Below are 57,671 nucleotides of genomic sequence, written 5' to 3' on the forward strand. Positions count from 1 at the left end.
TAAATATTCATCATTCATTTTTACCAGCATTTGTTGGTGCAAATCCATATAAACAAGCATATGAAAGAGGCGTGAAAATAATTGGTGCGACTAGTCACTTTGTCACAGATGATTTAGATGAAGGACCAATTATAGCTCAAGATATAATTAGGGTAGATCATAGCTATTCATGGCAAGCTATGCGAGATGCTGGTCATGATGTCGAGAAAAACGTTTTATCAACAGCTCTAAAGTTAGTACTTAAAGATAAAGTTTTTGTTTATAACAATAAGACGGTAATTTTGTAAGTTAATTATTCGTAGGAAAAGACAAAGTTTTGGTCGTAAAAATAGATTTGTGTAAGATATATTTTATATATTTCTTACACTGTTATTAATGTCACCATTAATAAAATTAAATAAAGGAATTTAAATGCCACATATAATTTTAGAAGTACCTCACCAATTTGACATAGAATTAGCAAAGAAGATAATAGATTTAGCGCAGCAATTCTTAGTAGAGAAGTTACCAACTAAATTAGGAACTTTTAAAAGTAGGGTTTATCGCTATGATTTTAGTAGTGTGGGTGGTGATGAGCTAGGTCTGATCCATATGCAAATTAAGGTTTTAGCAGGACGAGAGCAACAGCATTTAAATAACCTTGCGCTTGAGCTGAAAAATCAGCTTATAGACTTACTAAATGCCTATATTGATATACTCAAATACAGATTGACATTAGAAATTATCGAGCTTTCACCTGCTTATGTTAATTAGTATTTGATTATCTTAATGATTTTAATAATATATATAAAAATATTTAAATTTTAATAATTGATGAAAAATTATAATAGGCTGTTGTTTTCAACTTTAGGTGCAGCTTTTGAATACTATGATCTGGCAATATATTCTGTATTTGCTGTAACTATTGGAAGTAAGTTTTTTGATAAAAGTAGTTCTATTAGTAATACCTTATTAGTCTTTTTGGTCTATATTGTAGGCTATCTTGTACGCCCACTTGGTGCTTGGGGATTTGGCTATCTTGCTGATAAGAAAGGTAGAGCGTTTATATTAAGATTAAATATGATCTTACTATTTTTCTCAACTCTAGCTTTAGCTATATTACCTACTATTGAAAGTATCGGAGTCTTAGCAACTATTTTATTTGTTGGTTTGCGCTGTGTACAGTCATTAGCAGTTGGAGCTGAAATACCTGTTTCTGTAGTATATATAGTTGAGAATTATCCAAAAAGACAAGGCTTAGTGACAAGCATGGTATTTTGCTGTTTAAGTATAGGTATTATGATGACATCACTAGTGTTGTTTATTTTGAATCATTTTACTAGTCAGATATTTATACAAGATTATGGTTGGCGTATAGGATTTTTCATAGGCGCTTGTTTTACATTTATACTATTTTTCTTAAGAAAAAATATTATTGATATTCCACAAGTTGTTGATAGGTTAGATAAGCCACGCTCTGAGAATTATATTTTCATTATAAAGGTAATTATTGGTATAGCCTTAGTTGCTTGTATTGCTATGCTAACTACACAGTTATATATGTTTTTACCAGCATATCATCAGATGTATATACAAAGTAGCTATGATGTTTCTGATTTACTGTTGATAGGTTCTATAATTATGGCCATTAGTTGCTTGATAGGCGGATTTATTAGTGATTATGTATCTAAATCTAAGATGATGGCTTTATTAATATTAATAAGCATAGCAGTAGCACCAATTTTTTATAAGAATATGATTGCAGGGACAGATGTTTTTGCATGCTTTATTATTTTATCTATAGTGATGGGCTTTTTTGCACCAACTTATAATGTAATTATTACAAATTTCTTTAGGTTAGAATACAGGTGTCGTGGCTATGGTATAGCTTATAACCTAGGTTATTTAGTATTTTCTGCAGGAGTTCCAGCATTGACAATATCTCTTATTACGGCAAATAGTAGTCTATTGGTACCGGTATATTTAATCGTATTTGCTGGAGCAGTATCTTTTATTGGAATAGTCGCAGCAAATTGGTTTATGAAAAAGGCTTAAAAATCATTGCTGAAGGATCAGATTTAAACTGATTATAAAGTTCGATTATATAGCGGTCAGTCATAGAAGATATATAGTCGCTAATTATTCTAGCTTTACCTTGAAGACTAATTGTATTATAAAATATTGCACCAATATCATCTGGCAATAGACTTTCATCAGGTGTTGAGCTGATTAGAATATCAAAAATTTCTGAGATTATCTCTCTACCTCGATATCTAAGCACATTTAACTTTGGTGATTTTATTATTTTAAATAATATATATTTTTTAAGTACTTCTACTTGCTTTCTTATCATGTCATTTAGATGAACTTTTGAAAGGATAGGGATATCTTGGTTAAGCTCTAATTCAATGTTTTGGATACAATTATTAACTAGCTTAGATGTTAATTTTGTCCTTAGTAAGCTGTTGTTAGCGATGTTTTTAGAAAGTTTATAAATATCTCTGCTATCAGCACTAAAATCTATATAATCTGAAAAAATATCTTTTAGGATATTTCTAATTTCGCCTTTGGTAATTTCTAAGTCACTTGGCATTGCTTTGAAAACTTTTTCAAGCAGCTTATCATCAATACTAGCCATAGAGAGTGGATCTATAAATCCACCTTTAAGAGCATCTTCGACATCATAAGTTGAGTAGGCAATATCATCTGCTACATCCATAATATAGCATTCAATCGTTTTGAATTCACTATCTATATTAGCTACACCATACGGTTCAAGAAGTTTGTGTTTGATATCAGCTACTAGATGAGCTTCTTCACTGTAGTAGCCTTTGGTAAGCTTGCCTAAATCACTAATAGCTGGGATAAGGCGATCATATTTTATTGTTGCTGCAAGAGTTCTGTAAGTCAAATTTAATCCAAAACTTTGCTTTTGATCGATATCTTTTTTTGCAGTATGGGATATTAATCTCAGAGTTTGCGCATTGCTTTCAAAGCCACCGAATTCTCGCATTTTTTTGTTCAAAGCTACTTCACCGTTATGACCAAAAGGAGGGTGACCAATATCATGACAAAGTGCAGCCGTTTCAATTAAGTCATAATCTAAATTTAGATTATATTCAGCATTAAGTTTAACAGCTATAGATTTAGCTATCTGAGCCACCTCTAAAGAGTGAGTAAGCCTATTTCTAAAAAAGTCATTTTCAAAACTTGGGAAAATTTGTGTTTTTGCTTGTAATCTACGAAAAGATGAAGAATGTACAACACGAGCATAGTCTCTTCTAAAAGGAGAAAAGTTATCTTTTTTTGATATATTATTATTTTGTCTTAGATAATCATTTTCATGATAAAGGTTTATTGCCATATATAATTTAATACTAATTTGTAATTATATGTTAAATATTAGAGTAAATGATTATATATGCAATATTTTAGTAGTAAGAAAGATAAAGAGATTAGTAATAATTATTCTTGAACATCAAATCTACCAAGCATCATAACTTTATGCCAAGCTTTTGCAAAGTCATTGACAAACTTCTGTTGATTACCATTTTCAGCATAAACTTGAGCTACTGCTTTAAGTTCTGAATTTGAGCCAAAGATTAGATCTACAGAAGAAGCAGTCCACTTTTGCTCACCAGTTTTTCTATCTATACCAATGTATTCGCCATCTTTTTTATCAGATTTTTTCCACTCTGTAGACATATCAAGTAAGTTTACAAAGAAACTATTATTAAGCTGACCTGGAGTAGTAGTTAATACACCTTCTTGTGAGTTATCATAATTGACATTAAGAGCACGCATACCACCAACTAATACAGTCATTTCAGGGATATTTAAATTAAGCATGCTAGCTTTTTCTACTAAAGCTTGAGGTAGCTTGTTAGATGCTAGACTACCATCACTATAGTTTACAAAACCATCAGCTTTTGTTTTTAGATAGTTAAAAGACTCTATATCAGTTTGAGCTTGAGTAGCATCTGTTCTACCAGGTACAAATGGTATCTCTATATTATAGCCAGCTTGTTTAGCAGCTTGCTCAATACCAACATTACCACCTAGTACGATTAGATCAGCTAATGATACTTTTGTACCATCAGTTTTGCTATTGTTAAAGTCAGTTTGAATCTCTTTAAGCTTAGCAAGAACAACTTCAAGTTTAGCAGGTTCATTCATTTGCCAATCTTTTTCAGGAGCTAAAGCAATTCTTGCACCATTTGATCCACCTCTATAGTCGGTTTTACGATAAGTAGAAGCTGAATCCCAAGCGGTTTTTATAAGTTGCTGATTAGTTAATCCAGAGTTTATAATATCTTGCTTAAGTTGAGCAATATCTTGTGTAGATACTTGCTTATAGTTAGCTACAGGAACAGGGTCTTGCCATATAAAGTTTTGCTCAGGAATCCAAGGACCTATATATCTAGATTTTGGACCCATATCTCTATGTGTTAACTTAAACCATGCTTTAGCAAACTCTTCTTTAAACTCTTCAGGATTATTATAGAATTCTTGAGTGTATTTATTAAAACCATCGTCTTCTTTTAATGCTAAGTCTGTTGTAAACATAATTGGTTTATGTTTTACACCTGGTTTGTGTGCATCAGGAACCATATTTTCTGGCTTAGCATTTGTAGGGGTCCATTGATGAGCTCCAGCAGGACTAAGAGTTTTTTCCCAATTTAAGTTATATAGGTTATGTAAGAAATCATGGTTCCAAAATGTTGGTGTAGAAGTCCAAGAGCCTTCAAGGCCACTACCCATAGTATCATCACCATTTCCAGTACCATAGCTATTATGCCATCCTAGTCCTTGTTGCTCGATAGGCGCTTTATCTGGAGCAGGGCCAATATCTTTTTTGATATCTTTCTCTGGAACTGCACCATGAGTTTTACCAAATGTGTGACCACCAGCAATAAGAGCTACTGTTTCTTTATTAGTCATGCCCATAGCTCTAAAAGCTTGGCGAATTTCACTAGCAGCACCTTTTATATCAGGTTTGCCATCTGGACCTTCAGGATTGACATATATTAGACCCATTTGAGTTGCCGCATAAGCTGGAGCAAGTTTACCATCTTTGACATTACTAGACATTAGTTGTTCAGGAGATATACCCCAGTTTGTATCATCGCCTTGCCAATCATCTTCTCTACCAAAGGCAAAACCAATCGGCTTCATTCCCATTGACTCAAGAGAAACAGTACCTGCTAAAACAATTAAATCTGACCATGATACAGCATCACCATATTTTTGTTTGATTGGCCATAAAAGCTGTCTTGCTTTATCAAGGTTAACATTGTCAGGCCAGCTATTTAGCGGAGAGAATCTTTGCTGACCACGATTAGCGCCACCACGACCATCTGCTAATCTGTAAGTACCAGCATCATGCCAAGATAATCTAATAAAGAAAGGACCGTAATTACCAAAATCAGCAGGCCACCAGTCTTGTGATTGGGTTAAAAGATCTTGCATATCTTTTTTAAGCTGTTCAGTATCTAATTTTTTGAAAGCTTGATGATAGTTATAATCCTTATCCATTGGACTATCAAGCTTGTTTAGATTACGTAATGGCGATAAATCTATACTTTGAGGCGTAGCTGTTTCAGTATTTTTGTCATCAGCTATAGCACTGTTAGATGCTAATAGCATTCCAGACATTCCTAGTGCTGTTACAATTTTCTTTAGCATGGTGGTTTCCTCGCTATAAAGTTAACTTATAATACAAGATTCTTCTTATATTTTCTAAATTAAACCAAACTCTATCTTTAAAATAAAATTAAGGCTTATAAGTGATTGTATTTAAACAGAAATTTTTAGTCAAATAGTAAATAGTTATTTAGTAGATAAGTATTTCTTATATAAAAATTATTAAGTTTCAAAGATAATATTTTTATGTTGTAATATATAGTATAGATTATTAAATATTAAACTTATTAAATATGATTTATAAAAATCTTTTAGCAATGCCTAAAGCAGAGCTTCATCTCCATATAGAGGGAACATTAGAACCTGAGATGATGTTTCAATTAGCACAAAGAAATAAAGTAAATCTTAAATATGGCTCAATAGATGCGATAAAAAGAGCATATAACTTCAATAATCTTCAAGATTTTTTAGATTTATATTACCAAGGAATGTCTGTGCTAATAACAGATCAAGATTTCTATGATTTGACTTATGCATATTTAGACAAAGCAAATCAAGATAATGTAACTCATACTGAGGTATTTATAGATCCTCAAGCTCATCTAGAGAGAGGAATAGCTTTATCAACTATATTTAGTGGTGTGACTGAAGCTATTAAACAAGCCGAAAAAGATTTTGGCATTAAAGCTAGTATAATAGTTTGTTTTTTACGTCATTTATCAGAAGATCATGCACTACGTTCTTTTGAAAAAATAATGAATTTTCGTGAGCATTTTATAGGTATAGGTCTAGACAGTAGTGAATTAGGAAATCCCCCATCTAAATTTAGAAGAGTTTTTGAACAAGCTAAAAAAGAGGGGTTGTACTTAGTTGCTCATGCTGGTGAAGAGGGTTCTGTTGAGTATATTTGGGAAGCAATAGATATATTAGGAGTTGATAGAATAGATCATGGTAATGCTATTTTAAGTGATGAAACATTAATTCAAAGAATCATAAAAGATGATATCGCTTTGACCATGTGTCCATTATCAAATAAGTGCTTAAAAGTTACTACTGATCTATCTAAACATCCTGCAGCTAAACTTCTAGAAAAAGGTGTTAAAGTAACGATTAATTCAGATGACCCAGCATATTTTGGTGGTTATCTTAATGAAAACTATAGGCAGATAGCAGAAGCTTTGAAGTTATCTGAGGCTCAAATTATTAGGCTTATAAATAATAGTTTAGAGGCGAAGTTTATCTAGTCTGAATATTGCAAAATTAAAAATATCTGAAGCATTTTAGAAAGAAGATTATTTTATTAAACTAGAAAGGGAATCTTATTTGTATAAATTTTATAAGCCACCAGTGATATCAATAATAGTCCCTGTGCAGTAGTTTGCACCATCTGATAATAGCCATATAACTCCGCTAGCAATTTCTTCAGGATAACCACCTCTTTTAAGTGGGATTTTATATTTGATCTTATTAACTCTATCAGCATCGCCTGATAGTTTATGGATATCCGTATATGTAGATCCAGGTCTTATACAATTTACAAGAATCCCTTCATCAGCAAGTTCTTTTGATAAGCCTTTTGTAAGAGTATCTATAGCACCTTTGGTACAAGCGTAATCTATATACTCATTAGGCGAACCTGAGCGAGATGCGCCAGATGATATATTAATAATCTTACCACCATTGTATCCATATTTTTGCGACATATTTTTTATCGCATGCTTTGCACATAGAATATTACCGATAGCATTTACTTGGAATACTTTTTGCAGACGATCAACACTCATATCTTCTAAGCGACAGGTATGAAAAATTGTACTAGCATTATTTATAAGAGCATATATAGAACCATGATGAGAAATAAATTCATCAAACATTTTTTTGATATCTTCTTCATTTGCTATATCAGCGCAATGAGTAGAAATATTGATATTATAGCTAGATAGCTGAGTTTTTAGCTTATCGATATTTTGATGATTTTTATTATAGTGTAAGCCAACATTATAACCGGCTTTTGCCGCTGCTAAAGCTATAGCAGAACCAATTCCGCCATTAGCACCAGCAATTAGAATATTTTTAGTCATTTTAGAGTTTATTAAATTATTATGTTGTAATATTAACAGATACTCTCAAGCAAATCTTTCTCTAAAACCAAAGCATTTGATTTTTGTGAGTTTTTGAGATTATTAATCAGTATTGAAAAAATATATTGTTTACTATTAGCATAGAGATAACCTGAAAGAGTAACGGCAGTTGTTTCAGTTCCAGTTTTTGCAAATACTTTACCTTTTAATAGTTTGCTTGAGCGATTTTTAAGTGTGCCAGTTTCTCCATATATTGGCAGTAAACTTTTAAAAAGCTCAAAGCTCTTATTTTGTGACATTTTTTGTAACAGTTCAGTAATAAAATCAGCAGATAATAAATTATTCTCAGACATTCCAGCACCATCTTCGATTTGAATGCTATCAGTGTCAAGTTTAAGCTTAGTTTTTAGTATTTCAATAATGGCATTTTTACCAGATACAATACTGCCAACTTGATTATAATAGTAACCGATAGTTCTTGTAATTGTTTGAGCATAGAGATTATCGGATGTTAAAAGCATGTACTTTAATAGTTTAACTAAATCTGCTGATTTATGTTTTGCTAAGAGTATTAGATTATTGGGTAGCTTATTAGTAGTTATTATCTGATTACTTAATGAGATTTTAAGTTGTGCTAGTTCAGCTAAAACAGTTTGTTGCATGAGTTGCTGTGGATCTTCGGTAGCAAAACTAAAATTATACCTATTTGAAGGTAAACAGCCACTAAGTATCAGAGTATTATCTTTATAATAGGAGTTAAATTGACAGGTCTTTAGCTGCTCTACACTAGCTATAAAAAGGTTGTTGATAAAGTTAATTCTCTCACCAGAAGTTTGGGTTACTTTAAAAGTATTTAAGCTGGGTGTGAGTTGTAAAGTTATCTTATTTTCATTTAAATTATATATTGAGCTTGGAGCACCATAGCCAAATATGGAGCTAGTATTACTTTGATTAATTGGGGTATCACGACCTTCAAAGTAGCGGTTCACAAAATAGATATTGTTTATATTCTTTATATTGTTTTTGTTTAAGCTTATCAAAAGTTTATGTAAGTCTTCACGAGTAAAACTTGGATCCCCCGAAAACTCAATATAAAGATTATCAATATTATGATTAGTAATTTTGTCGTAATATAGCTTAGTTTCGAATCTAAAATCTTTACCAAGAAACAATAACCCTGCAATTCCAGTAAGTAATTTAGTATTGCTAGCAGGTATGAAGTTTTTGTCGGCATTTCTTGACAAAATCACAGTATTTTTTTGAGAGTCAATAATCTTAACTGCAATCTGAGCTGACTGAAGGTTATTCTGCTTTATAGAGTTATCTAATACTTGGTTTAATTCTATTGAATTTACTGCTAGTGGGTATGCTATAAAGGGTGCGAATATAAAAAATAATAATAATGATCTAGGTAATTTTGTAAACATTGCTACTCTAGCATTTAATCACCGGAAGCTTGATTATAGCTAAGATTCCAGCAAACAGCTAGAAGTGCTACAGCAATTATACAGGAGCCTAATAAGAATATAAATACAGCATCCCAACCTAGCATAGTAGCGATGAGACCAATTACTGCTTGAGCTCCAACTGTACCTAAGAAATAGCCAAATAATCCTGTAAATCCAGCTGCAGTACCACCAGCTTTTTTAGGCACCAAGTCCAAAGCTAATATTCCTATCAAAGCGACAGGTCCATAGATAAGTACACCCATAGCAGATAATGAAAGTAGTAATATCCAAGCAGTGTCGCTGTACCAGTATACGAATAAAGCACAGATGAATAAAAGCATACATATCACACCCATAGGAGCTCTACGACTACCAAAATATTTATCTGTTATCCAACCAATTATTATAGTTCCTGGGATTGCAGGTAACTCAAACAATGCAAATCCCAAAAGTCCTGTTGTTGTTGACATGTGTTTTACATGGACAAGATAGTATGTTGACCAGCTTAAAAGACCATATCTAGCACAATAAACAAAAGCGTTTGCTATCGCGATTAGCCAAACCCATTTATTGTTTAAAACATATTTAAAGAAGATTTCTTTAGCTGAAAACTCTTGCTCATGATGAGCTTCTGAAGTTGTATAGCCTTTGTATACTTCTATAGCTGGTAAGCCGACTGATTGAGGGGTATCAGCACCAAATATCAAAACTAAAATAGATACAAATATACACATTGCACCAGCGACATAAAAAAGACCGTGCCAATCATCATGAAATAGTAATAGCCCAATAGGCACAACTGCAATGGCTAAAAAGCCTGCACCAACATTATGAGCAGTATTCCAGATTCCCATTTTTGTACCGCGCTCATTAGCACAAAACCAATGTGTCATGATACGTGCACATGCTGGCCAACCCATACCTTGAACCCAACCATTTACAAGCATAGCAATAAACATTACTAGTACGCCTAATGACAATAAGCTAGGCAGCAGCAGGTTTATAAGTCCTGTGATAAATAATCCGATAGCTAAAAATACTTTGGCATTACTTCTATCAGAAATATTCCCCATCAAAAATTTACTTATACCGTAAGCTATACCTAAACCAGCTCCAATTAGACCAAGTTCATCTGGAGTTAAGGTTGTAATATACTGTTTTGATACATCGAAACTACTACGACCGAAGTAATATGTAAAATAACCAATATAGGCTACCAAAAACATTCTTAGGCGCCAATGGGGATATGTTTTTTTAATTTGCTCTTTAGCTAATAAAGGCAAAGCTTTCGCAGGTTTAAGAAAATTCATTTTTACTTAGTAAATATTAAACACTAGTAATTTGCTAGTTTAGTTTAATTTTTGGTATTCAGCAATATAAATTAAGTGTTTAATTTGGATGTTTTATGTAATGATTAGAATTTTTTTGGAAAAGGGATATTAGGATAAGCAGGCGGTAAATCTAAACCTTTTGCTGCTTCGACACCTCTTAGTATATCTGGTCTATCAGTGATGATACCATCAACTTTCCAATCGATTAAGTTATTGATAACTTGATAGTTGAAATCGCTACCTTCATCTTCTGTCCAGCCCCAAGTCACGACTTTGACACCTAGTTTATGAGCCTCTTCAACATCTTTTTTAGTTAGATCTTTCTCGTAAGGTTCCCAGAATGTACCACCTAATTTTTTGACCATTAATGGATAATTATAGTTATAATCTTTAGGATCAAGAGGAGCTGTCCATTTTTGGTAATCTGTCATCTGCTTTGCTTGTTCAGCATTCATTGGCTCTGTTGTATGATCTGTTAGGTAGGCTGTTTTAACTTTTGGATTTAATTTCTGTAAATCTACTAGAGCTTGCCATTCAAAAGATTGTACTTCAACATTATCAGTCATACCTGTTTTAAGTAAAACTTTATTTAAAGCTTCAGCCATTTCTTGTGCTGTCCAACTTGCATTTGGATCATAAGGATTCGTTTTTATTTCAATCTGTAGACGAACTCTACTACCAACATTAGCTTTGACATAATTAATTACTTCTTCTAGTGTTGGCATGTGAACATTATCCATACCAATGTGATTTGGGTACATCTTAGCAGTAGCAGAGTCAGGTTTTATATATCCAACTGTGTATTTTTTGACTTGATCTAAAGTAAGATCTTTTATTGGAGTTTTTTCTGTTATCCAATTACCATTTTCATCTTTTGTCAGGTCAGGATTTAGTGTCAGATCATGTGTTACAACTAAAACTTTATCTTTAGTCATATTTATATCCATATCAATAACATCTACACCAATACGCATAGCGTCAGTGTAAGCAGGTAGAGTATTTTCTGGAGCAATAGGTCTATATCCTCTATGTGCATATATATTAATAACATCAGCAGTAGCTATACTAATACTACACACAGTAAGAGCAGTTGCGGTAATTTTTTTGAACATTTTGATTTACATGATTTGGTTGAAAGCACAAGTATAATTATCTTTTTATTATCAAATTGCAATATTTTTATATCAGAAAAACAGTTTTTTATGATAGTTGTTTACTTTATAATCACTGTAGTGATTTTTATCTTTGATTAGCGATGTCGATTAGAAAAAAAATTATAATTGTATCGATTATATTTGTTATTTTTGTCTTAGGATTTATTTATTATATTAGTAGATCGAATATTAAAGTAATTCCTGGTTATATTAGTACAGATGTCAGATATATATCTTCACAAGAGAGTGGTCGGCTTCTTAGATTAGATGTAAGTCAGGGGGAGTCTGTTAAAGAGGGTCAGGAATTATTTCTAATTGATTCATCAAAAAATCAGACTTTATTAGATTCAAATAAATTTCTGTATAGTGCATCTCAAGCTGTCTCGGAAAATATGTCTAAAGGTAAAAGACAACCATATATAGAAAAGACAGCCATAGATATATCTAGTGCTAAAGCAAATTTAGCTGTTGCATCTAAAGAGTATCAGCGTCAACAAATGTTATTAAAAGATGATAGTACTTCTCAAAAAGAATTTGAACAGGCGCAAAGTAAATATATCCAAGCAAATAATCAAGTTGAAGCATTAGAGGTAATGCAAATTATTAATAATTTACCTGCTCGAGAGGATTTGCGAAATGCAGTTGACTTTATGTCAAAATTTATCAATAGTAATTCTAAATATTTACAACAAAAAATCAGTTCTGCAGATGTTAAATCATTAGAAAATGGTTATGTTTATCAGATTTTTTATCACAAAGGTGAAGAAGTGCGGGCGTATAGTCCAGTAATGACTATTATTAATCCCGAAGATGTATATATTGTATTTTTTTTATCAAAAGAAGATCTTGCTAGACTATATATTGGCCAAACTATTGATTTTATTACACCTAATAATAAGCTTTTAGAAGCTAAAGTTAGTTATATTTCACAAAGGGCTGAATATACACCACCACTATTGTATGGCATAAACTCTGACTCGGAAATTTCTTTTGAAGTGCATGCTAAGGTTGATTACTCCGCAAATAGCTCTGAAATTCATATCGGAGAGCCTATAAAGGTAGAGCTGAGATGATAAGTGACAAAGAGGATCAACTGATAATAGATGTTAAAAACCTTACCAAAGTCTATGGTGATAAAACTGTAGTTGATAATATCTCACTTCAAGTTAAGCAAGGAGATATTTATGGATTTTTAGGACCTAATGGTTCAGGTAAGACAACTTCTATAAGAATGGTATGTGGCTTACTGCCAATAACAAAAGGTGAGGGTACTTGTCTTGGTTATGATATAGGTACTCACGCGAGTATTATAAAACAGCAAGTTGGCTATATGACTCAGAAATTTACACTCTATCCTGATCTGACAGTTAGAGAGAATCTCAAGATTTTTGCGAGACTTCATAGTCTAAAAAATATTAAAGAAGCTGTTGATAAGACCATAGATAACTTACAAATAGGTAAAGCTAGAGCAAATCAAAAAGCTTATGAGTTATCAGGTGGTTGGAAACAAAGATTAGCTTTGGGTGTGGCTACGATTCATGATCCTAAATTATTACTATTAGATGAACCTACAGCCGGAGTAGATCCAAAAGCACGTAGAGAATTTTGGGACTATATCTCAACACTATCAAGTAAAGGTATCACAACATTGGTATCAACTCACTATATGGATGAAGCTGAAAGATGCAATAAGTTGTCATATATCGCTTATGGAAAGCTGTTATCGAGTGGTACCCAAAAAGATATTATTGATAGCTGTGGTATCAAAACATACAATATTTCAGGTAAAAATGTTTATAGCCTTGTGTTAGAGCTTCAAGATAATACTGAAATTGAGCAAGTGTCAATGTTTGGCAGTAGTGTACATCTTAGTGTTAAAAATAATGTTGATATTATACACATTCAAACAAAGTATAATCAATTTGAATGGCAATCAATAGAAACATCACTTGAAGATGCTTTTATATATTTGATGAGTAGCCAAAAGGATAACTTTGCATGAAGTATTTTGATATTAATAGATACTATGCGATTTTTCTCAAAGAGGTTATTCATATGCTTAGAGATAAAGTCACAATTGGATTAGTGATTGGTATACCACTTATTCAGCTAATACTATTTGGCTTTGCTATAAATATGAATCCAAAGCATCTAAGTACAGCAATAGTTAATGCTGATAAGACACTACAAACAAACTATCTAATTGAGAAAATTAATAATACTGGTTATTTTGATATCAAATATCAAGAGATCTCAAGAGATGATGCGACAACACTAATGCGTAAAGGTAAGGTACAGTTTATTATAGATATACCGCCTAATTTTACTAAACAAGTTTATCGTGGTGAATCTCCAAATATTCTAATAATAGCAGATGGAGCAAATGCAACTTCGAACTCAGGTGCTTTACAAGCTGTTGATAAGATTAAAGAAATATACAGTCAATACTTTTCTAACAAACAAATACCTCAGCCACAGCCTTTTAATGTTGTAATCCATAATAAATATAATCCAGAGAGTAAAACACAAAATAATATCGTACCAGCATTGGCAGGAGTGGTTTTGACTATGACCATGGTTATGGTTACATCTTTGACAATCACACGCGAGAAAGAGTATGGAACTATGGAATCTCTACTCGCGACACCTGTCACATCTCTTGAGATTATTTTCGGTAAGATTACTCCATATATTGTCGTTGGTTATATTCAATTATTATTGATTATTATATTTGCTAAGGTAATATTTGGAATTACCATAGTTGGTAGTATTTTATTATTACTTATTGCAACTTTTCCTTTTATTATTGCAAATCTCTTGGTGGGTATTACATTTTCAACTATTGCGGATACTCAGTTACAAGCAATGCAAATGACATTTTTCTTTTTCTTACCATCGATATTGCTGTCAGGTTTTATGTTTCCATTTGATGGTATGCCAGAGTGGGCACAAGTCATAGGTAATATTTTACCCTTAACCCATTATCTAAATATTGTTCGAGAAGTTCTTCTTAAGGGAGGAGGTTTTTTTGATATTCTAAATAGTATTTACCCATTATTGATTTTTATGATTGTGGTTTCGATAATATGTATTAAAAAATACAAAAATACTATTTAGATTATTTAGACGAACTTTAATTCTACTTAAATACAAATTTCTTTTATGGTATCTTTAAGGCTTAAAAATTAGAATCTAAAAATTAGGAAATAAGTTTGTTAAATTATAAAGAGAATTTTATTGGCAGAAATATTAAGTCTGATGTGTTATCAGGCTTTGTGGTTGCTGTTGCTCTTATCCCTGAAGCTATAGGCTTTTCATTTATCGCTGGAGTATCTCCTACAGTTGGATTATATACAGCATTTATATTAGGTCTGATAACAGCTCTTATAGGTGGTAAACCTGGGATGATCTCTGGAGCAACTGGAGCGGTAGCAGTTGTATTAGTAAGCTTAGGTATTCAAGTTAAAGCATCACTTTCTCCTGAGATGTTAAATTCACTTACCCAGTCTGGTGAACTAAGTAGCTATATTTTACAATACATATTGTTATGTGCGATTATGGCTGGTGTTATACAAGTTATAATTGGGATACTTCGCTTAGGTAAATTAATTCGTCTAGTACCACAACCGGCAATGTATGGTTTTGTTAATGGTTTAGCGATAGTTATCGCGTTAGCACAAATACCATTATTCCGAGGTGAAGGAATTACAATGTATGTACTTGTTGGCGTAACTATGTTGATTGTTTACTTCTTACCTAAATTTACTGATAAAGTGCCTTCAGGTTTAGTTGCAATTATTGTTATAACTGCTGTAGTAGTATTCTTCAAACTACAAACAAAAAATGTCGGAGATTTAGCAGATATCTCTGGAGCATTTCCAAGTTTTGCATTGCCTAATATTCATTTGACTATGCAGTCATTTCTTATAGTATTACCTTATGCTGTGATTGTTGCACTTGTAGGGTTAATTGAATCACTTCTGACATTATCAGTGCTTGATGAGATGGATAATAAGCGCGGTAATGGTAATCAAGAATGTATTGCTCAAGGTACTGGTAATATTGTTTGTGGTTTCTTTGGTGGTATGGCTGGTTGTACCATGATAGGCCAGTCAATAATTAACTTCACAAATGGTGGACGCGGGCGTTTATCATCGTTAACAGCAGCATTGCTACTTATATCTTTTGTAGTTGCTCTATCTGGGTATATATCTTATATTCCTGTCGCGGTGTTGGCTGGTATTATGTTTATGGTGTGCATTAATACTTTTGAGTGGGAGAGTGTTAATCGTATCCGTTATATGCCAAATTCAGATAAGGTTGTTTTAGTAGCAGTTACAGTTATTACTGTATTTTCAGATTTAGCGATTGCCGTTATCTCTGGTGTGATTATCTCAGCTTTAGTTTTTGCTTGGAAGAGTTCACAAGTACACAGTCGTACTCATAGAGAAGATCAAAATATAAAAGTGTATGAATTTTTTGGGCCGTTATTTTTTGGCTCAACATCTTCGTTTAAAAGTTTATTTGATGTAAATTATGATCCAGAAAATGTTATATTAGATTTTGCTAACTCTAGAGTTATGGATATCTCCGGAGCTGAAGCAATAGATGATATTACTAAAAAATACTTAGATTTAGGTAAGAAAGTTACGCTTAAACATCTAAGTGAAGATTGTCGTAAAATACTTAAAAATGCAGGTCCATACTGTGTTTTTGAAGAAATAGATCCAACTTATAAACTCGCGAGGGATGTCTAATGAAAAAGATTAAAATAAATACTACTAATGCACCACAAGCTATAGGTTCTTATGAGCAAGCTATAAAAGTGGGAAACTTTGTTTATACTTCTGGGCAAATAGGTCTTAGAGCTGATGGAACAATGTCTGGAGAGTGCATCAAAGAGCAAACGACTCAAGTTATGCAAAACCTAAAGGCAGTTTTAGAAGCAGCGGGCTCAAGTCTAGATAAAGTAGTAAAAGCGACTATCTTTATCAAAGATATGACGGAGTTTAAGATAATTGATGAAGTCTATAGTTCATTTTTTGATGGTAATTTTCCAGCTCGTTCATGTGTTGAAGTCGCAAGATTGCCAAAGGATGTAAGAGTCGAAATAGAAGCAATTGCAATTACTAACTAGAAAATTACTTAGTTTTATTTTTAAAATTTCAAATTAATTTAGTTAAAGATATTTTCTCTAATTCATATCCAAAAAGTTTACTTAGGATACTAATATAAGCTATATTTTTATTATGACTTATAATTTTAGGGGTTAGTATGAAAATTTTTCGTCACCTATATGCTCAAGTTTTGTTAGGGATATTTATAGGAATATTACTCGGAATTTTTACGCCTAACTTTGCGATAGCACTCAAACCTTTTGCAGATGTTTTTGTTAAGCTTATTAAACTTATGATAGCTCCGATTATTTTCCTTACTTTGGTTTCTGGTATCGCGGCAATGAATGATCTGAAAACTGTAGGTAAAATAGGTGGAGTAGCATTATTATATTTTTTTATTATGACTATTGTAGCTTTAGCAATAGGGATGCTCACAGCAAATATACTTCATCCGGGTTTGGGGTTGAATATTAATCCTAACTCTTTAGATGCCAGTGCTGCAAAAGCTTACATGGGAGATGTAGAGCAAACTAGTGGAATTCAAGATTTCTTTATGAGTATTATCCCTGAATCGTTTGCGGGAGCTTTTACTGGTGGAGATATTTTACAGGTACTTTTTGTCTCAATACTATTTGCTGTTGGATTAGTGATGTATGGGGAGTCAGGAAAACCAATACTTGATGGTATTCAAAGTCTATCAAAAGTGTTTTTTAAAATAATACATGTCATTATGTACTATTCACCAATAGCAGCATGTACAGCTATTGGTTACACTATTGCAATGTATGGAACTGGTACTTTGATAGGGCTTATAGGCTTATTATTATGTTTTTATATTACCTGTTTAATATTCATAGTAGTTTTTTTAGGGATTATATTAAAGTTATATTGCGGTATAAATATTTTTAGGTTATTAGGATATATCAAAACAGAAATATTAATTGTTTTAGGTACTTCATCCTCAGAATCAGTTTTGCCAAATTTGATGGAAAAATTAGAAAACTTGGGCTGTGATGAATCAGTTGTAGGTCTTGTGATACCAACTGGATATTCTTTTAATTTAGATGGTACAGCTATTTATTTATCATTAGCGGCAATATTTATAGCACAAGCATTAGGCATAGAGCTTACTTTAAGTCAGCAAGTTTTTATGTTATTAATTATGGTAATTAGCTCAAAAGGAGCTGCTGGAGTTACAGGCAGTGGCTTTATAATATTAGCGAGTACTTTGAGTGCTTTGGGCGTAGTACCAGTTGCAGGTATTATGATTATCTTAGGTATTGATAGATTTATGTCAGAAGGGCGTTCAATTACAAATATGATTGGTAATACTATAGGAACTATTATTATATCCAAATGGCAGAATAAGTTGGACTTTGATAAGTTAAATAGTGAGTTGAGAGGGTAAACAAACATATCCTGTCTTTTTCAATACTTCTAGCAATCACAAAATCAATTAAATATAATCTTTTGTATAGATATATAAATATTTTTAATCTAAATGGCTCAAGCAAAAAACAAAGCAAATACCAAGTCTATGGAAGAGACTCTTTGGGATAGTGCAAATAAACTCAGAGGCTCAGTAGAGTCTAGTGAATATAAACATATAGTTTTAGGGTTGATATTTCTAAAGTTTGTTAGTGATACTTTTGAAGAACGCCGAGAACAACTAATCGCCGAAGGCAAAGAAGCATTTATCGACATGGTAGAGTTCTATACTATGGAAAATGTCTTCTATTTACCAGAAGAATCTAGGTGGTCATATATCAAGCAAAATGCTAAACAGGATGATATAGCTCTCAAGATAGATACAGCGCTATCAACTATTGAGAAAAATAACCCAAGTTTAAAAGGAGCGTTACCAGATAACTATTTCTCAAGGCTAGGACTAGATGTGAGTAAGCTCTCTAGCTTGATAGATACTATAAACAATATTAACACTATAGCCGATAAAGGTAATGATATAGTGGGACGAGTGTATGAGTATTTCTTGAGTAAATTTGCGATAGCAGAGGGTAAGGGTAAAGGTGAGTTCTACACGCCAAAATCTATCGTAAATCTGATAGCTAATATGATAGAGCCATACAAAGGTAAAATATACGATCCAGCTTGTGGTTCGGGTGGTATGTTTGTCCAGTCTATCAAGTTTATAGAAGCTCATAAGGGTAACAAAAAAGACATCTCAATCTATGGTCAAGAGTACACGGGTACTACATATAAACTAGCGAAGATGAATCTAGCAATTCGTGGAATTTCGGCAAATCTTGGTGATGTACCAGCAGATACATTTTTCAAAGATCAACATCCTGATTTAAAAGCTGATTTTATAATGGCGAATCCACCATTTAACCAAAAAGATTGGCGAGGAGCAAATGAGCTACTAGATGATCCGCGTTGGGCGGGATATGATGTACCACCTAAATCAAATGCAAACTATGGTTGGATACTCAATATGGTTTCTAAACTATCGCAAAATGGTGTAGCTGGTTTTATCCTAGCGAATGGTGCTCTAAGTGGTGGCGGTGAGGAATACAAAATCCGTAAAAAACTCATAGAAAATGATTTAGTAGAAGCTATTGTAATATTACCGAGAAATATGTTCTACACAACAGATATTAGTGTGACTATATGGATACTTAATGCTAATAAAAAACAAATAGAGTTTGAGCAAAATGGTAAGCAAAAGAGCCATAGAGATAGAACTAATGAGATTTTATTTATGGACTTACGCCAAAAGGGTGTGCCATTTGAGAAGAAATTTATTCAGTTTGATGAAGAAAATATCCAAGAAATATCAGATACTTATCATGCTTGGCAGTCAGTAGGAAAAACTACCCCGTCTTGCTCTGCAAGCCACCCCTTCAAGGAAGGGGAATTAGTTTATAAAGACATCCCAGAATATTGTAAGAGTGTGACTATAGATGAAGTCATTGCTAAAGACTACTCACTAGTACCAAGTAAATATATCGAGTTTGTAAATAGAGACGAGAATATAGATTTTGATGAGAAGATGAAAAATCTTCAAACTGAATTTAGTGAGCTACTAAAGCAAGAAGAGCAATCAAAACAAGAACTTCTAACAGTATTTAAAGAGTTGGGTTATGAGATCAAATTATAAAAAACTTGGTAGCTATATCCAGCAAGTAAGCATCAAAAATAAAGATTTAGAAGTCTCAAACTTACTTGGTGTAAGTATAACAAAAGAGTTTATTTCATCTATTGCAAATACTGTTGGTACAGATATGAGTAAATACAAAATTGTTCATAAAGGTCAATTTGCTTATGGTCCTGTAACTTCTAGAAATGGCGACAAGATATCAGTAGCTCTTTTAGAAGATGATAGTGCTATTGTATCTACTTCTTATACTGTATTTGAAATAATTGATAAAAATGAGCTTCTACCTGAATATCTAATGATGTGGTTTAGAAGAGAAGAGTTTGATAGATATGCTAGATATATGTCTCATGGAAGTACAAGGGAAGTTTTTGGTTGGGAAGAAATGTGTGATGTTGAGCTACCAATTCCATCAATAGAAAAACAGCGTGAGATAGTAGCAGAGTATTATGCAATTACAAATCGAGTCAAACTAAATGAGCAACTAAACCAAAAGCTAGAAGAAACAGCTCAAGCTATCTATAAAGAGTGGTTTGTGGATTTTGAGTTTCCAGATGAAAACGGCAAACCGTATAAATCAAATGGCGGTGAGATGGTTTGGTGTGAGGAGCTTGAGAAGGAGATTCCGAAGGAGTGGAAGCATGGAACAATCAAAGATCTTTTTGAGCTTCAAAGAGGCTTTGATTTACCTACACAAAATAGGGTTATGGGTGAGTATCCTGTATATGCATCTACTGGAATCTCTGATTATCATAATGAATATAAAGTAGAAGCTCCATGTGTTGTAACAGGGCGTAGTGGTTCGCTTGGTGAAGTCTTTTATGTTGATGAAAATTTTTGGGCATTGAACACAACTTTATGGGTTAAATCATTTAATAACTCTACCCCCTTATTTGCATATTTTATCCTAAAATCTATAAATTTATCTGATTTTAATGGTGGATCAGCAGTACCTACATTAAATAGAAATCATTTACATATGAGTGATATATATGTTCCTAGTATGAATGTCATCGAGACTTTTGAATTAAAAGCTAAAACGATATTTGAGCATAAAAAAATCCTAAAGAAAGAACATTCTAATTTAATAAGATTAAAAGAGATATTACTTTCAAAAATGGCAACTGTGGAGGGGTGAGGGTGAGTTCTAAAAATAGTCTGATTTCTATTGCAATACAAGTTGTGGTAGCTTTAGCATTATCTATTTCAATTTCTATTACAGACTCTTATTGGAAGTGGTTATTTGTGATCATTTTTTGTGCGTTACAAATATTAGTTTTATATTTTGTTAATAAAAATATCACGCCTATCGAGAAGTTTAGGCTTTATTTAAAAGATTCTAATAATTGGGATCAAAATAATGATTACACTTTTTTTTATAAAAAATGTCCTGAATTTACAATGAAAGAAATAGATGATCATATATTATAAAGGCAATGAAAAAAATGAATGGGCTATGGGAGAAATAGGTTTTAACTATTGTAGTGGAAATGATACATCCGTTTGGGGACTATATTATTATTCTACTCTTTTGAAAGAGATTATTGTTGTTTATTTTGATAGTGGTAAAAAAACAATAGTAAATCCTAGATGGGAAACCATGAATAAGGGAAGAATATATTATTACCTTAAAGATAGTATAGATTATGAATTTCAGCAGTTTTGGTCTTCTCAGCATGGTAATAAAGATGATTCTAAGGATCTCAACACAAAAAATGCGAACTTTAATAAATTTGATATCCCCATTTTTAAAAATACTAAAAAATTAAATTCATTTCTTGAGAAAAATAATTGTGATGATGGGGAGGTTGAGTCTGATGTTAATAATCAGAGTAAAATATTTTATAAAAATATTGAGAGTTATATAAGATGGAAAGATTTAAAGCAAGTGAAATTTAATTGTAAATGAGACCACCCCACCACCTTACGGTGGCACCCCTCCAGCGGAGGGGAATTTGGCTTATAGCTAAAGTTTGGTTAAATTCCCCTTCTGTGAAGGGGTGGATTGCGAAGCAAGACTTTGCAGTTTTAATTATCTATGGTTTTACTTTAGTATAACTCATGATGTATAATATAACCGTATAGCATTATAAGGAGTATCTATCATGGCAACACAAATAATCAGAAAATCTGGAAATGCAAGTATAGTAAGTATTCCAAAAAAATTCTTAGAATTATTAGGTCTACATGTTGGTGATGAGATTGATATAGATGTAAAAGATAAACAGATAACTATCAAACCACATAAGATAGAAACATTAGAGTCATTATTGGCAAATAGTGATAAGGAGAGCTTTAAAGTATTAGATGAAGATAGAGATTGGCTAGATGCTAAACCAAAAGGTATGGAAATATGAAATATATTCCAGAGCTAGGTGATATCGTTTGGTTAGATTTTGATCCATCAGCTGGTACAGAAATTATGAAAAGACGGCCAGCACTAGTACTAAGTAGGCAAATATTTAATGAGCATACAGGGTTTGTTATGGTCGCACCTATTACATCTACAGATAGAAACAATGAGTTTACTATTAAGTTACCAAACAAATATAAGACTAAAGGTAGTATATTGTGTTATCAGGCGAGAACATTGGATTACAATGTTAGAAAAATAGCAAAGATAGAGAGTTTATCAGCTGAATATACTAGCAAAGCCGTAAATATTGTCAAAATCATGCTAAGTTAAAACATATATGAACAAATTCACAGAAGAAAAACTAGAGCTTGCATTTATTGAGCTACTTGAAGAGCAGGGTATTAGCTACCAGTTTGGTAAAGAAATTATCCGTGATGATAAAGATGTACTTCTCAAAGATGATTTGCGTGAGTATTTAGCTACTAGATATGCAGATGATAATATCACTGCTAGTGAGATTACAACTATTATCCGTAAGCTAGAGGCTTATCCAGCTAGTGATCTATACGATACTAACAAGACTATCATGGAGCTAGTAACTAGTGGTTTTGACTTCAAACGAGAAGACCCTAAAGCCAAAGATATTCGTATTCATTTTATAGATTATCAAAATGTTGATGCTAATAACTTCAAGATAGTCAATCAGCTAGAGATAATAGGATATGAGAAACGCATACCAGATGGCATAGTTTATATAAATGGTTTGCCTCTAGTAGTCTTTGAGTTCAAAAGTGCTATCCGTGAAGAAGCAACTATCAAAGATGCTTTTGATCAGCTAACAGTCCGCTATAGAAGAGATATACCAGAGCTTTTTAAATATAATGCTTTTTGTGTCATTAGTGATGGTATCAATAATAAGGCTGGTTCTCTTTTTGCTCCGTATGAATTTTTCTACTCTTGGCGAAGAATTACAGGTGATGAAGTCGATGTCGATGGTATCGCCTCTATGCACTCAATGATACAGGGGATGTTTAACCGTGAGAGATTAGTCGACATTATCCATAATTTTATCTATATACCTGATAAATCCCACAAAGAAGAGAAAATAGTTTGTCGCTATCCGCAGTATTATGCCACCAAAAAGCTCTATGATAATATTATTCAACATCAGAAACCTCATGGCGATGGTAAAGGTGGTACATACTTTGGTGCAACTGGTTGTGGTAAAAGTTTTACAATGCTTTTCTTAACGCGTATGCTGATGAAAAGTATTCATTTCTCAAGTCCTACTATTGTGATTATTACAGATAGGACAGATTTGGATGACCAACTTGGTAAGCAGTTTGCAAATGCTAAAAAGTTCATTGGTGATAATACAGTTGTCAGTGTCGAGAGCAGGGCAGACCTAAGAGCTAAACTAAAGGCTCGCGAAAGTGGTGGTGTATTTCTAACTACTATTCATAAGTTTACTGAAGATTTGGATATTCTCAGTGAGAGAAATAATATTATCTGCATATCTGATGAAGCACATAGAAGCCAGATAAATCTAGATCAAAAAATCAAATTCACAAAAGATGGTATCAAAAAATCCTATGGCTTTGCGAAGTATCTGCATGATTCATTACCTAATGCTACTTTTGTTGGTTTCACAGGTACGCCGATAGATGCAACTTTAGATGTCTTTGGTAATGTAGTTGATAGCTATACTATGACAGAGTCTGTTAGAGATGAGATTACCGTTCGCATAGTTTACGAGGGAAGGGCTGCAAAAGTATTGCTAGACAGCTCAAAACTGCAAGAGATTGAGAAATATTATCAAGAATGTGCCGAAGCTGGAGCCAATGAACACCAAGTAGAAGAAAGCAAAAAAGCTATGACAAACATGAGTGTCATACTTGGTGATATTGATAGAATTAGAGCGATTGCAAAAGATTTTGTAGAGCATTATGAGCAGAGAGTTTCAGAGGGTGCTACTATCAAAGGCAAAGTTATGTTTGTCTCTAGTAGTAGACAAATTGCTTATGCTTTATTTAAAGAAATCATAGCTTTGCGTCCAGAGTGGAATATCAAATAAGCTTGTGAAGATACAGCAGAGCTCACAGACAAAGAAAAGAAAGAGATACTTCCATTAGAGAAAATCAAAATGATTATGACTCGTAATCAAGATGATTGTGAAGAGTTATATAATCTACTAGGCACAAAAGAGTATCGCAAAACTTTAGATACTCAATTTAAAAATGAAAAATCTAACTTCAAAATAGCTATAGTAGTTGATATGTGGCTCACAGGTTTTGATGTGCCATTCTTAGATACTATCTATATTGATAAGCCAATCCAACAGCATAACCTTATCCAAACTATTTCGCGTGTTAATAGAAAATACGCAGGTAAAAATAAGGGCTTAGTAGTTGATTATATCGGTATGAAAACTGCGATGAATAAGGCTCTTAAACAATTTTCTAGTATTGATAGCCAAAACTTTGAGGATATAGAAGCATCTATAGTAGTAGTTAAAGATCAGCTAGATTTATTAGCAAAACTTTTTCATAAATTTGATAATAGTAAATATTTCTCAGGTTCACCAGTTGAGCAACTAAATTGTCTAAATTTTGCTAGTGAATATATCCAGCTAACAAAAGAGCTAGAAAATAGATTTATGTATATCGTTAAGAGACTAAAAGTAGCTTATGATATTTGTTGTGGCGCTGATGATTTTTCAGACCATGAGAAAGATCTTATACATTTCTATTTAGCTGTGCGTTCTATAGTTGTCAAACTAACCAAAGGCGAAGCTCCAGATACTGCTCAGATGAACAAAAGGGTAGCCAATATGATAGAGGAAGCTATCAAGAGTGAAGGTGTCGAGGAGATATTTAAACTTGGTAGTGATGATGAATCAAAGATTGATATTTTTGATGAGGATTATCTAAACAAGATAGATAAAGTAAAATTACCAAATACTAAAATTAAGCTACTACAACAGCTATTAGCAAAAGCTCTAGAAGACTTTAAAAAGGTAAATAAAGTCAAAGCATTAGACTTCTCTAAAAAGCTTAATTCACTTGTAGAAAAGTATAATGAGCGTAAAGAGCAAGATATTTTGGTTAGTGATGTTTTAAATGACTTTACAGATGAGATTGTCGATTTATAGATAACTATGTATAAAACTAATATGCATAACACTGTTCCACGGAGCAATTATGTTTTCTGATATATGCTTTTTTCTCAGACCATTTACTCTCTATTGGATTTAAATCTGGTGAGTATGGAGGTAAAAACTCTATAATATGCCCTGCATCACGAATCATTTTTAACATATCTATATTTTTATGGAATGTAGCATTATCCATTACTATAACAGTTGTAGTTTTTAAGATAGGTAATAAGAAATGTTTTACCCAAGTTGTAAACACAGTCGTATCAATATTGCTTGTAAATAGTCCAACAGCAAATAATACCTTGCCAATCAAAGCACCTATGACATTGGTTCGACCTCTAGCTCCCCAGTTGCATACCCCATAACATCTTTGCCCTTGTGTAGAGTAACCATGAGTTCGGGGCATATCTAAGGCATGACCAGATTCATCAAGATAACATATAGGTAACCCTTGATCTTTATAAGATTGAATCTTATTCCTGAATAATTCTCGCCTCTCTTCGTCTACTTTGGGGTGAATTAGAGTTTTTTTTATATGTAATATTTAACTTTTTAAGGTTATAGCTTATACAAAACTCACTTACGACCAACCTAGTAGCTCTTTCTTGTAAATAACTATCAGGATAATCTATAACGTCTTGTTTTAGCTTATTCATATCAAGTTTTGTATTAGGTTTATTTCTAGTGCCTTTAGGAAGATTCCCTTTTAACCATTGTTGGATACTTCTAACACTTATATTAAATTTATCAGCCAAGATTAGAAAACTCATACCCTCTGATTTTAACTTTAATACCTTCTTTATAAAGTGATGTGAATAGGCCATAGCTTAAATAAAAAATAGTATACTACTTTTATTAATAGTTAGCTATATATCATGCTCTTAAAAAAGAAAGAGAATCTTTTGGTGATCTAGGTATCGACTTTGAAGAAAAAGCTTTTTATGACATCTTAAAAGATATAGCTATTCGATATGAATTTGACTATCCAGAGGATAAGCTTATAGCTCTAGCAAAAGAAGTCAAAAAAGTAGTTGATGATAAATCAAAATATACTGATTGGAATGTTAGAGAAGATATCAAAGCTACACTTAAAGTTGAGCTGATTTTACTACTTGCTAAACATAACTACCCACCGATTGATAGAGATGAAGTTTTTAAAGAGATCTTTGAGCAAGCTGAGAATTTTAAGAAGAATAGGTAGTTAAAGCCTAACAACTCTATCAAAACTTTCCAAAAGCTTAGCATTATGAGTAATAAAAATTACAGTCTTATTTTGCATAAGCTTAACTAAGTTTTCAAAAACTAATCTTTCAGTCTCTTTATCAAGTCCTTCAGTTGGCTCATCTAGAATAAGTATAGGCTTATCTTGTAAGAATGCACGCGCTAAAGCAAGGCGTTTTTGCTGACCACCTGATAATTGTCTACCAAGCTCACCAGTCCAAGTATCTAGTCCTTTTGGTAGAGATTCAACATGTTTTTTAAGTTCTACTTTTTCTAATGCTAAAAGTAGCTCTTCTTCAGTTGCATTATCTTTAGCAATCTTTAGATTTTCTCTAATGGTTGTGTTAAAGATATGCGGAGACTGATTAATTACAGTCATTAAATTTCTAAGTTGATCTTCGTTAAATTCCTTGATATTTCTATCGCCGATAGTGATTTCACCACTATTAACATCCCAGAATCTAGCAAGTAGGTTAATAATAGTAGATTTGCCTTTTCCTGTTGGTGCAAATAGCGCTATTTTTTCATTTTGTTTGATTTCTAAACAAAAATCTTTAAGTACTGATTGCTCTGCATTATAGCCAAAATCAACATTATTGAAGCTAATACTATAGTTATCTAAGCTAATGTCAGAGTTTGTTGGATACTCAACATCTGCTTTAGCATCTGTAATATTTAATATCCTTTTTGAAGCAGAAATTGTCTTACCTAAATACTGATATGCTAGTGGTAATGGTATAATTGACTCAAACATCGCCATTATCGCCAAGAATATCAAAGCAATAAATGCACCACTTATATAGCCGCTTTGAGTTAGTTTAACTGCAAAAACTGTTACCATAACTACAGTTAATCCTAATGCCAAAGTCATTAAAGCACTACCAAAACCACTTATAAAGCTGATTTTTTCTTCTCGGCTTAATAGTTTAGAGTTTTGTTGCTTTATATTCTTGAGATGTTTATCTTCTAAGTCAAAGATTTTAAGCTCTGCTAAAGAGTTAACATGTTCTGTGATATTTGTTTTTAATTCAGCACTAGTGTGATTAAGATCTTGAGTTTTTTTCATGGCTAATAGGCTACTAACCAGTGGTATTACAAACCCTATTAACAGCAATGCTATAAATGTCAGTAGTGCAAGGCTTAAACTAAAGAAACTAAATAATATAGCTATAGTTATACTTGCTAAGACAAATACAACAGTTGGGGAAATTATACGAATATACAGATTATCTAATGCGCCAATATCATTGACTAGACGTGTAAGTAAGTCACCACTTTTATATTTGTATAAATGAGAAGGTGCAAGTGGTTCAAGCTTTTGATAGAACCACACACGGATATCTGTGATTATTCTAAAAGTTGCCTCGTGTGTGAGTATTCTTTCGCCATATCTGCTTAGTATTCTACCAAGTGAGAAAGAGCGTACACCAGCAGAAGGGTAAAAATAGTTAAATGAAGTTGCAATAGCATAGGTAGTAGTAGCTAAATAACCAGTATATGAGATAAACCAGCCAGATAGCGACATTAATCCTATGCCCATAAGTATTGCTGACCATGCAAGTAGAGTACCTAAGAGCATCCATTGAGTTTGATTTTTAAACAGCTTTATAAAAGGTATTAAATTTCTCATGCTGTTACCTCATTTCTATAGAAGTTATAGAACTCACTATTTTGATCGCTAACTAGTTTTTCAAATGTTCCTGTTTCAACTATTTTTCCATCTGCTAAGACTACAATTTTGTCAACACACTCTAGGAAACTTAGTTTATGAGTGAGCATAATCACAGTTTTATCATTCCAATTTGATTTAAGTGAGTTGATGATTTTTTCCTCACTATCTTTATCTAGACTTGCTGTAGGCTCATCGAGAATTAGGATATCATGAGGTTTTAGATATGCACGAGCTAAAGCTAATCTTTGTGCCTGTCCTCCAGATACTCCAATATTTTGTTCGCCAACTTCAGTATCTAAGCAATTTGCAAGAGAGCTTATAAATTCATTTAAATCGGTATTTTGTAAAGCTTGATTTATTTGCTCATCTGTTGCATTGCTATTAGCCAATAGCAAATTATCCTTGATAGAACCTTTGAATAATGATGAGTTTTGTCCTAGCCAAGAGATATTTCTAAGCCAAGATTTTTCTTCAAGATTTTTTAGCTCAATAGTGTTATTAACTAAGATATTGCCTTGATATTTTATAAAGCCAAGTAGCGTATTTATCAGTGTGGTTTTACCTGCGCCACTAGCCCCAACTATAGCTATTTTATCCTTATCTTTAATTCCTAGAGAAATATTATCAAGAGCTATTTTATCATCATATTTAACAGTCAGATTCTTAATACTTATAGAGCTTACTTTATCACTAAATATTTCATTTCTTTCTTGATGAGATGGTTGCATCTCAAATATTTTGGCAATTTCTAGAGCAGCACCAACTGCTTCAGCTTTTGCATGATAATGTGTACTAAGCTCACGTAATGGCATAAAAAATTCTGGAGCAAGTAGCAGTATAAATAAACCACCTTGTAAAGTTATATTATCTATTGACCACCAGATATTATTCCCTGAACCTGTATTTATGAAACCCATACCAAGATATATCGCAACTAGAGCGATAGAAGCGGCAGCAAAAAGCTCTAATACAGCCGAAGATAAAAAGGCAATTTTAAGAACTTTCATTGTACGAATTCTATAATTATCAGATGCTAGAAAAATAGTTTGACTATGGTTTTTACTTCTATTAAAAAGCTTAAGTGTAGTTAGACCTTTGAGCGTATCTAGAAAAGTTAGACTCATTCTAGCAAGTGCTTTAAAATGCTTTTGGCTTTCAGATTCAGCGCCTAAACCAACTAATACCATAAAAAGTGGAATAAGTGGTGCGCATATGAGTAGAAGAATTCCACAGACAATACTTTGAGGAAATATAAATACTAAAACAGCTAAAGGTAATAGTCCTGATAAAGTTATTTGTGGTAAAAACTTAGTCAAGAAACCTGTTAATCCTTCGACTTGCTCCATAGCACTGGTTACTATGTTGGCATTAGAAGTTTTATTAAGCTCAATAGGGCCTAGACTATTAACATGAGCTAAAATATCCTCACGAATTTGTTTTTTGACCATTGTTGCGGCTTTGTAGCTTACTATTTCTCGGATCCAACTTAGACCAGCTCTAATTAATACAATCACAATAATCAAAACAAAATAAGTGCTTAGTTGGCCTAATGTTGAATTTTGTAGATATGCCTCATAAGAAATATGAGCAAGTAAGTATAGTTGACCTATTAGTAGTAGACCACTTATGAAAGCTATTAATACAGTTAATTTAATCCATTTTTTAGCAGGATATGATATTTGTTTGAGCCATTTTCTAGCTACTTTTTTATCTTCTTGAGAAGCGTCTGAAAGCATTTAGATATTTGTTAATTTTAGTATTGTTTAAATTATACAGTATAAACTTCTTAAACCTAGCTAAACTCAGCTCCAAAATATAGTAAATTTATAAGTTTTATGATAATTTCTATATTAACCAAATAAAGGTTAAGGGGAGAATATGCAAAATAAATATTTATATATAAAGAATGATATTGATAGTGATTTAAAACCAGTGAGAAAATTGGAAAAATAAATCAAAGAACATGCATGATTATAAACAAAATTATTGAGATTTATAACCTAATATGAAGTTGTAGATAAAAAGTAAAAGGAGAGTTATTATGAAAAAAGTGGCTTTAACATTAATTACTACGATAGGTCTATCTGTATCACCAGTGTTTGCTAATGAAGGATTAACTAATTCAGCTACACAAACAGATTCATACCAAACGGGTAAGAAATTAGGTCAAAATGTCAGACAAGTACAAACTGATATAAAAACTACTGCAGCTGAAGTTTCTAATAGGTTAGGTCAAACTTCAACAGATGTTGAAAAAGATGCTTCACAAGCTGCTGATACATTAGTGAATAAATCCAAAAATGCTAAAAATGTGATTGATGCAAAAGCTAGTCAAGCCTCTCAATCATTAGGACAAATAGTAGATGATGCTGAGAAAGACACCTCGCAAGCTGCGACTACAGTAGTTAATAAAACCAAAGCTGCTCAAGCTAAGCTGATAGATCAGACAAAACAAAGCGAAGTTGCATTAGGAAAAATGGCAAATAATAGCCAAAATAAAGCACAAAACTTCAAACAAGGCTTCGATGATGGCAGTGATAATACGTTCTAGCTAAATATATTATGGTGATAGTTGTATGAAAAAATTACTTAGAAGGATTATCAAAAATATAAATATTCCTCTTGTGATTTTTTTGATAATTGTAGGAACTTTACTTTTAGTAGCAAATAGTAGAAGTGAGCCTATAAAAGCTGCTAAGGAAACAGTTAATAAAGCCGTTAATAATGTTTCAAAAACACTCAATAATGCTGCTACTAGTAGTAATTCTGTAGATTAGATTTTTATTTAATTATAAATATTGTTGGATTAATTTTTATCTGGGTAATTACTTTGTAAAGTAGATGAATATTCCAATATATCATCGATAAGCTTGAGGCAGCTGCAAGACCATATACGCCCCAATAAAGTGTAAAAATTATTCCTAGCACTATATTTATGGCTAGAGCTATATAGAAAGCAAAACAGGTGTTTTTTTCATATCCTGCCATATTTAGAATAGTAGCGACACAACCAGAGAGAACATTTATTATTTGCCCAACCATTAATATACAAAAAATAAAATATGATGTAGCATATTGTTTGCCATACATTAAAGTAATTGGATATCCACAAATAATGAGCCCAAAAATTGCAAATATTGAGAGTATAAAGATAATCCTAGTATAAGAAGTTATTTTATTTTGAAATTCTTCCCTAGAACAATTTTTATAGTCATCAGCAATTTGCGATAGGACATTTGAATTAACCGCATTTAAGACAAAACTAACTAATGCGCCAAGTTGTAGAGCAACACCATACAGAGCAACATCTGCTGGAGTTGCTAGGGCTTTTAAGATTATGATGTCTATTTGTGATAATAATAATAACCCCCATTGCATTAAAGCAAATGAAATGTTACTACCAATTGGCTTTGAGCTAGTAAAGGTATATTTTGAAGTTTGAATGAGCCATATTGATGTTGTATATATCGTCATCATAATCATCATTGAACCGATAAGCAAAGCAGTATCTTTTATATAAAAAGACATGAAAATTATTGTTAAAAAAAGCATGATAATTCTTAGACCAAGTTGAAGTAAGTTAGCGAGGATAACGACTCTTCTGGCAACAAAGAAAGATTGAAATATATTTGCCATAAAAAATGGTATAGCAAATAATAATGCAAAATTTTCTATTGAATTATCATGATGTTTAGAATGTTTATAAAAAATTATTATAGCAATTATTATAATTACTATAGTGAAGCCGCGCTTGAAATACCAATTATGAACTAAAAAAGTTTCTTTATTTCTTTCAAACTTATCGACTAAGTCCGATTTTCCCCAAGTTCGAGCTAGAATACCACCGCCACCCATTGTCGCGATTACAGCTAAAATAGTTGCAACTGTAACACCAAAAATATAAAAACCATAATCGCTAATAGTTAGATGTCTGGCTAAAAGAATAGCAGTAATAAATGCACAAGCTTGACCTAGGGCTTGGACAATCATTGTTTGTAGCGATCTTGATAATATGTGATTAGAACGGATTTTATTTATCAATGTTTTTATTAATGTAACTCTCGTGCATAAGAGTATAAGTAAATAATCTAAATAGTAATAGAGTTTATATTTTATTTTTGCAATAAATCTTATATAAAATTGAAAAAATAATTATCAAAATCATTCCTGAATAAACTACCATGCGTTGATCTGGGTCCCAAAACATTCCTAGTATTACGCAAGAATTAAATAAAATACTTAAGTACGGAATTATAGGAAATGCCCATGCTTTGAATTTCAAGTTAGCAATTTTTTCACTATTGAGTGATTTTCTAAAATAAATATGACATAAGCTTATAATAATCCATATCATACAACCAACCATACCAGATGAAGAGACAACTAATATAAATAGTTTTTCAGCACCTACGAATTTTGTAACCAAGCAAAGACAAGAAAGTATAGCAACAAACAAAACACCATATATAGGAACTTGGTTTTTACTAACTTTTGCAAACATCTTAGGTGCTTGATTGTCTGAAGCCATAGACCACATTAATCTTGCACATGTATAAAAACATGAGTTAACAGCTGATAAACTTGCTGATAAAATTACTAATTGCATAATAGTATCAACATATTTTATGTTTACTAATTGCAGTATTGTGATAAATGGAGTATTTGTAACCCCTGAGTCTTTATATGGAATAATATAAGCTATTATAAAAGAGGAAAAAACAAAAAATATAAGTATGCGGATAGCAACACTTTTAACTGCTTTGCGAATATTTTTTTCAGGATCTTTTGTTTCTCCAGCTGCAATACCAACTAATTCAGCACCTTGGAAAGTACATACTATAATTACTAATCCAAATAAGAATGTTTTAAAACCATTCGGAAATAGGCCATCCGCGTAGAAATTGACTAATCCAGATATGGGTTTATTGGAATGTAAAACTCCAGATATAATACCGATACCTATCACTATAAATACTATAATAGTAATAATCTTTATTGCAGAAAGCCAAAACTCAATCTCAGCAAAGATCCTAACAGTACATAAATTGAGCAGACTAACAATTATAATAATAACTAAACAAAATTGCCAAATACTAATTTCGGGGTAAAAATTATGACAAATAATACCGGCTGCTACTAACCCTCCAGCAGCAGCTGTTAACCAATTAAGCAAATATAACCAACCAGTTAAAAAACCTGAGTATGGTGATATAAATTTTGTAGCATAGGCTTGAAAAGAGCCACTTATTGGCATTGCTATAGACATTTCTGCAAGGCTTATCATTACCAGCATCATTATTATACCACCCAGAAAAAAGCCCAATACAGTACCAAAAGCACCAACTGAATTCAAAATACTACCAACACCTAGAAAAAAACTAGCAGAAATAGTTCCACCAAGAGAAATCATTACAATATGTCGCGCAAGAATATCTCTTTTTAATTTATTTTTGTTACTCATTATTTATTTATTTGAATTTGGATATTTTGATTATTCCACAGTTTTTTTATTAAAAGAAATAATTTTTTATAATGGCAATAAGTATTTTAAAGTTTGAATAAAAGATATACTATAGGCTGTTATAAGTTTCAAGAGCTAATGCAAGAGATCCTTTTACACCAGTGTTATCACCAAATGATGTAGGAACTATAAATTTAGTCATATCTTTTAATGCAGGATAATCAAGATAATTATTTAGGTATCTAGTAACATTTTTACGAATCATATCAAATAAGATTGTCTTATGCATTACACCACCACCGAGGATAATTCTCTCAGGAGAGAATGAGCATATATAGTTAACTAATGCTTTTGCTAGATATTCTGCTTCAAATACCCATGCAATATGATCATCATTAAGTGCTCCTGCATGAGCAACTTGCCACCTTTTATTAATAGCTGTACCAGAAGCTAAGCCCTCTATACATGTACCATGAAAAGGACAACAACCATCAAAGTTATCTTGTGGGTTTTTTGGTATTAATAAATGACCAATTTCTGGATGCATTGCTCCTTGAATTAGCTGGTTATTACAAATAATCCCGCCACCAACACCTGTACCAACAGTAAGGTAAATAAGGTTGCTAATATCTTGAGCACAACCCCATAGTTTTTCACATATTGCCGCAGCATTTACATCAGTATTAAAGCCAATTGGTCCTTTATATATAGATTTTATTGCTCCAACTATATCAAAATTTTGCCATGCTATTTTTGGAGTATTTGTGATATGCCCATAAGTTTCAGATTTGGTATTAATATCTATAGGACCAAAACATGCTAAACCAAGAGCTTTAATGTCAAAATTCTCTTGATAATTTTTTAAAATCTTAAGAACTTCAGACATTGTTTTTTCTGGTGTGGTTGTATCTGTGCGATGGCGTTCTATCACATTGCCATGAAAATCACCAATAGTTGTAAAAAACTTGGTCCCACCAGCTTCTATACCAGCTAAATACATATAAAATACTCATCAAATTTTTTAAATATAATGAGATTTTAGCATTAATTTGAAGTGAAAAATTATAAATAAGTGAAAAAATTAATTACAAAAGTTAGAACTTATGAAAATCATTTAATAACTGAAATTCCACCCATATAGTTGATAAGAGCATCAGGAACCATGATAGAACCGTCCTCTTGTTGATAATTTTCAATAATAGCTAATAGTGTTCTACCCACAGCTAAACCAGAACCATTTAAAGTATGGACAAGTTCTGGCTTTTTCATGCTTGGGTTTTTGTGTCGAGCTTTCATACGGCGTGCTTGGAAGTCACCGCACCAACTACATGAAGATATTTCTCTATAAGTATTTTGTGATGGTAGCCATACTTCTAAATCATAAGTTTTTTTAGCACTAAAACCCATATCACCAGTACATAGTTTCATCACTCTATATGGTAGATTAAGTTTTTGTAATACTTTTTCAGCATGTGATGTTAGTAGCTCTAGTGATTCTTCGCCTTTATCTGCAGTAGTGATATGTACTAGCTCTACTTTCTCAAACTGATGTTGACGAATCATACCTTTAGTGTCGCGACCATATGAGCCAGCTTCACTCCTAAAGCAAGGGGTATGAGCTGTATAGTATCTGGGTAAAGTTTCTGTATCTAAAATTTCATCCCTTACTAGATTAGTGATTGGCACCTCTGCTGTAGGTATTAGACTATATTCGAAATCCCCCTCAAGCTTAAAAAGATCAGCAGCAAATTTCGGCAACTGTCCAGTACCATATAAACTATCATTATTAACTAGATATGGCACATATAACTCTTCATAACCATGTTTTTCTGTATGCATGTCAAGCATAAACTGTGATAGGGAGCGGTGTAGTTTAGCGATTTTATTTTTAAGTACCATGAAACGGCTGCCAGTAACTTTAGCTGCAGCTTTAAAATCAATCATCTTAAGGATTTCGCCAATATCAGCATGATCTTTTGCTGGAGCTTCAGGATGAAATTCACGTGGTGTTCCCCATCTCCTTATTTCTATATTATCATTCTCATCTTTACCAACTGGTACATCGTCAGCAGGAAGATTTGGCATTGATAGTAGTGTTTGATTTATAGAGTCTTGTAGCTCTTTAAGATCTTTTTCAATAACCTTTAGTTCTTCATTGATTTGATTAACTTTAGCAAAGCTATCACTAGTATCTTCACCTTTAGCTTTTCTTTGACCTATTTCTTTTGAAATAGTATTACGCTGTGATTGTAGATCCTGAGTTCTTTCTTGTAAGTGTTTTCTTTTTTGCTCTTGGGCTTCAAATTCAGCTATATCAAATTGATAACCTCTAGTTGCAAGCTTTTCAGCAACTTGTTGTAAATTATCCTTAATATATTTAGCATCAAGCATTTTATTTAAGATCCTTATTTTTCAAAGTTAAAAATAGTTTTACCAGTCATTTCTTTAGGTTGAGCTATACCCATAACATTAAGTAGAGTTGGTGCGATATCTGAGAGTTTACCATTTTCTAAAGCGATTTGAGCTTTTTTATGTCCTACATATACAAATGGTACGAGGTTTGTAGTATGAGCTGTATGAGGTTTTTGTGTTTCTGGATTAACCATCATATCAGCATTACCATGATCTGCTGTGATAAACATATTACCATCATGCTCAAGTATAGCATCTTTTAATCTAGCAAGACACTTATCAAGATACTCAATTGCTTGCATAGCAGCTTCGTAATTACCTGTGTGACCAACCATATCTGAGTTAGCATAATTACATACTATACAGTCATATTTACCACTATTAATAGCAGCAACTAATTTATCAGTGACTTCTGGGGCTGACATTTCTGGTTGTAAATCATATGTAGCTACCTTTGGCGATGGAATAAGTATTCTATCTTCTCCTTCAAATTGTTCTTCCCTGCCACCATTGAAAAAGAATGTTACATGTGGATATTTTTCAGTTTCAGCTATTCTTAGTTGAGTTTTATGATTTTTCATTAACACTTCACCAAGAGTATTTATAGGTTGTTCTGGTGGGAACGCTACATTACATTTAAGTTTCGAGTCATATTCTGTAAGTGTAGTGAAGTTTATATTCAAATGTTTATTTCTTAGGAAGTGATCAAAATTCTCATCAGTAAAAGCATGCGAAATTTCTCTAGCTCTATCTGCTCTGAAATTCATAAAAATAACACTATCATTATCATCAACTTTTATCAGTTTCCCATCTTTTCTAATACATGTTGGGATTACAAATTCATCAGATTGATCACGAGCATACGACTGTTCTAATGCTTCTAGTGCTGAGTCATAGATAAAATCAGCATCAGCATTAACAATAGCATTGTAAGCTTTCTGTACTCTATCCCAGCGATTATCTCTATCCATTGCATAATATCTACCACAAACACTGGCAATATATCCTAAATTTAGATCTTCTAGTAACTTATCTGCTTTTTTAATCGATTTTTCTGCAGATCGTGGTGGAGTGTCTCTACCATCTAAAAATGCATGTAAATATACTTTTTTGATACCTTTTTGTTTAGCAATTTTTATCATCTCAAAAATATGCTCTTCATGAGAGTGAACACCACCTGGTGAGAGCAATCCAATTAAGTGTAGATTGGAGTCATTTTTGATTACATTGTCAATAGCTGCACAGATAGCTTTATTATCACCAAAGGTTTTTTCTTCGATAGCTTTATCAATTTTTGTTAATTCCTGATAGACTACTCTACCACAACCTATATTTACATGACCAACTTCAGAGTTACCCATTTGGCCTCTAGGTAAACCTACTTCTAAACTAGAAGCATTGATAAGTGTTTTAGGAAATTCTTGCCAAATACTATCCCAAGTTGGAGTATTTGCGTTTTTGATAGCGTTAAAATAGTCACTATCACTATAACCCCAGCCATCTAGGATTACTAAAAGAGTAGTTTTTTTCATAATTATCCTCAAAAACTTTTAACTTTTGAAATTTTTTTGGTACGCGAAGATAATTATAACTTTATATTTAGAGTTTGTCTGCTTTGATACAGAATTTTGAAGTGTTTTTAGGTTTATTGTATCTCAGTATTTATTAATCTTATTTATGTAAAGTTATTTTTCTTATATAATTTATTCAGCTTTTGTCTATTTTATACTTATTAGGATATTTTTTTCTATGAAAAAGAATAAGTTGCCTGTACTTGATAAAACAAATACTCTAAATGCGTTGATTAATACTTTTGCTGAAGAACTAAGAAGTAAGGGCTTTGAGGGCGATATTCATTCTGACTATGCTTCAAGAATATCTTCTTCTATGGATAATAGCGTATATTTTGTCGTTCCCGAGCTTGTGGTATTTCCTTATGGTAAGGATGATGTAAATAGGATTTTTGCCTTAGCAAGTAAGCAAGAATACCGTGAAGTCAAGTTCTCGCCTCGTGGTGGGGGAACAGGTACAGCAGGGCATTCGTTATGTGCTGGGGTAATTGTTGATACAAGTCGCTACATGAATAATATCCTTGAGATAGATTTTGAAAATGAGTTTGTTAGGGTTGAACCTGGAGTTGTTTTAGATCAGCTTAATGATACTTTAGCTGATTCAGAATACTTTTTTGCACCTAATCTTTCTCCGAGTAATCGAGCAACTTTAGGTGGTATGGTTAATACCGATGCTTGTGGCAAAGGCTCGAGGATTTATGGTCGTACCAGTGCACATATCTTAGAGCTTGAATGTACTTTAGTAAATGGTCAAAAAATTACGACAAAAAAAATTAGCTTTAAAGATATCGATAAAGAAGATTTAAGTGAAGTTGAGAAAGATATTTATGCTATAGTTGTTGAGCAAATAATTGATAAATATGAATTGATCCAACAAAAATTCCCTAAATTAAGTCGTTATTTAACTGGATATAATTTAGCTAAGACATATGACAAAAGTGACAATACAATTAATCTTAGCTATTTAGTTTCTGGCTCTGAAGGAACTCTTGCTTTTGTTACAGAGCTAAAGCTAAAACTAACTAAAAAACCACAATACAAAGCGCTATTTGCAATTTCATATGCTAGCTTTAATTTGGCATTACAGGCAGCGAGAGAATTACTATCTTTTGAGCCTTCTGCCATTGAGACTATTGATAATAACATTGTTGAAATTGCTAAAGGCGATGAAGTTTACCATAAGATAAAATATATGCTTGAGAAGAATCGTTCAATCAACCTAGCAGCTATAAACTTTGTCGAATTTATTGCAGATACTCAGCATGAGCTTGATAATAAAACATCACGACTAGAAAAGCAATTATTAGAGAAGCAGGTAACTTTTCATCTTACAGAAAGTCAAGAAGATATGGATAACTTGTGGGAATTGCGTAAAAAAGGAGTCGGACTATTAGGTGCAATGAAAGGTGATCGTAAGCCAATTCCATTTATAGAAGATACGACAGTTGCGCCAGAGATGCTTGCTAGTTATATAAAAGAACTAACAGTATTGTTAGACTCGTATGGTGTTAAATATGGAATGTTTGGTCATGCTGATGTGGGTTGCTTACATGTTCGACCTGCATTAGATATGAGTTCTCCGGAGGATTCACAAAAGCTCAAGCAAATAACTAAAAAAGTTAGTGAATTAGTTAAGAAATATGGCGGTGTTCTTTGTGGCGAGCATGGTCATGGTTATAGAAGTGAATATCTCAAAGATTTTTTTGGTGATGAGTTATATGAGTCTTTAGGATACATTAAAAAAGCTTTTGATCCATACAATCAACTAAATCCAGGTAAGATTACAGTCCCGAATGGTAGTAGTGATAAGCTTGTCAAAGTTGATGGACCATTTAGAGGCTATGCTGATGAACAGGTTCCTAAACCAATGCGTCAGCAATTCTCTGGAGCATACAATTGTAATGGTAATTCACAATGTTTGAACTATAATCTAGATACAGTTATATGTCCATCTGCTAAGTCTAGTAGGAACTGGTTATACTCACCCAAAGGAAGATCAGCAGTATTGCGTGAATGGCTAAGCCAGCTTACTGCAGCAGGGTACTCAACAGTTGATGAAGTTATTAACACGGGTTTTGATAAACCAGAGGATTTTCTAGATGATTTTTCTCATCAAGTTTATGACTCATTAGATAAATGTCTTGGTTGTAAAGCGTGTGTTACTGGCTGTCCTATAAAAGTTGATATTCCGACAATGAAATCACAGTTTTTATATCACTATCATTCAAAGTATAAAAGACCAGGATTGGATTATTTTGTCAAATATAGTGAGGCTGTATTAAGAGTTAATTTATACATGCCAAAAATCTTTAATGATATTTTTAATACCCAATTCGTTAGAGCTGGTTTGGCTAATACAGCAGGGTTTGCAGATACTCCACTTATTAGCGCATTAAACTTAAGATCACAACTAAAAAAAAGAACCGCTCCAGAATTTAATTTAGAGGAAATGAAAAAATTATCGCCAGAGCAAAAGAAAAAAACAGTCTGTATTGTTCAAGATATTTTTACATCACTATATGATACGCATATTGTTTTGACATTATATGATTTTCTAACAGCTTTAGGTTTTAGAGTTTACTTTGCGCCATTTAAGATAAATGGTAAACCAGCCCATGTTAAAGGATTTCTTAAATATTTTAAAAAACAAGCCTTAAAAGCTACAAAACTATATAATCAGATAGCTGAAACAAAAATAGAAATGATCGGTATTGATCCGGCGATGACTTTAGTTTATCGAGATGAGTACCAAAAAGTTTGTGGTGATCAGGTAAGATTCAAAGTTAAACTAATCCAAGAATGGCTAGTTACAAAACTGGATACTTTGCCAATAATGCAAAGAATGCTTGATAAAGAGTTTAGCCTTTTTAATCACTGTACGGAAAAATCATTATCAGCAATTTCCATAGTACAGTGGCAAAAGATTTTCAAACATTTTGGAGTCAAAACAAAAATTGCAAAAGTTGGTTGCTGTGGGATGTCTGGAAGTTTTGGACATGAAGCTAAGCATATAGATATGTCAAAACATATATACAACTTAAGCTGGAAAGATAAAATTCAAGAATGTGGAATAAGATCAGCTATTGCCACAGGTTTCTCATGTCGCTGCCAAGTAAAAAGGATCGAAGGACATACAATTAAGCATCCTGTAGAAATTTTAGAATTAAATCGAAAAAAACAACAAAAAGTGTTGACACTGAGATTAGGATAAGTATAATTATCAACATTCGCCGGGTTGTTAGCTCAGTCGGTAGAGCAGCTGGCTTTTAACCAGTTGGTCACAGGTTCGAATCCTGTACAACCCACCATACTTATTTCTCATACCGTTTCATCCGATATCACAAAGCTAACAATAACAGTAGTTTTAGATATCTTTGTTGTATCATGCTATATCATTTAGACTTATTTAATCCTTGATAGTAGAGTACATTGTAGTGTACATTAAGAGTACGTACCCATTTTTAATGTACACTCATGGCTAAGATAAGTAAGCAATTTATAGAAAAATCAAACGAGCTAAAAAGTTTGAAGACTGAGAAAAGATATAGTGATGATAATTGTACTAATCTATGGTTTATTGCTAGACCTAGCGGTATACATTCATGGTTATATAGATTTAAACTTAATGGTAAACCTGACAGTTTTACTATTGGTAAGTATCAAGATGTATCTATTATTGAAGCTAGAGAGTTAGCAAGAGATTACAATAAGATGTTAGCTTTAGGTAAAAATCCTAAAATTGAAAAAGAAAAAGCAAAATATCAAGATAATAGTAGTTTTAGAAATATAGCAGATAAAGCTTTTGAAACTAAACATCCAAAAAATGCTTATGGGTGGAGTAAAGATAGTTATAACAGGAATTTATCAATATATAACAGATTAATATTGCCTAAACTTGATAATTCAAATATACAAGATATAGAAGCTTGGCAGATAGCTAATATACTTGATGGAAATACAGCAAGTAATCAAGAAAAGATAAAGAATATTTTAAATATGATATTTAGCTTTGCAGTTGGTAAAGGTTTGATTAAATATAATATAGCAAGAGAGATTAAAGCAGATAGCAGAAATACCAAAGGCTTTGGTTTTATCGATCCGGTAGAAAAGCAATTGGATTTTAGTAAACTACTTAATGATATAGAGCAATATCAAGGTAGTTATAATATTAAAAAAGCACTACAATTGGCTATATTGATAGGTTTTAGACCACAAAATATAGTTAGTTTAAAATGGCAACAAATAAGCGAAATAAATGAAGATAATAAAACTATTCATATCATTACAGTAGATGAGGAAGATATGAAAATGAAAAGGAAATTTAAGCAACCTCTAAGTAAACAAGCTTATAATCTACTTATGGAAGTCAAAAATGTTAATGGTGGTTATAATTATGTATTTCCATCTAATACTAAATCTAAACATATATCTAAAGACTCATTATCAAAAGCATTAAGAGAAAATCTAGGTTATAACGGTGAAGACAAGCCAAAACAGACTACACACGGCTTTAGAAAGTCAGTAAGAACATATATTAGCAGTCAGCAAAGAAAATATAAATGGGATAAAGATGCTATTAGAATGATACTAAGCCACTTAAAAGGCGACAGTATAGATAATATTTATGATAAATACGAGTACATACCAGAAAGACAAGAAATGTTACAGCTGTGGGCTGATTATGTAGACCATATCAAAGAAAATGCTAATGTAATAAGAATACAAGATATAGGCTAATTAACTCTTTTTTTTCATCTTGGTTGCTGCAGCAATAAAACCACATGATTTAGTATGATACTTGATAAAACATATGAATAGTTTTATTATATATACATACAAGTGATGTATAACTTATGTATAAGGTGGTTATTATGAGTGGAAGATTAAACTTAACTATATCCGATGGATTAAAGCATTTAGCAGAGTTAAAAGCTCATGATTTAGGTTTATCTGTATCTGCTTATCTAAGACTATTATTATCAAAAGATACTCAAGACTATAGAGCTAAAGTAATTGATGATTATGTATCCGATATAGAAAAAGAGGGCTTTAGTAAGCCAGTATCTAAAGATGATTTTTTAAATAGCTTAGATAATCTATAGTTATGTTAGAAATATCTTACTCAAAAAGATTTAAAAAGAATTTCAAGAAATACAAAAATAATAAAATCATAAGAAAAGAGCTAACTATAGTTATTGATTTATTGGTTACTAAAAAAGCCTTTACCTAGCAAATATAAAGACCATGAATTAAGAGGTAATAAAAAAGGAATTAGAGAGTTACATTTAGCTTTTGATGATTTATTGTTGTATGTAGTCATAGAGGATAATAATTTACTAAAACTATATGATATTGGTACTCATGCAACTACATTAAATATTTAATTAATTAAGCATTGTCTAGGGTAGCTCCCGAAAGAATACAGCCCAAGTATTTTGGCAATGCTTAATATTTTGGGGATACTGTGGGGGTATTGGTTTGAATGAATAGAGATTTCTATAAAGAGCAACTAGAAATACATATACCTAGAGCAAAAAAAAGAACTATATTAAAAAATAAAATCAAATGTAAAAGCTTAAAATTATTAATAAATGAAATTTTAGAAAACATAAGTAGTTTAAGCAAAAAAAAGAAATTTATATATTCTCTTAAATCTAAATTAATTGATTGGAGTTTTACACTCCCTACAATAAATGATATGACTATAGGAGATAATCCATACTCTCAAATAAATTATGATAATAGACAAAAAGATGTCAAAAAAGCTAAAGAGTATATTTCTAAATTAAAAAGTATCTATGATAAGTATGTGTTTGAGTGTTTGCCAACTGATTATATTGATGGTTTAAATAAATTTAGTGAATTTATAGAGGGAATAAATTGTTTACAGACTAGAGCAGTGAAGAGAGAGTATATAGAAAGTCGTAAAAAAGAAGTCATTAATGATATTTTATCGACTTTTATAGAAAATAATCTTACTAATTACATAAAATTATCAACTATCAATAATACAACAGGAGAAGAGTACTTTTTCCATAAGTTTTGTAGATTATCCATAAATTATAAATATGAGTTTATTAATATCTTAGATGGACAAGAGATTAAAGCTTTTAAGAAAGTATTATCTAATTTTAAGACTAAAAATATTCAAAATAAAAAATAAGTCATAAGCTATAAGCAAACTTTATATCTATTATTCTTACCAAGTATCAACTAGAACTACTTAAAATCAGCAGTTTTTAAACGGTGCTAATCTTTAGTTGCTGCAGCAATTAGAAAAATAAAATAATTGAACTAAAGAAAAGGATATAGAGATATGAAAATATTAAGACTAAACCAAGTAGTAGAGCTTACAGGAACTAGCAAAAGTACTATCTATAGATGGATTAATTCTAGTCAATTCCCAAAACCGTTAAACCTATCTAGTAGTAGTGTAGGTTGGTTAGAAACTGAGATTAACGACTGGATACAGTCAAAGATACAGGCTAGGGGGTAGGTTATGGCTACTATTACTACTAGACAAAATACAAATAATCTTTTATCATCTTACTTGTTAACGGGCGTGAGAACCCTAATACCAAGTAGTGATATAGCCACTATTAAGAGCTATGATAAAGTGAATTGTAATAATAGCCATGATGATATAGATAATACTGTATCTATCGGTAGCGGGCTTTATTATGCACTTTTAAGATATGTTAATCAATATATCTATCACATAACGGCTAAACTCTTTTGTTTTGTCGGGAGGTGTAGGGAATACAATAGCCAATTTATTGGTAAATACCTACAGCTAGGCTTGGTACTAGTCTCAACCGCCCCGATACTTTGAGAAAACAACCAAGAGGAATATAGCCATGTCTAAAAACAATCAAAATATAGAAAACTTATTTGGTATCAAAATAAAAAATGATGTTATGAGTAATTCAGCTCATGACAAAAACCTAATCAAAGGCGACTTTGTAATATTTGATAAGACTTTTAGAAGCTAAGCCAAATAGAGTCGCTATAGTTGAAAATAAATATAATGATACTTTCATAGTCTTACTAGACAAAAACCCTAAAAATGAGCTTATAGGTAGGTTTATAAGTGAAGATTACAAAGATGTAGTAATACCAGTAGAGAGAGTACTTGGAATTGCTACTAAAAAGATAAGTAATATTAGATATTTCTAGGGGAAAAAGACAATGAATATAACAAAGTTTAATGATTTTATTAACTCTATTGGCTATCCATTGCCTAATAGCTTTAATTATAGCATAGGTATTGGGGAACTGATTAGGTTTAGTGATAAAAATAAGAAAAATAATAATAAAAACTTATGGTTAAAGAATATTGATAATAATATCTTTGTTTTTGGTGATTGGGTAACAGGTGAGAAGTATACCTATATAGATAATGATAAACCTAAATATGAGCTACAAGACTTTTGCAGAGTTGGAAAAAGCAAAGAGAGGCGATAGAAAAAAGACAGATAGAGGAGATTAACCAAAAGAAAGATTTAGCTACTAAATTAACTGATTTTTATAAGTCATTACCATTGGCTAATGATGATCACCCATACTTAGTAAAAAAGGTATAAATAATCATCCATTAATACGCTTGTATAAAGATGTTTTGATAATCCCATGCTTTGGTACTGTAGAGCCTTTTAATAATCAAATACAGAGCTTACAAGGTATATATCCAAATGGCTTTAAGAAGTTTTATAAAGATGCTCATGCTAAAGGCTCATGTCTGATATTAAATAAATCATCTAATGATAGTTTTATCTTTGTAGAGGGTTTTGCTACTGGTATGAGTGTATTAAGCCTTGTAGAGCGTTTTAAGGCTGATATATCGGTTATATGTGTATTTAACTGTAATAACTATATTCATGTTATAGAGAGCTTTTATAGTAGATATCCTAATGCTGAATTAAATATATGGGCTGATAAAGATAAGCACGGTATAGGAGAGAAAAAAGCTATTGAGGTTGCTGCAGCAATTCCAAATATTTATATCAATCCACCACCATTAACAGCTGAGCAGATGGATAAAGGTTTATCAGATTGGAATGATTATTTAGTTACTAAAGGGGATTTATAAGATGAGTAATGTAGTAGAGCTAACAACGCTAGATGACAATATAGAAATACTAAAAGGTAAGCCTAGAGAGTTACCAAAAAAGGATAAGCAAATACCAATATTTGATAAGGTAATGCTACCTGAAATTATAGGCGACTATGTATATGACTTAGCTAATGTAATACAACAACCAGTACAATATGTAGCTTGTGCTAGTTTAACTAGTTTAGCTGGCTTACTTGGTAATAAAGTTAGATTAGATATTAATGAGAAAAGAAAAGTTACTCCAGTGTTATGGAGTATGTTAGTTGGTGAAAGTGGAACTGGTAAAACCCCTAGTATTCAAGAAGCTATTAAACCTTTAAAAATGATAGATGATGAGTTCTATGATAGATATTTAGAAGAGCTGCGAAACTATAAGATACAGCTAGAATTTGAGCAAAATGAAATTGATGAGTATAAGGCTAAGTTAAAGAATTATGACAAGCTAAATGAAAAAGATAAGACCTTGATTAGTAAAGATGATTTAAAAGCTAAGATTATAGAGTTAGAAAAAGATAAAACTATAAAACCATATTCAAGAGAGGTATATATAAACCAAGCTACCAAGGAAGCCCTTATTAAGCAATTATCAGTTGATAGTCCTAATGGTTTGCTAGTTGATATTGATGAGCTTATAGACTGGTTAAATAGTATTACTAGAGCTGATAAATCAGACGATCACGGTTTATATGTATCTGGTTATAATGGACATTCTTATAAAAGTAAAACAGTATCTAGAGATACGCAAAAAGTAGATAGTATCACTTTATCTATTATTGGCGGTGTGCAAACTAATAGACTGTTAGAGTTTACCAAAAAATACAGTGGTAGTGGATTGTTAGCAAGGTTTCAACTAATTCCTATAGCTGAAAAAAGTTTAAGAATATATAAAGAAAAAACTTTAAATAGTGCTATAGAATCTAGATATATAAATCTAATTAATAATCTTAAAAATATACCTGAAAGATTTAATATTGTGGATAATGAAATAGTAAAGTCTGAACCTAATATTTATCAATATACAAGTGAAGCTAAGAGCGTATATATTGAGTGGTTTAATGAAGTTCAAAAAGATATACAAAGAAGCGACCATAGCGACTTAATGATAGAGTATCTAGGTAAAGCTGATAATACTTTTCATACTTTGGCTTTAATCTATCACTTAGCAGGTAACCAAGATACTAACATCATAGCTAAAGATACAGTAGAGAGAGTTGTTTTAATGATGGCTTATCTATATGAATGTGCTAATTATCTATATGGTGATGATTTTGATGAGGTAAGAAATGTAGCTCAAAAGATTATAGATAGAAAAAGCAAATTTAATAACAAAAACGGCTTTAGTGTAGGAGATGTTGCAAGACCTAAAATATTCAGAAAACTAGATAAAGAGTTATTAGAGTCAGCTTTAGAAATGCTAGCCAATTATAACCATATTCAAAAAACTAATAGTATGGGTACTAAATACACTAAGTATAAATGGTTATATTAATTTCTCTTTGAGAAAAATGGACACTTTGGACACAAATACCATAAAAGCTATATATATCAATACTTTGAAGTGTGTAGGTATTAAAACACAACTAAACACTAGGGACACAACTATATATTTAATTAATCTAATTGAAAGCTATATATACCGATGGTTACAAGATATTAATACTTTTGTATCCTTTTCTATAGGTAGTATAAATCGGATATGTATTATGTTTGTGTCCTTTGTTTTTTTGTGTGTCTTTGATAAAACACGGCTTAAACCCTTATGTATCAATGGTTTTAGTAACTTTGTGTCTTATGTGTCCACTTTTATAAAATGAAAATTTAGGAGCTAGATATTTACTATGAGAAGCTTACAAGAAAAACTACAAGAATATAAAAATAAACATCAAGATAAACCAAAAGAGAAAATACAACTACAAGATATTAGAGAGATTAAACCGGTATTCACCCCAAAAGGTGAAGCAAAAAAATTGCTGCAGCAACTACCACAAGATAAAGATGAGTATTTTAAAAGATTTACTATTGAAAGTTATTTATCAGATATTCAATTACCGCCTAAAAATATCCCCTGGATAGAACACTTACTTAAATGGAAGCCAAAGGCTAAACAGTACGAGCTTTTAAAGCAATATAAGGAATTGTATTTACAGGCTTATAATGATACGCCTTTAGAACATCAAAAGATTAATGCTGGTACTCTAAAGGCTAATACTTGGTTGAGAATATTGATTACTGGTGAGTAATAATAATTATTTCTCTAATAAACTATTTTTAAAATCGCAAATAATCGCATTAAATGGTATAATGAAGTCATATATAATAAAGTTAAGGATTTATATTATGGCTTTATCAGTAAGATTATCAGATGACTTAGTAACACAAGCTAAAGCAATCGCTAAGGTAATGCACCGCTCTTGTGCAAGCCAAATAGAGCATTGGGCTATGATTGGTAAGATAATGGAGGATAACCCTGATTTACCGTATGATTTTGTCATAGGTAGCTTAGTAGCAAAAGCTGAGATGGATAATAATATGGTAGATGATTATGAGTTTGAAGATTAAGCAAACCAATACATTTAAGAAGTATATAAAAAAGTTATCCATTAGAGATAAGAAAGAAGTTGATGGGGTTGTTAAGTTAATAGCTAAAGATCCTTTTATTGGAGAGCAAAAGAAAGGGGATTTAGACTTTTTAAGAGTGTATAAGTTCAAGCTAAATAAACAGCTTATATTACTTGGTTATAACTACAATGATGGACTTCTTACCTTAACACTTCTAAAAATAGGCTCACATGAAAACTTTTATAGAGATATAAGAAGATAATCATAATAATCTAATTCAAAAATACTATTAAAATCAGCCAAATTCATCTCATTATATAATTACTTCTAACATTACATAACTAACAAAATGTAGTACTAATAATGACAATCAATATACAAAAAGAAAGGTTAAAAGATGGATAAGATACTAAATTTTAATGAAAAGCCCACGCCTATAGAAAATTTATCAATAAGCGAGATATACGAAATTTTATACCAAAATGGTTTAGAGCATATACTAACAGATGGTACAGATAATCAAAGAGATATATTAACAGCAATTTTGCTAAATATTCTAAGTAAAGATTTAGGTTTATTACTTGATTTACTTTTTGAGCTTGGAGATGTAGCAGATAGAGAGTATAAAGATAACAACATTAAGAAGTTAGAACTTAAACAAAGACTTATTAAATTATTTGGTTGTATGGAGGCTATTTAATGGAGGGCTTAAGAGAGATAGCTTGGAGTAATGGCTATACATTACCTGATAACGTAGAAAATCAAACTATGGCTAAATATAGATGGTTTGATAAGAGCAAATATATAGTAAGGGTAGACTGGAATAGCTTTGTTTTTGGCGATAAAAGAACAGGCGAGAGATACAAAGTAGTTAATGGCGAGTTAGTAGAAAAAGAGCAAGGTATAAAGATATGAGAGAGCAAAACTATAATATAGACTTTAAAACCAAAACTATACCAATAACATTAAGACTTAATGAAAACGAATTGCAGCAACTTAAAAATACAGCTAGTCAACATGGAGTAGGCTATAGTGTAATAGTTAAATCATTAATCTATAAATTCAATAGAAACTTAATTAACTTTTTGTAGGTGGAAGTATGACAGAAGAAAAGAAAATAGAGCTGGCAAATAATTTATTAGATGGGTCAATAAAATTGTTTAATGATAGGTTTTCATCTTTCAGTAAACAGTCTGCTAAGGATTGCATTATAAATATAAAAAATCTAAGTCATGCAACAGGTAAAAAAGTAAAGCTTTATATAGTAGACAGTGGGGGTAATGAATAATGAAGTCGAATTTAACAGCTAAACAATTAGAGTTTTGCAAATACTATCTACAAAGCGGACATATCACGGAAGCCTATATACAAGCTTATGATACTGAAAACATGAAAGAGCAAACAATATATAACGAGGCTAGTAAATTACTCAAACATGAAAAAGTAGCAGAGTTTATAGAAACTATCCAAAAAAGGGAAATGCTAGGAGCTTTTAATACTAGGCAAAAGTATTTAGATAAATTAGATGAGATTATAGATAGTGATGATAGTACTATGGCTGAAAAGATACAGGCTATTAATACAGTCGCTAAGCTCAAACAGTGGGATAAGAGAAAAGCAGGTTTACAAATTGATTATCAAGAGGAATACGACCTAATACAAAGAAGACTAGCAACTGGTTTATTAGGCGACCTTGACAAATACCCTATAAAAGATATCTAATTACCGCTATTTTGCCATTAGGTTTTATAATCTTATAAAAAAAGAAAAAAATATAATTGCTACAGCAATCGTAAAAATGTCAAAATATACGGGGTACTTCGCTCCAAGTGTATCCTAAATAGTATCCTAAAATTATAATTTAGAATATCATCCATTGTAAATAAAAGGTTTTAGCTTATTGTTAGAGTCCGGCCCCGACCATTGTTTTTCCTACAATTATCTGTATTATTCGTTAAGACATCATTTAGTAAATAATTTAGTAGTTTATAGTTAATGAATTCTATATTGTCTCATTAGAAATTGACATTTATTTTACTAATAGTGATTTCTTATAAAGAGTAATTTTTTTAGAAGTGTCTGATATTAAAAGAATTAACAACTCTACCGATTATAACCGCATCGGTGGGAGATTTGATCTCATCATTATTTTGAAACTTTGAATTTAAAGGCATCAAGTACAAGCGGTTATTATCTTTGTATAGTAGTTTAACTGTAGCTCCATCAGAGTTTCTCGCAACCACAATTTTATCAACTAAATTTTGAGGGCTAATTTCATTAGGGTCAACCAAAATATTCTCACCTTCGTAGAGAGTATATTTAGCGTATTTAGGACTAAGCAGTTGAGATTCTGAAGAGTCATAGAGCATACTTTCGCCTTGTACTCGTAAAGAGAAGCCATTTTTAGGCACAAGATTATCAGGGATTTGTAAATAATCTATCGGATCTATATCTTCTTGAGATTGTGTAAATTCACCAGCCTGAACATAGCTCAATACTGGTACATTAGCAATAGCTACTATAGATCTAGCATTAGGATGGTAATTATCTTCTAAACCTAGTATTTTCATAACTTCTATATGTCCATCGTAAGAAGGACAGTTTGTACCAGCAACCCAGCCTTTAATAGTGCGATCACTTTTACCAAGCTTTTTAGCTAGGTCTATTTGTTTCATACCTATTCTTTTTAAGGCAGGTTTTAGATCGGTTTTGTAGTCAAACATCTCTAGTCCTAAATATAGTAATCTCAGTATAAGTATATTTATGTCTAATCAAAGGTTCAATAATTTTTTACAAAATAGTGCAATAATACTTCCCTTTATGGCAAAAAGTAGTTAGTATTGAAGGTGTAATAAAACTGCACTTTTATAAGTTGAGGGAGTCAAACAAAATGATAAAAAAAAGTATTTTAGTAGAAAATCAGGAAATTAAAGATTTATTGTCTGTTATTAAACAGCACTATGTATCTGACAATAGAAATACTATTCAAGAAGTGAGTTTGAACCATGTAGTAAATAAGGTATATAAAGAAGATATAAGAAAATATATAGTTGAGCATTGGCACTCTCTAGAAACTAAAGTTGGACATCAAGTTACTCTTTTAGAAAATAACTATAATAAGAGTATTATAAATAAATTATACAAAAAATCTCGGGATTTAAATTTTGTGATTAAGACTAGACCTGATGATTCATCAAAAGAGTTGCATAATTCAATTAAGAAAGCGTCTAATATAGATATAGTCATAAGAGAATTTTCTTATAAAGCAGAATATATTTATGCTGTACCTTGTTGTTTTTTAAGTACTTTTTTACCTAAATAGACAGAAAGAATTATAATAAACATTCCCACAAGCTGTTGTATTGAGAATGTTTCTCTAAATAGGACATAGCCATATAGCAACGCAAATACTGGGCCAACTAGTAAAACTAAGGAACTCATTGCTAGTGATATGTGCTTGATACGACTAATATATAGTATATTCCCAAGTAGATGTCCAAACAGAGCTATAGCAAATAAAATTACAACACCTCTAAAGGTGGTTGGAATTATCTGTTCATTGAAAATAAAAGCTAATATAAATAGTACAATCGAACCACTTAATGAGGCGATAAACATCATTCTAAAAGTTGAGCAAGAGTCTCTAAGTTTCTTAGAAAAGATAATAAAAAGAGCATAGAATACGGCAGATATAATCGCCAGCCAATTACCTAAAAGGTGCTGAGAACTTAGACCAGCTTGGCTCATAAGAAGTAATAAACCAATAAATGCTACCAATAAAACTAAGTAATATTTAAGAGATACTTTTTCTTTGAGAAATATTATAGCTATAAAAGTTGTAATAAATGGGCAAAGGTTCGTTAAAAGGCTAGCCTCTGCAATAGATGTATAAATCAGGGATATACTATAAAAAGCTAAGTCTAATGCTAAAAAAAAGCCAGTTAATGTTGCGATATAAAGAGATTTTTTTGATAATTTCTCTTCATCTTTAGTAATAGCTAAAAATGAATATAAGAAAATACAGGGTAATAATAATCTGTAGCCAAAACTTGCAATTGGACCTACTTCTGAATATCTAATTAATACTGATGCAACAATAAGGTTTGAAAGAGCAAATAGTATTATGAAAAAATCTCTATTCATAATAGTTTCCTAAGTAAATGACTATTAAGCAGATGATATCATGAAATTAGCTAACTAAATATGTGCTAATTAAATATAAAATGTTATTATAAGAGAAGCTTAGCGATTTTATCTTTGTAAGATACATGCTAAATTAGCGTTAGAGTCAATTTTTTTCAATAAATTAAGGTTAAAGTCAAATGCACATAAGTGAGCGCCGTAAATGGTATATAGGTTTTGCTGTCTTTGTGATAATAGTCTTATTATCACTTTCATTACTTCACGCATCAATATGGGTTAGTATAGGATTTGTTGGTGTTTTGGTAGTTATAGGAATATATGATGTTACCCAAACAAAGCATTCTATTCTAAGAAACTTTCCTATAGTAGGACATATGCGCTATATACTTGAGTTTTTGCGCCCTGAAATTCAGCAATATTTTATCGCAGATAATGAAAGTGAGAAACCTTTTGGTAGAGAGTTACGTTCGACAATTTACCGTCGTGCTAAGGGTATTAATGATACCGCTGCCTTTGGTACAGAGAAAGATATTTACAGGGTTGGTTATGAATGGGTAACACATTCGCTTATGCCTAAGCATATTAATGAGATTGAAACGCGAGTTAAATTTGGTGGCTCTGATTGTAAGCAACCTTATATGGCATCTCATCTGAATATATCCGCGATGAGTTTTGGAGCATTATCTGCAAATGCTGTTATGGCTTTGAATAAAGGAGCTAAACTTGGGGGTTTTTATCAATGTACAGGTGAGGGTGGTTTGACTAAATATCATTTACAAGGAGGTGACCTTGTATTTCAAATTGGTACAGGCTATTTTGGTTGTCGTACAGAAGATGGTAAGTTCTCAGCAGAGAAATTTGCTGAAAAAGCAAATTTAGATAGTGTTAAGATGATAGAAATTAAGTTATCTCAAGGAGCTAAACCGTCTCATGGCGGGGTTTTACCAGCAGCTAAGATAACTCCAGAGATTGCTGAAATTAGAGGAGTTGCAATGGGTAAGGATGTACTATCACCTCCTGCGCATAGTGCTTTTTCAACACCGATAGAGTTTTGCCATTTTATTAAACAGCTAAGAGATCTTTCTAATGGAAAACCAATTGGTTTTAAGCTATGTATTGGTAGTCATGTCGAATTTCTAGGTATTTGTAAAGCAATGCTTGAGACAGGTATCAAACCTGATTTTATAACTGTCGACGGTGCCGATGGCGGCACAGGGGCAGCACCACTTGAATTTTCTAATCATATTGGCATGCCATTAGAAGATAGTTTGATATTTGTACATAATGCTTTGATTGGTTGTGGGTTACGCGATGAGATTCGTATAGTTGCAAGTAGTAAAGTAGCTACAGGTTTTGATATGGTGAGGTTATTTGCTATGGGTGCGGATACTTGTAACTCAGCTAGAGCAATGATGCTTGCTATCGGCTGTATTCAGTCACGTCAGTGTAATAACAATACTTGTCCAGTTGGTGTGGCTACACAAAATCCACGCCTTGAAAAGGCTTTGGTAGTTGAAGATAAAATGTATCGAGTTTATAATTTTCATAAAGCCACAATTCAATCTTGTTTAGAAATTATTGGAGCTATGGGACTTACTTCGGCTGATGATGTTGAGCCAGAAAATCTTAAAAAGCGTATATCTGTAAATGAGATTAAGTCATATGCGGATTTGTATGATTTTATTCCAGAAAATTGTTTGGTTAATGGTAATATCCCGCCAAGTTTTGCAAGATCTTGGGAAAAAGCTCGGGCAGATTCTTTTTAGTTTTTGAGTATAAATAATAATTTTTATATGTTCAATTTGCTAAAATAGCTTGTACAAGTATTCTGATTAATCAAGCATGGCACTGTACACGTATCCATCAAATAAACTTGAGTATCTTGTTCAAGTTTTATCTAAACTTCTAGATGTTGAAAAAAAAGATTTGTTCACACCGACACAGCTAATAGTTGGTAGCCGTGGTATGCAACATTGGTTAAGTATGCAATTAGCACAATATCGTAATATTGCCATGAATCTTAAATATGACATGATAAATGGCTATATACTTGATATCTGCTATGAGCTCACAGCGAAACAAGCATATAAAAAAGCATACACAAAAGATATTCTAGCTTGGAGAATTTTTAGAAGTTTAGATAGTATCAATAATCCTAAACTTCAAGAATATTACCACAATAGTGATCTCAAGAAATATCAATTATCCGTTAAAATAGCCGAGATATTTTCAAAATATATATCATATCGAAGTGAGTGGTTGCAAAAGTGGGAGCAGGGCGAGTATATAAATCCTGCTAAACCAGAGAGTGATGAAGATTGGCAAATGCTACTTTGGCAGGCTCTTGTTAAGAAGGTTCCAGATACTCCATACAAAGTTCAAAGAGAAGCACTCAAAAAGCTCGGTCGACAAAACTTAGAAAAACTAAATATACCAAGTGATATTTATATATTTGGGGTTAATACTATATCTCCGAAAAATCTTGGCTTTGTATTTGAATTTGCTAAATATATTGATATCAATATTTTGTATATTAATCCATGTAGTGAGTATTGGTATGATTTACACAAAAGTAAAATCTCAGCATGGTTAGATAGTGATGACTATGAGCTTCAACCTCTATTGGCAAATCTAGGTCAACAAGGTAAAGAATTTTTTAACCAGCTTCTAGAAAATCAAGAAAAGCAAGAATTAGAAATCTTTGAAAAGTTTGATAAAAATTCGTTAGATTTTGAGAAACTTGCTGATAATAACCAAACACAGCTAGTAAGCCTACAGCGAAATCTATTGGAACTTGATTGCCAAAATCATGCCAAGCAGAAAGATTTAAGTATCAGTATTAATTCATGCCATAGTCCACTTAGAGAAGTGCAGATTCTACATGATAAGCTTTTGGATATGATCAAGGCAGATCCAAGTATTAAGCCTCGAGATATTTTGGTAATGTGTCCAAATATTGAGGATTATTCGCCATATATTGATAGTGTGTTCTCAAGGTTTCCAACAGATAAAAAGCTCCCATGTTCGATAGCAGATAGGACATTGCTAGATTCAGAGCCTTTAGCTGCTAGTTTTATAGAATTATTGCAGTTGCCAGAGAGTAACTTTGAAGTTAATAAGATACTTGATTATCTAGCTGTACCAGCAATTCAGCAAAAGTTTAAGATTACCGATGAGCAATTAGAAACTATTCACTATTGGTTAAAAGAGTCATGTATTCATCATAGTAATAATGGTCAGACATTCTCTTGGAGTTGGGGGCTTAAGAGATTGATGCTAGGGTTTAGCTATAGTGATAGTAACTATATCGTCGATTTAAAACTATCCCGTCAGTCTGTGACTGCCACCCCTTCGTACCAAAGAGGAATATCTATCAATTATCAAGAGCTAGATCAATTGATGACTATACCTGTGATTGAGGGTAGTGAGATTGTCGAACTTGGTGGCTTGTATGAGTTGCTAGAGCTGCTAGAAAAATATTCACAAGAGCTGCTTAAACCAAGAAGCTTAGAAGCTTGGCAAGAGTATCTTTTAGCGATGTTTGATGATGTCTTTGATATAACTAGTGATGAGCAATATATCACTAAGAAAATCAAAGATATAATCGTAAAGACAGTCACTACAGCTAAAGATGTATTGCTATTAGAAGAGATTGATTTGTATACAATTAGATATTGTTTGATTTCGCAGTTATCTGAACCAATTATTAATAACCATTTTTTAAATGGTAAAGTAACATTCTGCTCAATGACACCAATGCGTAATGTTCCTTTTAGAGTGATAGCGATGCTGGGATTAAATAACGGTAAGTTCCCACGCCAAGAATCTGCGATTAGCTTTGATTTGATGGCAAGACTTGGAAGATTCAAGGGTGATAGAACTAAACGAGATGATGATAGATATTTATTTTTAGAGGCTATTACATCTGCGCGTGATTATTTGTATCTTAGTTACATTGGTAGAAGTGTCAAAACTAATGTTGAGCAACAGCCAAGTCTAATACTCAAAGAGTTAATAAGTTATTTGCGAGCAAACTATAATTGGCAAAAAGAAGATATTAAAGAATATCCATTGCATCCTTTTAGTTCTAAATGTTACGCTGATGAGTACAGAAGTTATGATGAGGCTTGGTTGAGGTTGTTACAGTCAGAGCCTAAGGTATTTTATGATCCAAAGTTATTAAATAATGGTGTCAATCTACCAAAGAGTTTAAGCATCTCAAAACTTGTCAAAATCTTTGATGATCCTATTAAAGCTTATACAAATTACGGCTTAGAGCTATATTTAGAGGATGACTTTGAAGAGTTAGAAGACAGTGAGCCATTTGATATAGATAGTTTAGGTAAACATAAATTTAAACAAGATTTATTAAAGACTCTTGAGAATGAGAAAGACAAAGAATTAACCATAAAAACAGCCAAGCTAAGTGGCAAGCTTCCAGAATCTGTACTTACTGAAAATGAGATTAATAAGGAAGTAGAGAATATTCAAAAGCTATTAGATAAGGCGAGTTTAGCAAATTATGAGTCTAAATATTTTCATCAAGAGATATTGGGATATGAGTTAGAAGCTAGCTGTTATATTAATAGTGATTGCGTTATGCTATCAACACCATCAAAGTTAGGTATAACAAAAAAGTTTGAGTTATATCTGACAGCTATACTTGTAGCATATTATGAACAGAAAGATATTTGTGCTATCTATTATGGATTAGATAAGGATAAGGTCGATACTTTTAAGATTGAGAGCATTAGCTATGTAACAGCTAAGCAAACTTTAGAACATTATTTAATGCAAGCTGAGAGAATAGTATCTAAGCCTATGTTGGTACATCTATCTTTAGCTGAAGCTGTTGGTGGTTCTGATGAAAAAGTAGCTAAGCAAAAACAAAAAAACTGGGAAGGCGTGATAAAGTCTTCGGAGCATAATTTTAAAGCATTAGAAGATAATAGTTATTTCAAACTTTTTTATAATGAGCATCCAAAAATAGAAGACTTTGAGGGTCTACAAATATATCAAGATTTTTTTGAGGTTATTAATGAAAGTCAATCATAAACCTTCTAATATCCCACAGCTATACAAAAATATTTATATTAGCTTTGAGATTGCTCTAGCTGCCTGTATATGTTTTTTGTTAG

The 57,671-nt window shown here is 32.0% G+C and carries 58 protein-coding genes, 1 tRNA gene and 2 pseudogenes (2 of these 61 cut by a window edge); 44 read left to right on the plus strand and 17 right to left on the minus strand.

All coding sequences use genetic code 11. The annotated features are described in order from the left end of the window. The 3 genes from purU to FSC454_RS02860 all read left to right on the plus strand — a co-directional run. Positions 1 to 287, plus strand: partial view of a formyltetrahydrofolate deformylase gene (gene purU, locus FSC454_RS02850; RefSeq protein WP_066046833.1) — the 3' end only. It extends 547 nt beyond the left edge of the window; 287 of the gene's 834 nt are visible here — the last part of the coding sequence; its start codon lies off the left edge, out of view; the stop codon is at positions 285 to 287. A 124-nt stretch (positions 288 to 411) separates the two neighbouring features. After that, positions 412 to 753: a tautomerase family protein gene (locus FSC454_RS02855; RefSeq protein WP_066046835.1), complete on the plus strand. Its 342-nt coding sequence runs from the start codon at positions 412 to 414 to the stop codon at positions 751 to 753. A gap of 60 nt (positions 754 to 813) precedes the next feature. After that, complete coding sequence (locus FSC454_RS02860) at positions 814 to 2,034, plus strand: MFS transporter (protein WP_066046837.1); 1,221 nt, start codon at positions 814 to 816, stop codon at positions 2,032 to 2,034. On the opposite strand, the gene dgt is transcribed toward FSC454_RS02860, so the two are convergent. After that, positions 2,018 to 3,343 (minus strand): dGTP triphosphohydrolase, encoded by a 1,326-nt coding sequence (dgt, locus tag FSC454_RS02865; protein ID WP_066046840.1) that lies wholly within the window; start codon positions 3,341 to 3,343, stop codon positions 2,018 to 2,020. The two genes, FSC454_RS02860 and dgt, sit on opposite strands and share 17 nt — an antisense overlap. Positions 3,344 to 3,444: 101 nt before the next feature. Continuing rightward, positions 3,445 to 5,664 carry a catalase/peroxidase HPI gene (gene katG, locus FSC454_RS02870; protein WP_066046842.1) on the minus strand — a complete coding sequence of 740 codons (2,220 nt, stop codon included), beginning with the start codon at positions 5,662 to 5,664 and terminating at the stop codon, positions 3,445 to 3,447. A 251-nt stretch (positions 5,665 to 5,915) separates the two neighbouring features. Here katG and FSC454_RS02875 point away from each other — a divergent pair, with 251 nt between their 5' ends. Continuing rightward, positions 5,916 to 6,866: an adenosine deaminase gene (locus tag FSC454_RS02875; RefSeq protein ID WP_066046844.1), complete on the plus strand. Its 951-nt coding sequence runs from the start codon at positions 5,916 to 5,918 to the stop codon at positions 6,864 to 6,866. A 90-nt stretch (positions 6,867 to 6,956) separates the two neighbouring features. On the opposite strand, the gene FSC454_RS02880 is transcribed toward FSC454_RS02875, so the two are convergent. The 4 genes from FSC454_RS02880 to FSC454_RS02895 form a co-directional block, all read right to left on the minus strand. Beyond that, positions 6,957 to 7,742, minus strand: a complete 786-nt coding sequence (locus FSC454_RS02880; RefSeq protein ID WP_156470918.1) for an SDR family oxidoreductase — start codon at positions 7,740 to 7,742, stop codon at positions 6,957 to 6,959. Further along, entirely contained in the window at positions 7,736 to 9,130 is a 1,395-nt protein-coding gene (gene dacB / locus FSC454_RS02885) for a D-alanyl-D-alanine carboxypeptidase/D-alanyl-D-alanine endopeptidase (protein ID WP_066046848.1), read from the minus strand. Before dacB ends, FSC454_RS02880 begins: the two co-directional genes overlap by 7 nt. A gap of 14 nt (positions 9,131 to 9,144) precedes the next feature. Beyond that, positions 9,145 to 10,461 carry an MFS transporter gene (locus FSC454_RS02890; protein WP_066046850.1) on the minus strand — a complete coding sequence of 439 codons (1,317 nt, stop codon included), beginning with the start codon at positions 10,459 to 10,461 and terminating at the stop codon, positions 9,145 to 9,147. Positions 10,462 to 10,565: 104 nt separating this feature from the next. Next, the gene (locus FSC454_RS02895; protein WP_066046852.1) at positions 10,566 to 11,594 is read right to left on the minus strand and encodes a glycerophosphodiester phosphodiesterase; all 1,029 of its coding nucleotides are present in this window, start codon (positions 11,592 to 11,594) and stop codon (positions 10,566 to 10,568) included. Between the two features lie 143 nt (positions 11,595 to 11,737). On the opposite strand from FSC454_RS02895, the gene FSC454_RS02900 reads away from it, so the two are divergent. The 13 genes and pseudogenes from FSC454_RS02900 to FSC454_RS10220 form a co-directional block, all read left to right on the plus strand. Then, positions 11,738 to 12,709, plus strand: coding sequence for an HlyD family secretion protein (locus FSC454_RS02900; RefSeq protein WP_066046854.1), 972 nt, complete (start codon positions 11,738 to 11,740; stop codon positions 12,707 to 12,709). Beyond that, on the plus strand, positions 12,706 to 13,638 hold the full coding sequence (locus tag FSC454_RS02905) for an ABC transporter ATP-binding protein (protein ID WP_066046856.1): 933 nt from the start codon (positions 12,706 to 12,708) through the stop codon (positions 13,636 to 13,638). Before FSC454_RS02900 ends, FSC454_RS02905 begins: the two co-directional genes overlap by 4 nt. Next, positions 13,635 to 14,753 (plus strand): ABC transporter permease, encoded by a 1,119-nt coding sequence (locus FSC454_RS02910; RefSeq protein WP_066046858.1) that lies wholly within the window; start codon positions 13,635 to 13,637, stop codon positions 14,751 to 14,753. The genes FSC454_RS02905 and FSC454_RS02910 overlap by 4 nt, the downstream gene beginning before the upstream one ends. Before the next feature lie 95 nt (positions 14,754 to 14,848). Next, entirely contained in the window at positions 14,849 to 16,393 is a 1,545-nt protein-coding gene (locus FSC454_RS02915; protein ID WP_066046860.1) for a SulP family inorganic anion transporter, read from the plus strand. Beyond that, positions 16,393 to 16,773, plus strand: a complete 381-nt coding sequence (locus tag FSC454_RS02920) for a RidA family protein (protein ID WP_066046862.1) — start codon at positions 16,393 to 16,395, stop codon at positions 16,771 to 16,773. The genes FSC454_RS02915 and FSC454_RS02920 overlap by 1 nt, the downstream gene beginning before the upstream one ends. A 137-nt stretch (positions 16,774 to 16,910) precedes the next feature. Then, positions 16,911 to 18,161 carry a C4-dicarboxylate transporter DctA gene (gene dctA / locus FSC454_RS02925; protein ID WP_066046864.1) on the plus strand — a complete coding sequence of 417 codons (1,251 nt, stop codon included), beginning with the start codon at positions 16,911 to 16,913 and terminating at the stop codon, positions 18,159 to 18,161. 93 nt (positions 18,162 to 18,254) lie between these two features. Continuing rightward, positions 18,255 to 19,871: a type I restriction-modification system subunit M gene (locus FSC454_RS02930; protein ID WP_066046866.1), complete on the plus strand. Its 1,617-nt coding sequence runs from the start codon at positions 18,255 to 18,257 to the stop codon at positions 19,869 to 19,871. Next, positions 19,855 to 21,006, plus strand: coding sequence for a restriction endonuclease subunit S (locus FSC454_RS02935; RefSeq protein WP_066046868.1), 1,152 nt, complete (start codon positions 19,855 to 19,857; stop codon positions 21,004 to 21,006). Before FSC454_RS02930 ends, FSC454_RS02935 begins: the two co-directional genes overlap by 17 nt. Positions 21,007 to 21,008: 2 nt before the next feature. Beyond that, a complete protein-coding gene (locus FSC454_RS02940; RefSeq protein ID WP_066046869.1) occupies positions 21,009 to 21,299 on the plus strand; it encodes a hypothetical protein in 291 nt (96 codons plus the stop codon). Further along, positions 21,283 to 21,777, plus strand: a complete 495-nt coding sequence (locus tag FSC454_RS02945) for a hypothetical protein (RefSeq protein ID WP_066046871.1) — start codon at positions 21,283 to 21,285, stop codon at positions 21,775 to 21,777. The genes FSC454_RS02940 and FSC454_RS02945 overlap by 17 nt, the downstream gene beginning before the upstream one ends. A 196-nt stretch (positions 21,778 to 21,973) precedes the next feature. After that, positions 21,974 to 22,225, plus strand: a complete 252-nt coding sequence (locus FSC454_RS02950) for an AbrB/MazE/SpoVT family DNA-binding domain-containing protein (protein WP_003035998.1) — start codon at positions 21,974 to 21,976, stop codon at positions 22,223 to 22,225. Next, positions 22,222 to 22,554: a type II toxin-antitoxin system PemK/MazF family toxin gene (locus FSC454_RS02955; RefSeq protein ID WP_014549563.1), complete on the plus strand. Its 333-nt coding sequence runs from the start codon at positions 22,222 to 22,224 to the stop codon at positions 22,552 to 22,554. Before FSC454_RS02950 ends, FSC454_RS02955 begins: the two co-directional genes overlap by 4 nt. Positions 22,555 to 22,561: 7 nt before the next feature. Then, a pseudogene (locus FSC454_RS10220) lies at positions 22,562 to 25,372 on the plus strand (type I restriction endonuclease subunit R); the annotation flags it as partial. 19 nt (positions 25,373 to 25,391) lie between these two features. On the opposite strand, the gene FSC454_RS02965 reads toward FSC454_RS10220, so the two are convergent. Together FSC454_RS02965 and FSC454_RS02970 are read right to left on the minus strand one after the other, a co-directional pair. Then, positions 25,392 to 25,925, minus strand: a complete 534-nt coding sequence (locus FSC454_RS02965; protein ID WP_197456248.1) for an IS630 family transposase — start codon at positions 25,923 to 25,925, stop codon at positions 25,392 to 25,394. Beyond that, positions 25,855 to 26,205: an IS630 transposase-related protein gene (locus tag FSC454_RS02970; protein ID WP_066045226.1), complete on the minus strand. Its 351-nt coding sequence runs from the start codon at positions 26,203 to 26,205 to the stop codon at positions 25,855 to 25,857. Before FSC454_RS02970 ends, FSC454_RS02965 begins: the two co-directional genes overlap by 71 nt. Positions 26,206 to 26,249: 44 nt before the next feature. Between FSC454_RS02970 and FSC454_RS02975 the strand changes: the two are divergent. Continuing rightward, a pseudogene (locus tag FSC454_RS02975) lies at positions 26,250 to 26,582 on the plus strand (type I restriction enzyme endonuclease domain-containing protein); the annotation flags it as partial. Here the strand turns inward: FSC454_RS02975 and cydC are convergent. Together cydC and cydD are read right to left on the minus strand one after the other, a co-directional pair. After that, a complete protein-coding gene (gene cydC, locus FSC454_RS02980) occupies positions 26,583 to 28,232 on the minus strand; it encodes a heme ABC transporter ATP-binding protein/permease CydC (RefSeq protein WP_066045959.1) in 1,650 nt (549 codons plus the stop codon). Next, complete coding sequence (cydD, locus tag FSC454_RS02985) at positions 28,229 to 30,010, minus strand: heme ABC transporter permease/ATP-binding protein CydD (RefSeq protein ID WP_066045962.1); 1,782 nt, start codon at positions 30,008 to 30,010, stop codon at positions 28,229 to 28,231. The genes cydC and cydD overlap by 4 nt, the downstream gene beginning before the upstream one ends. Positions 30,011 to 30,315: 305 nt before the next feature. Between cydD and FSC454_RS02990 the strand changes: the two genes are divergently transcribed. Then, positions 30,316 to 30,825, plus strand: coding sequence for a rotein (locus tag FSC454_RS02990; RefSeq protein ID WP_066045964.1), 510 nt, complete (start codon positions 30,316 to 30,318; stop codon positions 30,823 to 30,825). Positions 30,826 to 30,850: 25 nt separating this feature from the next. Next, positions 30,851 to 31,051: a hypothetical protein gene (locus tag FSC454_RS02995; protein ID WP_066045966.1), complete on the plus strand. Its 201-nt coding sequence runs from the start codon at positions 30,851 to 30,853 to the stop codon at positions 31,049 to 31,051. 4 nt (positions 31,052 to 31,055) lie between these two features. On the opposite strand, the gene FSC454_RS03000 is transcribed toward FSC454_RS02995, so the two are convergent. The 5 genes from FSC454_RS03000 to gpmI form a co-directional block, all read right to left on the minus strand. Further along, entirely contained in the window at positions 31,056 to 32,315 is a 1,260-nt protein-coding gene (locus FSC454_RS03000; RefSeq protein WP_066045969.1) for a lipopolysaccharide biosynthesis protein, read from the minus strand. 64 nt (positions 32,316 to 32,379) lie between these two features. Then, entirely contained in the window at positions 32,380 to 33,735 is a 1,356-nt protein-coding gene (locus FSC454_RS03005; RefSeq protein WP_414842596.1) for an amino acid permease, read from the minus strand. 109 nt (positions 33,736 to 33,844) lie between these two features. After that, positions 33,845 to 34,735, minus strand: a complete 891-nt coding sequence (locus FSC454_RS03010; RefSeq protein ID WP_066045975.1) for an ROK family protein — start codon at positions 34,733 to 34,735, stop codon at positions 33,845 to 33,847. A gap of 110 nt (positions 34,736 to 34,845) precedes the next feature. After that, the gene (serS, locus tag FSC454_RS03015) at positions 34,846 to 36,126 is read right to left on the minus strand and encodes a serine--tRNA ligase (protein WP_066045977.1); all 1,281 of its coding nucleotides are present in this window, start codon (positions 36,124 to 36,126) and stop codon (positions 34,846 to 34,848) included. A 14-nt stretch (positions 36,127 to 36,140) separates the two neighbouring features. Continuing rightward, positions 36,141 to 37,679, minus strand: a complete 1,539-nt coding sequence (gene gpmI / locus FSC454_RS03020; protein WP_066045980.1) for a 2,3-bisphosphoglycerate-independent phosphoglycerate mutase — start codon at positions 37,677 to 37,679, stop codon at positions 36,141 to 36,143. Positions 37,680 to 37,896: 217 nt separating this feature from the next. Here gpmI and FSC454_RS03025 point away from each other — a divergent pair, with 217 nt between their 5' ends. The 20 genes from FSC454_RS03025 (at position 37,897) to FSC454_RS03115 (ending at position 50,112) form a co-directional block, all read left to right on the plus strand. Then, positions 37,897 to 40,929: an FAD-binding and (Fe-S)-binding domain-containing protein gene (locus FSC454_RS03025; RefSeq protein ID WP_066045982.1), complete on the plus strand. Its 3,033-nt coding sequence runs from the start codon at positions 37,897 to 37,899 to the stop codon at positions 40,927 to 40,929. Positions 40,930 to 40,950: 21 nt separating this feature from the next. Further along, positions 40,951 to 41,026, plus strand: a tRNA-Lys gene (locus FSC454_RS03030). A 166-nt stretch (positions 41,027 to 41,192) separates the two neighbouring features. Continuing rightward, on the plus strand, positions 41,193 to 42,455 hold the full coding sequence (locus FSC454_RS03035; protein ID WP_066045987.1) for a tyrosine-type recombinase/integrase: 1,263 nt from the start codon (positions 41,193 to 41,195) through the stop codon (positions 42,453 to 42,455). Positions 42,456 to 42,589: 134 nt separating this feature from the next. Beyond that, positions 42,590 to 42,820 carry a CopG family transcriptional regulator gene (locus tag FSC454_RS03040; protein WP_066045989.1) on the plus strand — a complete coding sequence of 77 codons (231 nt, stop codon included), beginning with the start codon at positions 42,590 to 42,592 and terminating at the stop codon, positions 42,818 to 42,820. A 93-nt stretch (positions 42,821 to 42,913) separates the two neighbouring features. After that, positions 42,914 to 43,102 carry a type II toxin-antitoxin system mRNA interferase toxin, RelE/StbE family gene (locus FSC454_RS03045; RefSeq protein ID WP_231865151.1) on the plus strand — a complete coding sequence of 63 codons (189 nt, stop codon included), beginning with the start codon at positions 42,914 to 42,916 and terminating at the stop codon, positions 43,100 to 43,102. 98 nt (positions 43,103 to 43,200) lie between these two features. Further along, positions 43,201 to 43,881, plus strand: coding sequence for a hypothetical protein (locus FSC454_RS03050; protein WP_066046429.1), 681 nt, complete (start codon positions 43,201 to 43,203; stop codon positions 43,879 to 43,881). A 153-nt stretch (positions 43,882 to 44,034) separates the two neighbouring features. Beyond that, positions 44,035 to 44,214: a helix-turn-helix transcriptional regulator gene (locus tag FSC454_RS03055; protein ID WP_066046430.1), complete on the plus strand. Its 180-nt coding sequence runs from the start codon at positions 44,035 to 44,037 to the stop codon at positions 44,212 to 44,214. Between the two features lie 361 nt (positions 44,215 to 44,575). Continuing rightward, positions 44,576 to 44,710: a hypothetical protein gene (locus FSC454_RS10095; RefSeq protein WP_279625859.1), complete on the plus strand. Its 135-nt coding sequence runs from the start codon at positions 44,576 to 44,578 to the stop codon at positions 44,708 to 44,710. Next, complete coding sequence (locus FSC454_RS03065) at positions 44,688 to 44,894, plus strand: hypothetical protein (protein ID WP_071794768.1); 207 nt, start codon at positions 44,688 to 44,690, stop codon at positions 44,892 to 44,894. Before FSC454_RS10095 ends, FSC454_RS03065 begins: the two co-directional genes overlap by 23 nt. A gap of 12 nt (positions 44,895 to 44,906) precedes the next feature. Continuing rightward, positions 44,907 to 45,182 (plus strand): hypothetical protein, encoded by a 276-nt coding sequence (locus tag FSC454_RS09945; RefSeq protein WP_244148263.1) that lies wholly within the window; start codon positions 44,907 to 44,909, stop codon positions 45,180 to 45,182. A 139-nt stretch (positions 45,183 to 45,321) separates the two neighbouring features. Continuing rightward, positions 45,322 to 45,807 carry a toprim domain-containing protein gene (locus tag FSC454_RS09950; RefSeq protein WP_244148264.1) on the plus strand — a complete coding sequence of 162 codons (486 nt, stop codon included), beginning with the start codon at positions 45,322 to 45,324 and terminating at the stop codon, positions 45,805 to 45,807. A 1-nt stretch (position 45,808) separates the two neighbouring features. After that, a complete protein-coding gene (locus FSC454_RS03075; protein ID WP_066046222.1) occupies positions 45,809 to 47,320 on the plus strand; it encodes a DUF3987 domain-containing protein in 1,512 nt (503 codons plus the stop codon). Between the two features lie 349 nt (positions 47,321 to 47,669). Beyond that, positions 47,670 to 48,071, plus strand: a complete 402-nt coding sequence (locus FSC454_RS03080) for a hypothetical protein (protein ID WP_071794769.1) — start codon at positions 47,670 to 47,672, stop codon at positions 48,069 to 48,071. Positions 48,072 to 48,168: 97 nt separating this feature from the next. Further along, a complete protein-coding gene (locus tag FSC454_RS03085; RefSeq protein ID WP_066046489.1) occupies positions 48,169 to 48,390 on the plus strand; it encodes a TA system antitoxin ParD family protein in 222 nt (73 codons plus the stop codon). Next, positions 48,374 to 48,652, plus strand: coding sequence for a type II toxin-antitoxin system RelE/ParE family toxin (locus tag FSC454_RS03090; protein ID WP_231865163.1), 279 nt, complete (start codon positions 48,374 to 48,376; stop codon positions 48,650 to 48,652). The genes FSC454_RS03085 and FSC454_RS03090 overlap by 17 nt, the downstream gene beginning before the upstream one ends. Before the next feature lie 135 nt (positions 48,653 to 48,787). Beyond that, the gene (locus FSC454_RS03095; protein WP_066046493.1) at positions 48,788 to 49,090 is read left to right on the plus strand and encodes a hypothetical protein; all 303 of its coding nucleotides are present in this window, start codon (positions 48,788 to 48,790) and stop codon (positions 49,088 to 49,090) included. Continuing rightward, a complete protein-coding gene (locus tag FSC454_RS03100) occupies positions 49,090 to 49,305 on the plus strand; it encodes a hypothetical protein (protein WP_066046495.1) in 216 nt (71 codons plus the stop codon). Before FSC454_RS03095 ends, FSC454_RS03100 begins: the two co-directional genes overlap by 1 nt. After that, a complete protein-coding gene (locus FSC454_RS09770) occupies positions 49,302 to 49,481 on the plus strand; it encodes a CopG family transcriptional regulator (protein WP_066046497.1) in 180 nt (59 codons plus the stop codon). The genes FSC454_RS03100 and FSC454_RS09770 overlap by 4 nt, the downstream gene beginning before the upstream one ends. Before the next feature lie 8 nt (positions 49,482 to 49,489). Next, positions 49,490 to 49,678, plus strand: a complete 189-nt coding sequence (locus FSC454_RS03110; RefSeq protein WP_066046498.1) for a hypothetical protein — start codon at positions 49,490 to 49,492, stop codon at positions 49,676 to 49,678. After that, positions 49,678 to 50,112 (plus strand): terminase small subunit, encoded by a 435-nt coding sequence (locus tag FSC454_RS03115; RefSeq protein ID WP_071794770.1) that lies wholly within the window; start codon positions 49,678 to 49,680, stop codon positions 50,110 to 50,112. Before FSC454_RS03110 ends, FSC454_RS03115 begins: the two co-directional genes overlap by 1 nt. Positions 50,113 to 50,459: 347 nt before the next feature. On the opposite strand, the gene FSC454_RS03120 is transcribed toward FSC454_RS03115, so the two are convergent. Beyond that, the gene (locus FSC454_RS03120; RefSeq protein WP_066046500.1) at positions 50,460 to 51,113 is read right to left on the minus strand and encodes a LexA family protein; all 654 of its coding nucleotides are present in this window, start codon (positions 51,111 to 51,113) and stop codon (positions 50,460 to 50,462) included. Between the two features lie 167 nt (positions 51,114 to 51,280). Between FSC454_RS03120 and FSC454_RS03125 the strand changes: the two genes are divergently transcribed. Then, entirely contained in the window at positions 51,281 to 51,712 is a 432-nt protein-coding gene (locus tag FSC454_RS03125; RefSeq protein WP_066046502.1) for a normocyte binding protein 2b, read from the plus strand. Here the strand turns inward: FSC454_RS03125 and FSC454_RS03130 are convergent. Then, positions 51,667 to 52,533 carry a DMT family transporter gene (locus FSC454_RS03130; protein ID WP_066046504.1) on the minus strand — a complete coding sequence of 289 codons (867 nt, stop codon included), beginning with the start codon at positions 52,531 to 52,533 and terminating at the stop codon, positions 51,667 to 51,669. The two genes, FSC454_RS03125 and FSC454_RS03130, sit on opposite strands and share 46 nt — an antisense overlap. A 179-nt stretch (positions 52,534 to 52,712) precedes the next feature. Between FSC454_RS03130 and FSC454_RS03135 the strand changes: the two genes are divergently transcribed. The 3 genes from FSC454_RS03135 to FSC454_RS03145 form a co-directional block, all read left to right on the plus strand. After that, positions 52,713 to 54,299, plus strand: a complete 1,587-nt coding sequence (locus FSC454_RS03135) for an FMN-binding glutamate synthase family protein (protein WP_066046506.1) — start codon at positions 52,713 to 52,715, stop codon at positions 54,297 to 54,299. 76 nt (positions 54,300 to 54,375) lie between these two features. Further along, positions 54,376 to 57,588, plus strand: coding sequence for an exodeoxyribonuclease V subunit gamma (gene recC / locus FSC454_RS03140; protein ID WP_066046508.1), 3,213 nt, complete (start codon positions 54,376 to 54,378; stop codon positions 57,586 to 57,588). Beyond that, positions 57,572 to 57,671: the start of an FUSC family protein gene (locus FSC454_RS03145; protein ID WP_066046510.1), read on the plus strand. 431 nt of this gene lie beyond the right edge of the window; only the first 100 of its 531 coding nucleotides appear in the window; the start codon lies at positions 57,572 to 57,574; the stop codon falls past the right edge of the window. Before recC ends, FSC454_RS03145 begins: the two co-directional genes overlap by 17 nt.

Origin of the sequence: Francisella hispaniensis FSC454, from assembly GCF_001885235.1 — a bacterium.
Taxonomy (GTDB): Bacteria; Pseudomonadota; Gammaproteobacteria; order Francisellales; family Francisellaceae; genus Francisella; species Francisella hispaniensis.

Coding starts and splice junctions, on each gene's coding strand:
- dgt (WP_066046840.1), bottom strand. CDS start 3,343: ATGGCAATAAACCTTTATCATGAAAATGATTATCTAAGACAAAATAAT.
- FSC454_RS02855 (WP_066046835.1), top strand. CDS start 412: ATGCCACATATAATTTTAGAAGTACCTCACCAATTTGACATAGAATTA.
- FSC454_RS02990 (WP_066045964.1), top strand. CDS start 30,316: ATGAAAAAAGTGGCTTTAACATTAATTACTACGATAGGTCTATCTGTA.
- FSC454_RS02900 (WP_066046854.1), top strand. CDS start 11,738: ATGTCGATTAGAAAAAAAATTATAATTGTATCGATTATATTTGTTATT.
- FSC454_RS03080 (WP_071794769.1), top strand. CDS start 47,670: ATGAGAAGCTTACAAGAAAAACTACAAGAATATAAAAATAAACATCAA.
- FSC454_RS02935 (WP_066046868.1), top strand. CDS start 19,855: ATGAGATCAAATTATAAAAAACTTGGTAGCTATATCCAGCAAGTAAGC.
- FSC454_RS03040 (WP_066045989.1), top strand. CDS start 42,590: ATGAGTGGAAGATTAAACTTAACTATATCCGATGGATTAAAGCATTTA.
- FSC454_RS03130 (WP_066046504.1), bottom strand. CDS start 52,533: ATGAATAGAGATTTTTTCATAATACTATTTGCTCTTTCAAACCTTATT.
- cydD (WP_066045962.1), bottom strand. CDS start 30,010: ATGCTTTCAGACGCTTCTCAAGAAGATAAAAAAGTAGCTAGAAAATGG.
- FSC454_RS03100 (WP_066046495.1), top strand. CDS start 49,090: ATGGAGGGCTTAAGAGAGATAGCTTGGAGTAATGGCTATACATTACCT.
- FSC454_RS02955 (WP_014549563.1), top strand. CDS start 22,222: ATGAAATATATTCCAGAGCTAGGTGATATCGTTTGGTTAGATTTTGAT.
- FSC454_RS02905 (WP_066046856.1), top strand. CDS start 12,706: ATGATAAGTGACAAAGAGGATCAACTGATAATAGATGTTAAAAACCTT.
- FSC454_RS02910 (WP_066046858.1), top strand. CDS start 13,635: ATGAAGTATTTTGATATTAATAGATACTATGCGATTTTTCTCAAAGAG.
- FSC454_RS03010 (WP_066045975.1), bottom strand. CDS start 34,735: ATGTATTTAGCTGGTATAGAAGCTGGTGGGACCAAGTTTTTTACAACT.
- cydC (WP_066045959.1), bottom strand. CDS start 28,232: ATGAGAAATTTAATACCTTTTATAAAGCTGTTTAAAAATCAAACTCAA.
- FSC454_RS10095 (WP_279625859.1), top strand. CDS start 44,576: ATGTCTAAAAACAATCAAAATATAGAAAACTTATTTGGTATCAAAATA.
- FSC454_RS03050 (WP_066046429.1), top strand. CDS start 43,201: ATGAATAGAGATTTCTATAAAGAGCAACTAGAAATACATATACCTAGA.
- FSC454_RS03075 (WP_066046222.1), top strand. CDS start 45,809: ATGAGTAATGTAGTAGAGCTAACAACGCTAGATGACAATATAGAAATA.
- FSC454_RS03025 (WP_066045982.1), top strand. CDS start 37,897: ATGAAAAAGAATAAGTTGCCTGTACTTGATAAAACAAATACTCTAAAT.
- FSC454_RS03125 (WP_066046502.1), top strand. CDS start 51,281: ATGATAAAAAAAAGTATTTTAGTAGAAAATCAGGAAATTAAAGATTTA.
- FSC454_RS03085 (WP_066046489.1), top strand. CDS start 48,169: ATGGCTTTATCAGTAAGATTATCAGATGACTTAGTAACACAAGCTAAA.
- FSC454_RS09945 (WP_244148263.1), top strand. CDS start 44,907: ATGAATATAACAAAGTTTAATGATTTTATTAACTCTATTGGCTATCCA.
- FSC454_RS02945 (WP_066046871.1), top strand. CDS start 21,283: ATGATCATATATTATAAAGGCAATGAAAAAAATGAATGGGCTATGGGA.
- FSC454_RS02895 (WP_066046852.1), bottom strand. CDS start 11,594: ATGTTCAAAAAAATTACCGCAACTGCTCTTACTGTGTGTAGTATTAGT.
- FSC454_RS03110 (WP_066046498.1), top strand. CDS start 49,490: ATGACAGAAGAAAAGAAAATAGAGCTGGCAAATAATTTATTAGATGGG.
- FSC454_RS02970 (WP_066045226.1), bottom strand. CDS start 26,205: ATGGCCTATTCACATCACTTTATAAAGAAGGTATTAAAGTTAAAATCA.
- FSC454_RS02890 (WP_066046850.1), bottom strand. CDS start 10,461: ATGAATTTTCTTAAACCTGCGAAAGCTTTGCCTTTATTAGCTAAAGAG.
- FSC454_RS03005 (WP_414842596.1), bottom strand. CDS start 33,735: ATGAGTAACAAAAATAAATTAAAAAGAGATATTCTTGCGCGACATATT.
- FSC454_RS02950 (WP_003035998.1), top strand. CDS start 21,974: ATGGCAACACAAATAATCAGAAAATCTGGAAATGCAAGTATAGTAAGT.
- FSC454_RS03035 (WP_066045987.1), top strand. CDS start 41,193: ATGGCTAAGATAAGTAAGCAATTTATAGAAAAATCAAACGAGCTAAAA.
- dacB (WP_066046848.1), bottom strand. CDS start 9,130: ATGTTTACAAAATTACCTAGATCATTATTATTATTTTTTATATTCGCA.
- serS (WP_066045977.1), bottom strand. CDS start 36,126: ATGCTTGATGCTAAATATATTAAGGATAATTTACAACAAGTTGCTGAA.
- FSC454_RS03135 (WP_066046506.1), top strand. CDS start 52,713: ATGCACATAAGTGAGCGCCGTAAATGGTATATAGGTTTTGCTGTCTTT.
- FSC454_RS03115 (WP_071794770.1), top strand. CDS start 49,678: ATGAAGTCGAATTTAACAGCTAAACAATTAGAGTTTTGCAAATACTAT.
- FSC454_RS02930 (WP_066046866.1), top strand. CDS start 18,255: ATGGCTCAAGCAAAAAACAAAGCAAATACCAAGTCTATGGAAGAGACT.
- FSC454_RS03090 (WP_231865163.1), top strand. CDS start 48,374: ATGAGTTTGAAGATTAAGCAAACCAATACATTTAAGAAGTATATAAAA.
- FSC454_RS02995 (WP_066045966.1), top strand. CDS start 30,851: ATGAAAAAATTACTTAGAAGGATTATCAAAAATATAAATATTCCTCTT.
- FSC454_RS03120 (WP_066046500.1), bottom strand. CDS start 51,113: ATGTTTGACTACAAAACCGATCTAAAACCTGCCTTAAAAAGAATAGGT.
- FSC454_RS09770 (WP_066046497.1), top strand. CDS start 49,302: ATGAGAGAGCAAAACTATAATATAGACTTTAAAACCAAAACTATACCA.
- FSC454_RS02875 (WP_066046844.1), top strand. CDS start 5,916: ATGATTTATAAAAATCTTTTAGCAATGCCTAAAGCAGAGCTTCATCTC.
- FSC454_RS03055 (WP_066046430.1), top strand. CDS start 44,035: ATGAAAATATTAAGACTAAACCAAGTAGTAGAGCTTACAGGAACTAGC.
- gpmI (WP_066045980.1), bottom strand. CDS start 37,679: ATGAAAAAAACTACTCTTTTAGTAATCCTAGATGGCTGGGGTTATAGT.
- dctA (WP_066046864.1), top strand. CDS start 16,911: ATGAAAATTTTTCGTCACCTATATGCTCAAGTTTTGTTAGGGATATTT.
- katG (WP_066046842.1), bottom strand. CDS start 5,664: ATGCTAAAGAAAATTGTAACAGCACTAGGAATGTCTGGAATGCTATTA.
- recC (WP_066046508.1), top strand. CDS start 54,376: ATGGCACTGTACACGTATCCATCAAATAAACTTGAGTATCTTGTTCAA.
- FSC454_RS02920 (WP_066046862.1), top strand. CDS start 16,393: ATGAAAAAGATTAAAATAAATACTACTAATGCACCACAAGCTATAGGT.
- FSC454_RS02860 (WP_066046837.1), top strand. CDS start 814: ATGAAAAATTATAATAGGCTGTTGTTTTCAACTTTAGGTGCAGCTTTT.
- FSC454_RS03095 (WP_066046493.1), top strand. CDS start 48,788: ATGGATAAGATACTAAATTTTAATGAAAAGCCCACGCCTATAGAAAAT.